The sequence below is a fragment of the Mesorhizobium sp. B2-4-17 genome (assembly GCF_006441275.1).
GTDB lineage: Bacteria > Pseudomonadota > Alphaproteobacteria > Rhizobiales > Rhizobiaceae > Mesorhizobium.
The window spans coordinates 57,672-112,218 of sequence record NZ_VFUX01000016.1; the positions used below are offsets into that span (position 1 = coordinate 57,672).

60 protein-coding genes, 1 pseudogene and 1 riboswitch (2 of these 62 only partly in view) are annotated in these 54,547 nt (G+C 63.2%); of the genes and pseudogenes, 43 read left to right on the forward strand and 18 right to left on the reverse strand.

Annotation, left to right across the window (positions count from 1 at the left end; genetic code table 11):
• The 4 genes from FJ548_RS14415 to FJ548_RS14430 form a co-directional block, all read left to right on the forward strand.
• Positions 1 to 78 carry the end of an amino acid ABC transporter permease gene (locus tag FJ548_RS14415; protein WP_140611349.1) on the forward strand. The gene continues 1,110 nt to the left of window position 1, outside the view, so the window shows 78 of its 1,188 coding nt (coding positions 1,111–1,188); its start codon lies off the left edge, out of view; it ends in the stop codon at positions 76 to 78.
• A gap of 4 nt (positions 79 to 82) precedes the next feature.
• Entirely contained in the window at positions 83 to 1,240 is a 1,158-nt protein-coding gene (locus FJ548_RS14420) for an amino acid ABC transporter permease (RefSeq protein ID WP_140611347.1), read from the forward strand.
• Positions 1,241 to 1,264: 24 nt separating this feature from the next.
• Positions 1,265 to 2,068 (forward strand): amino acid ABC transporter ATP-binding protein, encoded by an 804-nt coding sequence (locus tag FJ548_RS14425; RefSeq protein WP_140611345.1) that lies wholly within the window; start codon positions 1,265 to 1,267, stop codon positions 2,066 to 2,068.
• 115 nt (positions 2,069 to 2,183) lie between these two features.
• Positions 2,184 to 2,849, forward strand: coding sequence for a TIGR02117 family protein (locus FJ548_RS14430; RefSeq protein ID WP_140696207.1), 666 nt, complete (start codon positions 2,184 to 2,186; stop codon positions 2,847 to 2,849).
• Positions 2,850 to 2,866: 17 nt separating this feature from the next.
• Here FJ548_RS14430 and FJ548_RS14435 read toward each other — a convergent pair whose 3' ends face one another.
• The 4 genes from FJ548_RS14435 to FJ548_RS14450 all read right to left on the reverse strand — a co-directional run bounded on the left by FJ548_RS14435 (position 2,867) and on the right by FJ548_RS14450 (position 5,041).
• Positions 2,867 to 3,190 (reverse strand): BrnA antitoxin family protein, encoded by a 324-nt coding sequence (locus FJ548_RS14435; RefSeq protein ID WP_140611343.1) that lies wholly within the window; start codon positions 3,188 to 3,190, stop codon positions 2,867 to 2,869.
• Entirely contained in the window at positions 3,168 to 3,467 is a 300-nt protein-coding gene (locus FJ548_RS14440) for a BrnT family toxin (RefSeq protein WP_140611341.1), read from the reverse strand. The genes FJ548_RS14435 and FJ548_RS14440 overlap by 23 nt, the downstream gene beginning before the upstream one ends.
• 89 nt (positions 3,468 to 3,556) lie before the next feature.
• Positions 3,557 to 4,777 carry an FAD-dependent monooxygenase gene (locus FJ548_RS14445; protein ID WP_140611339.1) on the reverse strand — a complete coding sequence of 407 codons (1,221 nt, stop codon included), beginning with the start codon at positions 4,775 to 4,777 and terminating at the stop codon, positions 3,557 to 3,559.
• An 18-nt stretch (positions 4,778 to 4,795) separates the two neighbouring features.
• Positions 4,796 to 5,041 (reverse strand): zinc-finger domain-containing protein, encoded by a 246-nt coding sequence (locus FJ548_RS14450; RefSeq protein WP_140611337.1) that lies wholly within the window; start codon positions 5,039 to 5,041, stop codon positions 4,796 to 4,798.
• Between the two features lie 221 nt (positions 5,042 to 5,262).
• Between FJ548_RS14450 and FJ548_RS14455 the strand changes: the two genes are divergently transcribed.
• Positions 5,263 to 7,464 (forward strand): RNA degradosome polyphosphate kinase, encoded by a 2,202-nt coding sequence (locus FJ548_RS14455; protein WP_140611335.1) that lies wholly within the window; start codon positions 5,263 to 5,265, stop codon positions 7,462 to 7,464.
• Entirely contained in the window at positions 7,464 to 9,002 is a 1,539-nt protein-coding gene (ppx, locus tag FJ548_RS14460; protein WP_140611333.1) for an exopolyphosphatase, read from the forward strand. The genes FJ548_RS14455 and ppx overlap by 1 nt, the downstream gene beginning before the upstream one ends.
• Positions 9,003 to 9,009: 7 nt before the next feature.
• Here the strand turns inward: ppx and FJ548_RS14465 are convergent, their stop codons facing one another.
• From FJ548_RS14465 to fumC, 3 genes are all read right to left on the reverse strand, one after another.
• On the reverse strand, positions 9,010 to 9,414 hold the full coding sequence (locus FJ548_RS14465; protein WP_140611331.1) for a DoxX family protein: 405 nt from the start codon (positions 9,412 to 9,414) through the stop codon (positions 9,010 to 9,012).
• A gap of 164 nt (positions 9,415 to 9,578) precedes the next feature.
• Positions 9,579 to 10,001: a DoxX family protein gene (locus tag FJ548_RS14470; protein ID WP_140696205.1), complete on the reverse strand. Its 423-nt coding sequence runs from the start codon at positions 9,999 to 10,001 to the stop codon at positions 9,579 to 9,581.
• A 177-nt stretch (positions 10,002 to 10,178) separates the two neighbouring features.
• Positions 10,179 to 11,576: a class II fumarate hydratase gene (gene fumC, locus FJ548_RS14475; protein ID WP_140778193.1), complete on the reverse strand. Its 1,398-nt coding sequence runs from the start codon at positions 11,574 to 11,576 to the stop codon at positions 10,179 to 10,181.
• A gap of 296 nt (positions 11,577 to 11,872) precedes the next feature.
• On the opposite strand from fumC, the gene FJ548_RS14480 reads away from it, so the two are divergent.
• The 3 genes from FJ548_RS14480 to FJ548_RS30430 all read left to right on the forward strand — a co-directional run bounded on the left by FJ548_RS14480 (position 11,873) and on the right by FJ548_RS30430 (position 13,544).
• Positions 11,873 to 12,172 carry a hypothetical protein gene (locus FJ548_RS14480; protein WP_140696199.1) on the forward strand — a complete coding sequence of 100 codons (300 nt, stop codon included), beginning with the start codon at positions 11,873 to 11,875 and terminating at the stop codon, positions 12,170 to 12,172.
• 160 nt (positions 12,173 to 12,332) lie between these two features.
• Positions 12,333 to 12,845 carry a glycosyl transferase family 90 gene (locus tag FJ548_RS14485; protein WP_140696197.1) on the forward strand — a complete coding sequence of 171 codons (513 nt, stop codon included), beginning with the start codon at positions 12,333 to 12,335 and terminating at the stop codon, positions 12,843 to 12,845.
• Between the two features lie 450 nt (positions 12,846 to 13,295).
• Entirely contained in the window at positions 13,296 to 13,544 is a 249-nt protein-coding gene (locus FJ548_RS30430) for a sulfocyanin-like copper-binding protein (RefSeq protein WP_246673406.1), read from the forward strand.
• 72 nt (positions 13,545 to 13,616) lie between these two features.
• On the opposite strand, the gene FJ548_RS14495 is transcribed toward FJ548_RS30430, so the two are convergent.
• Positions 13,617 to 14,396 carry an NIPSNAP family protein gene (locus FJ548_RS14495; RefSeq protein WP_140778194.1) on the reverse strand — a complete coding sequence of 260 codons (780 nt, stop codon included), beginning with the start codon at positions 14,394 to 14,396 and terminating at the stop codon, positions 13,617 to 13,619.
• Between the two features lie 147 nt (positions 14,397 to 14,543).
• On the opposite strand from FJ548_RS14495, the gene FJ548_RS14500 reads away from it, so the two are divergent.
• Positions 14,544 to 15,173, forward strand: a complete 630-nt coding sequence (locus FJ548_RS14500) for a TetR/AcrR family transcriptional regulator (protein WP_181168795.1) — start codon at positions 14,544 to 14,546, stop codon at positions 15,171 to 15,173.
• 203 nt (positions 15,174 to 15,376) lie between these two features.
• Positions 15,377 to 16,504: a metallophosphoesterase gene (locus FJ548_RS14505; RefSeq protein WP_140696191.1), complete on the forward strand. Its 1,128-nt coding sequence runs from the start codon at positions 15,377 to 15,379 to the stop codon at positions 16,502 to 16,504.
• Positions 16,505 to 16,561: 57 nt separating this feature from the next.
• On the opposite strand, the gene FJ548_RS14510 is transcribed toward FJ548_RS14505, so the two are convergent.
• Complete coding sequence (locus FJ548_RS14510; RefSeq protein ID WP_181168797.1) at positions 16,562 to 16,750, reverse strand: CsbD family protein; 189 nt, start codon at positions 16,748 to 16,750, stop codon at positions 16,562 to 16,564.
• A gap of 189 nt (positions 16,751 to 16,939) precedes the next feature.
• On the opposite strand from FJ548_RS14510, the gene FJ548_RS14515 reads away from it, so the two are divergent.
• From FJ548_RS14515 to FJ548_RS14550, 9 genes and pseudogenes are all read left to right on the forward strand, one after another.
• The gene (locus FJ548_RS14515; RefSeq protein ID WP_140696185.1) at positions 16,940 to 17,593 is read left to right on the forward strand and encodes a glutathione S-transferase family protein; all 654 of its coding nucleotides are present in this window, start codon (positions 16,940 to 16,942) and stop codon (positions 17,591 to 17,593) included.
• A gap of 75 nt (positions 17,594 to 17,668) precedes the next feature.
• Positions 17,669 to 18,421, forward strand: a complete 753-nt coding sequence (locus tag FJ548_RS14520; RefSeq protein ID WP_140696182.1) for an SDR family NAD(P)-dependent oxidoreductase — start codon at positions 17,669 to 17,671, stop codon at positions 18,419 to 18,421.
• 69 nt (positions 18,422 to 18,490) lie between these two features.
• The gene (locus tag FJ548_RS14525) at positions 18,491 to 18,811 is read left to right on the forward strand and encodes a metalloregulator ArsR/SmtB family transcription factor (RefSeq protein ID WP_140696179.1); all 321 of its coding nucleotides are present in this window, start codon (positions 18,491 to 18,493) and stop codon (positions 18,809 to 18,811) included.
• Positions 18,811 to 19,196 (forward strand): annotated as a pseudogene (locus FJ548_RS30435) (SRPBCC domain-containing protein); the annotation flags it as partial. The gene FJ548_RS14525 and the pseudogene FJ548_RS30435, both read left to right, overlap by 1 nt.
• Positions 19,197 to 19,286: 90 nt before the next feature.
• Positions 19,287 to 19,574 carry a YciI family protein gene (locus FJ548_RS30440; protein ID WP_246678673.1) on the forward strand — a complete coding sequence of 96 codons (288 nt, stop codon included), beginning with the start codon at positions 19,287 to 19,289 and terminating at the stop codon, positions 19,572 to 19,574.
• 458 nt (positions 19,575 to 20,032) lie between these two features.
• A complete protein-coding gene (locus FJ548_RS14540; protein WP_140611313.1) occupies positions 20,033 to 20,437 on the forward strand; it encodes a hypothetical protein in 405 nt (134 codons plus the stop codon).
• Between the two features lies 1 nt (position 20,438).
• Positions 20,439 to 20,600, forward strand: coding sequence for a hypothetical protein (locus tag FJ548_RS29850; RefSeq protein WP_181165684.1), 162 nt, complete (start codon positions 20,439 to 20,441; stop codon positions 20,598 to 20,600).
• A gap of 34 nt (positions 20,601 to 20,634) precedes the next feature.
• Positions 20,635 to 20,961 carry a YkgJ family cysteine cluster protein gene (locus FJ548_RS14545; RefSeq protein ID WP_246678674.1) on the forward strand — a complete coding sequence of 109 codons (327 nt, stop codon included), beginning with the start codon at positions 20,635 to 20,637 and terminating at the stop codon, positions 20,959 to 20,961.
• Positions 20,962 to 21,031: 70 nt separating this feature from the next.
• Positions 21,032 to 21,643, forward strand: coding sequence for a LysE family translocator (locus tag FJ548_RS14550; protein ID WP_140778198.1), 612 nt, complete (start codon positions 21,032 to 21,034; stop codon positions 21,641 to 21,643).
• Between the two features lie 106 nt (positions 21,644 to 21,749).
• On the opposite strand, the gene FJ548_RS14555 is transcribed toward FJ548_RS14550, so the two are convergent.
• Positions 21,750 to 22,136: a nuclear transport factor 2 family protein gene (locus FJ548_RS14555; RefSeq protein WP_140778199.1), complete on the reverse strand. Its 387-nt coding sequence runs from the start codon at positions 22,134 to 22,136 to the stop codon at positions 21,750 to 21,752.
• A 217-nt stretch (positions 22,137 to 22,353) separates the two neighbouring features.
• On the opposite strand from FJ548_RS14555, the gene FJ548_RS14560 reads away from it, so the two are divergent.
• The gene (locus FJ548_RS14560) at positions 22,354 to 22,962 is read left to right on the forward strand and encodes a TetR/AcrR family transcriptional regulator (protein WP_140611306.1); all 609 of its coding nucleotides are present in this window, start codon (positions 22,354 to 22,356) and stop codon (positions 22,960 to 22,962) included.
• Positions 22,963 to 23,135: 173 nt separating this feature from the next.
• Here the strand turns inward: FJ548_RS14560 and groL are convergent, their stop codons facing one another.
• Both groL and groES read right to left on the reverse strand, forming a co-directional pair.
• Complete coding sequence (gene groL / locus FJ548_RS14565) at positions 23,136 to 24,788, reverse strand: chaperonin GroEL (protein WP_140611304.1); 1,653 nt, start codon at positions 24,786 to 24,788, stop codon at positions 23,136 to 23,138.
• A gap of 69 nt (positions 24,789 to 24,857) precedes the next feature.
• Positions 24,858 to 25,154 carry a co-chaperone GroES gene (groES, locus tag FJ548_RS14570; RefSeq protein ID WP_010915433.1) on the reverse strand — a complete coding sequence of 99 codons (297 nt, stop codon included), beginning with the start codon at positions 25,152 to 25,154 and terminating at the stop codon, positions 24,858 to 24,860.
• A gap of 485 nt (positions 25,155 to 25,639) precedes the next feature.
• On the opposite strand from groES, the gene FJ548_RS14580 reads away from it, so the two are divergent.
• From FJ548_RS14580 to FJ548_RS14620, 9 genes are all read left to right on the forward strand, one after another.
• Positions 25,640 to 25,819 (forward strand): hypothetical protein, encoded by a 180-nt coding sequence (locus FJ548_RS14580; RefSeq protein ID WP_246678671.1) that lies wholly within the window; start codon positions 25,640 to 25,642, stop codon positions 25,817 to 25,819.
• Between the two features lie 44 nt (positions 25,820 to 25,863).
• Positions 25,864 to 26,811 carry a helix-turn-helix domain-containing GNAT family N-acetyltransferase gene (locus tag FJ548_RS14585; protein WP_140611302.1) on the forward strand — a complete coding sequence of 316 codons (948 nt, stop codon included), beginning with the start codon at positions 25,864 to 25,866 and terminating at the stop codon, positions 26,809 to 26,811.
• A gap of 314 nt (positions 26,812 to 27,125) precedes the next feature.
• Positions 27,126 to 27,333: riboswitch (cobalamin riboswitch) on the forward strand.
• An 85-nt stretch (positions 27,334 to 27,418) separates the two neighbouring features.
• The gene (locus tag FJ548_RS14590; protein WP_210242671.1) at positions 27,419 to 27,823 is read left to right on the forward strand and encodes a DUF1636 family protein; all 405 of its coding nucleotides are present in this window, start codon (positions 27,419 to 27,421) and stop codon (positions 27,821 to 27,823) included.
• On the forward strand, positions 27,820 to 28,605 hold the full coding sequence (locus FJ548_RS14595) for an ABC transporter ATP-binding protein (protein WP_140778201.1): 786 nt from the start codon (positions 27,820 to 27,822) through the stop codon (positions 28,603 to 28,605). Before FJ548_RS14590 ends, FJ548_RS14595 begins: the two co-directional genes overlap by 4 nt.
• A gap of 47 nt (positions 28,606 to 28,652) precedes the next feature.
• On the forward strand, positions 28,653 to 29,600 hold the full coding sequence (locus tag FJ548_RS14600; RefSeq protein ID WP_140778202.1) for an ABC transporter substrate-binding protein: 948 nt from the start codon (positions 28,653 to 28,655) through the stop codon (positions 29,598 to 29,600).
• Entirely contained in the window at positions 29,600 to 30,649 is a 1,050-nt protein-coding gene (locus FJ548_RS14605) for an iron ABC transporter permease (RefSeq protein WP_181168796.1), read from the forward strand. Before FJ548_RS14600 ends, FJ548_RS14605 begins: the two co-directional genes overlap by 1 nt.
• Before the next feature lie 150 nt (positions 30,650 to 30,799).
• Entirely contained in the window at positions 30,800 to 31,279 is a 480-nt protein-coding gene (locus FJ548_RS14610) for a MarR family transcriptional regulator (RefSeq protein ID WP_140778203.1), read from the forward strand.
• On the forward strand, positions 31,276 to 32,451 hold the full coding sequence (locus FJ548_RS14615; RefSeq protein WP_140778204.1) for an HlyD family secretion protein: 1,176 nt from the start codon (positions 31,276 to 31,278) through the stop codon (positions 32,449 to 32,451). The genes FJ548_RS14610 and FJ548_RS14615 overlap by 4 nt, the downstream gene beginning before the upstream one ends.
• Before the next feature lie 306 nt (positions 32,452 to 32,757).
• On the forward strand, positions 32,758 to 34,290 hold the full coding sequence (locus FJ548_RS14620; protein WP_140611290.1) for a DHA2 family efflux MFS transporter permease subunit: 1,533 nt from the start codon (positions 32,758 to 32,760) through the stop codon (positions 34,288 to 34,290).
• Positions 34,291 to 34,549: 259 nt separating this feature from the next.
• Here the strand turns inward: FJ548_RS14620 and FJ548_RS14625 are convergent, their stop codons facing one another.
• Positions 34,550 to 35,062, reverse strand: coding sequence for a CAP domain-containing protein (locus tag FJ548_RS14625; RefSeq protein WP_140778205.1), 513 nt, complete (start codon positions 35,060 to 35,062; stop codon positions 34,550 to 34,552).
• Between the two features lie 191 nt (positions 35,063 to 35,253).
• Here FJ548_RS14625 and FJ548_RS14630 point away from each other — a divergent pair, with 191 nt between their 5' ends.
• Positions 35,254 to 36,078 (forward strand): DUF2189 domain-containing protein, encoded by an 825-nt coding sequence (locus FJ548_RS14630; protein ID WP_140696153.1) that lies wholly within the window; start codon positions 35,254 to 35,256, stop codon positions 36,076 to 36,078.
• 7 nt (positions 36,079 to 36,085) lie between these two features.
• On the opposite strand, the gene FJ548_RS14635 is transcribed toward FJ548_RS14630, so the two are convergent.
• Positions 36,086 to 36,718, reverse strand: coding sequence for a LysE family translocator (locus tag FJ548_RS14635; RefSeq protein ID WP_140696150.1), 633 nt, complete (start codon positions 36,716 to 36,718; stop codon positions 36,086 to 36,088).
• A gap of 418 nt (positions 36,719 to 37,136) precedes the next feature.
• On the opposite strand from FJ548_RS14635, the gene FJ548_RS14640 reads away from it, so the two are divergent.
• Together FJ548_RS14640 and FJ548_RS14645 are read left to right on the forward strand one after the other, a co-directional pair.
• Positions 37,137 to 37,997, forward strand: a complete 861-nt coding sequence (locus FJ548_RS14640) for a TIGR01459 family HAD-type hydrolase (protein WP_140696147.1) — start codon at positions 37,137 to 37,139, stop codon at positions 37,995 to 37,997.
• Positions 37,998 to 38,003: 6 nt separating this feature from the next.
• Entirely contained in the window at positions 38,004 to 38,984 is a 981-nt protein-coding gene (locus FJ548_RS14645; RefSeq protein ID WP_140696144.1) for a bifunctional riboflavin kinase/FAD synthetase, read from the forward strand.
• 90 nt (positions 38,985 to 39,074) lie between these two features.
• On the opposite strand, the gene FJ548_RS14650 is transcribed toward FJ548_RS14645, so the two are convergent.
• A complete protein-coding gene (locus FJ548_RS14650) occupies positions 39,075 to 39,629 on the reverse strand; it encodes an HdeD family acid-resistance protein (protein WP_140696141.1) in 555 nt (184 codons plus the stop codon).
• Positions 39,630 to 39,856: 227 nt separating this feature from the next.
• On the opposite strand from FJ548_RS14650, the gene FJ548_RS14655 reads away from it, so the two are divergent.
• The 3 genes from FJ548_RS14655 (at position 39,857) to FJ548_RS14665 (ending at position 44,827) form a co-directional block, all read left to right on the forward strand.
• Positions 39,857 to 40,627, forward strand: coding sequence for a MipA/OmpV family protein (locus FJ548_RS14655; protein ID WP_246678675.1), 771 nt, complete (start codon positions 39,857 to 39,859; stop codon positions 40,625 to 40,627).
• A gap of 283 nt (positions 40,628 to 40,910) precedes the next feature.
• Positions 40,911 to 43,901 (forward strand): isoleucine--tRNA ligase, encoded by a 2,991-nt coding sequence (ileS, locus tag FJ548_RS14660; protein WP_140778207.1) that lies wholly within the window; start codon positions 40,911 to 40,913, stop codon positions 43,899 to 43,901.
• A 245-nt stretch (positions 43,902 to 44,146) separates the two neighbouring features.
• On the forward strand, positions 44,147 to 44,827 hold the full coding sequence (locus tag FJ548_RS14665) for a hypothetical protein (protein WP_140611272.1): 681 nt from the start codon (positions 44,147 to 44,149) through the stop codon (positions 44,825 to 44,827).
• Between the two features lie 41 nt (positions 44,828 to 44,868).
• Here the strand turns inward: FJ548_RS14665 and FJ548_RS14670 are convergent, their stop codons facing one another.
• Positions 44,869 to 45,318 (reverse strand): nucleoside deaminase, encoded by a 450-nt coding sequence (locus FJ548_RS14670; RefSeq protein ID WP_140778208.1) that lies wholly within the window; start codon positions 45,316 to 45,318, stop codon positions 44,869 to 44,871.
• 180 nt (positions 45,319 to 45,498) lie between these two features.
• Between FJ548_RS14670 and FJ548_RS14675 the strand changes: the two genes are divergently transcribed.
• The 5 genes from FJ548_RS14675 to FJ548_RS14695 all read left to right on the forward strand — a co-directional run bounded on the left by FJ548_RS14675 (position 45,499) and on the right by FJ548_RS14695 (position 51,768).
• Positions 45,499 to 47,484 (forward strand): pseudouridine synthase, encoded by a 1,986-nt coding sequence (locus FJ548_RS14675; RefSeq protein ID WP_140696130.1) that lies wholly within the window; start codon positions 45,499 to 45,501, stop codon positions 47,482 to 47,484.
• Complete coding sequence (gene rsmD, locus FJ548_RS14680) at positions 47,481 to 48,035, forward strand: 16S rRNA (guanine(966)-N(2))-methyltransferase RsmD (RefSeq protein ID WP_140696127.1); 555 nt, start codon at positions 47,481 to 47,483, stop codon at positions 48,033 to 48,035. The genes FJ548_RS14675 and rsmD overlap by 4 nt, the downstream gene beginning before the upstream one ends.
• 120 nt (positions 48,036 to 48,155) lie before the next feature.
• Positions 48,156 to 49,544 (forward strand): pitrilysin family protein, encoded by a 1,389-nt coding sequence (locus FJ548_RS14685; RefSeq protein WP_140778209.1) that lies wholly within the window; start codon positions 48,156 to 48,158, stop codon positions 49,542 to 49,544.
• A 2-nt stretch (positions 49,545 to 49,546) separates the two neighbouring features.
• Entirely contained in the window at positions 49,547 to 50,908 is a 1,362-nt protein-coding gene (locus FJ548_RS14690) for a pitrilysin family protein (protein ID WP_140696121.1), read from the forward strand.
• On the forward strand, positions 50,905 to 51,768 hold the full coding sequence (locus tag FJ548_RS14695; protein WP_140611260.1) for a patatin-like phospholipase family protein: 864 nt from the start codon (positions 50,905 to 50,907) through the stop codon (positions 51,766 to 51,768). Before FJ548_RS14690 ends, FJ548_RS14695 begins: the two co-directional genes overlap by 4 nt.
• A gap of 243 nt (positions 51,769 to 52,011) precedes the next feature.
• Here the strand turns inward: FJ548_RS14695 and efp are convergent, their stop codons facing one another.
• The gene (gene efp / locus FJ548_RS14700) at positions 52,012 to 52,581 is read right to left on the reverse strand and encodes an elongation factor P (protein ID WP_140613495.1); all 570 of its coding nucleotides are present in this window, start codon (positions 52,579 to 52,581) and stop codon (positions 52,012 to 52,014) included.
• 123 nt (positions 52,582 to 52,704) lie between these two features.
• On the opposite strand from efp, the gene epmA reads away from it, so the two are divergent.
• Positions 52,705 to 53,751 (forward strand): EF-P lysine aminoacylase EpmA, encoded by a 1,047-nt coding sequence (epmA, locus tag FJ548_RS14705; protein WP_140778210.1) that lies wholly within the window; start codon positions 52,705 to 52,707, stop codon positions 53,749 to 53,751.
• Positions 53,752 to 53,782: 31 nt separating this feature from the next.
• Here epmA and FJ548_RS14710 read toward each other — a convergent pair whose 3' ends face one another.
• A complete protein-coding gene (locus FJ548_RS14710; protein WP_140613497.1) occupies positions 53,783 to 54,193 on the reverse strand; it encodes a VOC family protein in 411 nt (136 codons plus the stop codon).
• A 168-nt stretch (positions 54,194 to 54,361) separates the two neighbouring features.
• Between FJ548_RS14710 and FJ548_RS14715 the strand changes: the two genes are divergently transcribed.
• Positions 54,362 to 54,547, forward strand: partial view of a TldD/PmbA family protein gene (locus tag FJ548_RS14715; RefSeq protein ID WP_140778211.1) — the 5' end (the start) only. Its footprint extends 1,158 nt past the window's final position; 186 of the gene's 1,344 nt are visible here — the first part of the coding sequence; it begins with the start codon at positions 54,362 to 54,364; its stop codon lies off the right edge, out of view.

The window sequence follows — 54,547 nt, forward strand, 5'->3', positions numbered from 1 at the left end:
GCCTACCTCATACTCAGCCTTGTGACCTCGGCCGTCATGAACGTGGTCAACGCCAAGATGGCGCTGGTGGAAAGGTAGAGCCATGCAGGAACACGACATGTCCTGGGTGCGTGCCGAGATGGTGCTGGCGCAGCCTGCGCCAGCAAGCGTGCGCGGCCCAACGGCCTGGGTGCGCAAGAACCTGGTCGGTTCGGTCGGTGACACGATCCTGACCATCATAGGCATCGCGCTGGTCGTCATGATCCTGCCGCAGATCATCAACTGGGCGTTCATCAATGCCCAGTGGACAGGGCCGAATCGCACTGTCTGCGCCACCGTTGCGCAAGGCGGCATTCAGCCGGACGGCTGGAGCGGCGCGTGCTGGGCCTTCGTCAATGCCAAGTTCGGCCAGTTCATGTTCGGCACCTATCCGATCGAGGAGCGCTGGCGCCCGATTCTGGTCGCCATCCTGTTCGTGGCGCTGCTGGTGCCGATGCTGATCCCGCGCGTGCCGCGCAAGGGACTGAACGCGATCCTGCTCTTCCTGGTGTTGCCGATCGTTTCGTTCGTTCTGCTGATCGGCGGCATGTTCGGCCTGCCGCATGTCGAGACCTCGCGGTGGGGCGGCCTGCTGGTAACGCTCAGCCTGTCCTTCGTCGGCATTGCCGTGTCGCTACCGCTGGGCACTGTGCTGGCGCTCGGCCGGCGTTCGAAGATGCCGATCGTCAAGACGCTTTGTGTGGTCTTCATCGAGACGGTGCGCGGCATCCCGCTGATCACCGTTCTGTTCTTCGTCAGCGTCATGCTGCCGCTGTTCCTGCCGGCTGGGGTCACCTTCGACAAGTTTCTCAGGGCATTGATCGGCGTGTCGCTGTTTGCGGCGGCCTATATGGCCGAAGTCGTGCGCGGCGGCCTGCAGGCGATCCCGAAGGGCCAGTATGAAGGCGCCGATTCGCTTGGCCTCGGCTACTGGCAGAAGATGGGGCTGATCGTGCTGCCGCAGGCGCTGAAGCTGGTCATCCCCGGCATCGTCAACACCTTCATCGGCATGTTCAAGGACACCAGTCTGGTTCTCATCATCTCGATGTTCGACCTGCTCGGCGTCGTCAAACAGAATTTCTCGGACGCCAATTGGGCGACGCCACAGACCGCGAAATCCGGTCTGGTCTTCGCCGCCTTCGTGTTCTGGCTGTTCTGCTTCGGCATGTCGCGCTATTCGATGTACACCGAACGCCGACTCGACACCGGCTACAGACGCTAAACAAAAGAATAAGGGGATCCTGTCATGGCCACCGAAAACGCCGTCAGCGCGGAAGAGCTCAAGGTCAATGCCGCCAAGATGCACATCTCGACCACCGATGTCGCCATCGACATCATCGCCATGCACAAATGGTACGGCGAGTTTCATGTGCTGAAGGACATCAACCTCAAGGTTATGCGCGGCGAGCGCATCGTCATCTGCGGCCCGTCCGGCTCCGGCAAGTCGACGATGATCCGCTGCATCAACCGCCTGGAAGAGCACCAGAAGGGCAAGATCATCGTCGACGGCAAGGAACTGACCAATGATCTGAAGAAGATCGACGAAGTGCGCCGCGAGGTCGGCATGGTGTTCCAGCACTTCAATCTGTTCCCGCACCTGACCATCCTGGAGAACTGCACGTTGGCGCCGATTTGGGTGCGCAAGACGCCGAAGAAGCAGGCCGAGGAAATCGCCATGCATTTCCTCAAGCGCGTCAAGATTCCGGAGCAGGCCAACAAGTATCCGGGCCAGCTCTCCGGCGGCCAGCAGCAGCGCGTGGCGATCGCCCGTTCGCTGTGCATGAACCCGCGCATCATGCTGTTCGACGAGCCGACCTCGGCGCTCGACCCGGAAATGATCAAGGAAGTGCTGGAGACCATGGTCGGCCTTGCCGAGGAAGGCATGACCATGCTGTGCGTCACGCACGAAATGGGCTTTGCCCGCAAGGTCGCCAACCGGGTGATCTTCATGGATCAGGGCCAGATCGTCGAGCAGAACACACCGGCCGAATTCTTCGATCATCCGCGCCACGAGCGTACGAAACTGTTCCTGTCGCAGATCTTGCACTGAGCGCTCCGGCACCGGTTCAAAACAAGCCCGGCGGCACCACGGCCGGGCTTTTTGCATATGGCGATCGGCCATGGTCGCTGCCGTCGAGGAGAGGGAGCCCCCAAACCGGACACCGATGAAAAAGCCCCTGCGTTTCCTGGCCATGTTGGCAGCCATGTTCATGCTTGCCGCCGTCCTCGGCACGCTGGTGCCACGCCCGCTCTGGCCGGCGGCCGCCGCTGGCGAGAGCACGCGGCGCATATTGGTGCTGAAGAACCCGATCCACACCGACATCGCCATCCCGGTGGACGACGCGGTTCGCAGGCGTTTTCATTTCCTGACCGAGGCCGGCCTTCCGGCCGACGCACCCGAGGTGCGCTACATCATCTTCGGCTGGGGTGGTCGCGCCTTCTATCTTGAAACGCCAACATGGTCGCAACTAAAGGCGGTGCCAGTGGTCAAGGCGATGACGCTCGATGCCTCTGTGATGCATGTCGATGTCGCCGGCGCGATCGCCGAGCCGCATCCTGACGTCGCTGGCTTCGACATTGGCGAGGATCGGTTCGCGGCGTTGCTCGATTATATCGCGGCCAGCTTCCAGCAGGGGCAGAACGGCCCGGTCGTGATCGAGAATGCGGGCTACTCCAACTTCGACCGCTTCTACGAGGCGAATGGCCGTTTCAACGCGCTGATCGGCTGCAACACCTGGACGGCGGCGGCACTGCGCACGGCCGGGCTTCGCACTGGCTGGTGGAATCCGCTCCCGGCTTCGCTTGGGCTGTCGCTGCGGCTTTACAATTGAAATTTGGACAGCAGCGGTCAGCCCGTTTTGCGATCCTGCCTCATCATATAGTCGCGTAGTGCCTTGTTGATCGCGCTCTGATAGCCCCGACCATCGGGGGTGCGTCTCTTGAACCAGGCGACAAGGTCGGAATCGAGGCGAAGGGTCAGTTGCTGCTTTATAGGTCTGAAATGCGGATTTCGAGCAGCATTTTGCCAGAATTCTTCGGCCAATTCGGGAGTGTCGCTCGTATCGACGTCATCTTGCGAGCGCGCTTTCAACGCTGCGATTTCCGCCTTCTGTGCTTCTGTCAACGGAGAGGGATTTGTCGGGTCGAATTCAAATCGAACGATTTTGCGCATAATATCTTCTTTCTTTCGTCGTGGCTCTGCGCGCTGAAATGATCCGTATAACCTCGGTTCCATCTTCTTCTCGATCGGCATGGGCAATAAGCAATACGAGCGTGCCGTCAATCCTACCGATGGTCTGCCAACGGTATTCGCCGTTTTCGACTCTGTCCTGTACCGCCAGCGCGAAAGGGTCGGAGAAAACACGAACGGCAGTCTCGAAACTCACGCCATGCTTGCGCAGATTTGATGCTGCCTTTTCTGGATCCCATTCAAACCGCAATTCGTTCATGCGCAGTAACCACAAAAATGTAACTACAATTCACCATTGCGTCAAGACAGATGGGACTTCCTGGCGGGCTAACGCCTGATGATCCTCCGCTACCTCCATCCGTAGAGCCAGTCCAGATCCGCAACGAGCTTTTCCGGTGGCCGCTTCGCCAGAACCAGGTTGCGGGCGAATGCCACCGGACCCGAGGCATGCCAGGCGAGGCGGTTAAGCGCACCGCGCCGGATGACCTTGACGATGCGCGGCCGCCGGAGATTTTCCCAGATGGTGAGGCTCTGACGCAGATCGGCAGGGAAGTCAGCCACCAGGCTGGCAAGCGTTGCCGCGTCTTCGATGGCCATTGCCGCGCCTTGTGCAGCGAACGGGGTCATCGCATGTGCGGCGTCACCGATCAGAGCGATGCCGGCTGGCGTCGTCCAGGGCTGCTTCTGTTCGACTGTATGGAGCGGCCAAGTCAGCCAAGGGCCAGCCATTTCTACCAGCCTTGCAAGGCCCGCGGCCGTGCCGCGCATGGCGCCGGCGAGGATGCCGGGATCGGCATGCCCGGACCAGCCCTCGGCAATGCGCTCGCCTCTGGTGAAGGCGACAAGGTTGAAAGCGTCACCCTTGCTGACGGGGTAGGCGACCATGTGGAATCCCGGATGCAGGAAGGTCGTGACGCTGTCGGTAGCGCCGATCGCGGCAAATGCTTGTCCGGCGGCGCTGCCGGCAGCGACAGTGGTGCGCCAGGCCAGTTCGCCGGAAAAACGGCTTCTCGGCGATGCCGCTCCCCGGGCCCGATCGACAACCGCGCGCACCGACGACCATACGCCATCGGCCCCGACCAAAAGGAAGCCCTGTGACTGGACGGTCTTGCCGTCCTTCTCGACTGTGGCCGTCACACCATCGCCACCTGTGACAACATCGCTCAAGCGCGCGCCTGTGACGAGCGCAATATTCGGGTTTTCGGCGACGCGTTCGGTCAGTGCGCTCTGCAGATCGGCCCGGTGAGCGACGAGATAAGGCGCCCCCCAACGTTTTTCGGCGGCTTGCCCCAGCGGCACGCGCGCCAGTTCGCGCAACGTCGCGGCGTCCTTCAGCACCACTGCTTCCGGACGCACCGCTGCCGGCAGCAGCCGGTCGAGCACGCCGAGCTGGCGTAGGATATGTGTCGCGTTTGGAGAAAGCTGGATGCCGGCGCCCACCGCGTCCAGCCGCTCCGCCTGTTCGAACAGCTGTGCGGGGTAGCCGCGTTCGCCGAAAGCCAGGGCCGCGGTCAGCCCGGCGACGCCAGCTCCGGCGATCACGATCTGCCGGGGCTGTGCATCGGGCATGATTTCAGCCGCTGGAAATCAGGCGGCCCGGTCGATGTAGAGACAGCCGGCCGGCACCGTTTCCGTCGCCTTCAGCTTTGGCGAATAGCGGTAGAGCGTCGAGCAATAGGGGCAGACCTTCTCATTGTCGTCGCCCATATCGAGAAACACATGCGGGTGGTCGAAAGGCGGGTTGGCGCCCGTGCACATGAATTCCTTGACCCCGATGTCGATCGCCGGGTAGCCCGCATCGTTCTGGAAATGGGGAATGGAACCGCCTGCCATCGTCGTCTCCTGATCTCTTGCAATTGCATCTGGATCATAACCCGTCTCTTTGCAAGATCGATGAAATCAAACTGTTGCAAAAGCCTGTCAGAGGATAAGTTAAGCTCGGTCATGCCTGACCCCCGCAACCGGAATCGGTTACGGGAGGGTATGTGTCGATTCGTCGGACGACCCTCGCGGGCGCGGCGTTCGGACGACAGCGGCTGGGAAGAGCAGGAATCATGAACGAACTGAAGCCGGTGCAGAGCGAATTCATCAATGTCGAGGCGGCGAGCCCGCAGGGCGGCAATCCGGACCGTTTCGTCAATCGGGAGTTTTCCTGGCTGCAGTTCAATCGCCGCGTTCTCGAAGAATCGCTGAACGAGCACCACCCGCTCCTCGAACGCGTGCGCTTCCTGTCGATCTCGGCCGCCAACCTCGACGAGTTCTTCATGGTGCGCGTCGCCGGCCTCGCCGGTCAGGTCCGCGAGGGCATCGTGCTGAAGAGCCCTGACGGCCGCACGCCCGAACAGCAGCTCGAACAGCTGCTGCGCGAGGTCGAGCGGCTGCAGGAAGATCAGCAGAAGAGCCTTTCGGCGCTGACGATACTGCTCAACAAGGAAGGCATCGAGAGCATCACGCGAGATGCGCTGACCAAGGACGAGAAGGTCTGGCTGGAAGAACACTTCCAGGATCAGGTGTTTCCGGTGCTCACCCCGCTGTCGATCGACCCCGCGCATCCGTTTCCGTTCATTCCCAATCTCGGCTTCTCGATGGCGCTGCAGCTTCGCCATCGCAAGAACGGCGAGGAGATGAGTGCGCTGCTGCGCCTGCCGGTAGCGCTGAAGCGCTTCATCCGGCTGCCGGATCGCAAGAACCATGTCCGCTTCATCCCGCTGGAGGAAGCGGTGGGGCTTTATATCGGCAAGCTTTTCCCGGGCTATGAAGTCAAGGGCTCCGGCACATTCCGTATCATCCGCGACAGCGATATCGAGGTGGAGGAAGAATCGGAAGATCTCGTGCGCCTGTTCGAGACCGCGCTGAAGCGCCGCCGCCGTGGTTCGGTGATCCGCATCGAGTTCGACAAGCTGATGCCGCCCGAACTGCGCGATTTCGTCGCCGGCGAGCTCGGCGTCTCGTCGAGCCGTATCAGCGTGCTCACCGGTCCGCTGGCGCTCAGCCAGATCTCGGAAATCGTCTCCGTCCCCCGCGACGATTTGAAGTTCACGCCCTACAATCCGCGCTTCCCAGAGCGCATCCGCGAGCATGGCGGCGACTGTTTCGCCGCCATCCGCGAGAAGGACATCGTCGTCCACCACCCCTACGAATCCTTCGATGTGGTGGTGCAGTTTCTGCGCCAGGCGATGGCCGACCCCGAGGTGGTGGCGATCAAGCAGACGCTCTACCGCACCTCCAACGACAGCCCGATCGTGCGTGCGCTGGTCGACGCGGCCGAGGCCGGCAAATCGGTGACGGCGCTGGTCGAGCTCAAGGCCCGTTTCGACGAGGAAGCCAACATCCGCTGGGCCCGCGATCTCGAACGCGCCGGCGTGCAGGTTGTGTTCGGTTTCCTCGAACTCAAGACCCACGCCAAGATGTCCCTGGTGGTGCGGCGCGAGGACGGCAAGCTGCGCAACTACGTGCATCTCGGCACCGGCAACTACCACCCGGTCACAGCGCGCATCTACACCGACCTGTCCTTCTTCACCACCGATGCGACGATCGCGCGCGATGTCGCCCAGCTGTTCAACTTCATCACCGGCTATGCCGAGCCGACCGCCGAGATGCGTATCGCGATCTCGCCGTTCACGCTCAGAAATCGCATTCTCCAACACATATCGGACGAAGTCGCCCACGCGCTGGAGGGCAGGCCGGCGCGCATCTGGATGAAGATGAACTCGCTTGTCGACCCGATCATCATCGATGCGCTCTATGATGCCAGCCGTGCCGGGGTGGAAATCGACCTCGTGGTGCGCGGCATATGCTGCCTTAGGCCGCAGGTGCCGGGCCTGTCGGAGAACATAAGGGTCAAGTCGATCGTCGGCCGCTTCCTCGAACACAGCCGCATCTACTGCTTCGGCAATGGCCACGGCCTGCCGGCGGACGAGGCGATCGTCTACATCTCCTCCGCCGACCTCATGCCGCGCAATCTCGACCGCCGTGTCGAGACCATGGTGCCGATCACCAATCCAACTGTGCATGAACAGGTTCTGGGTCAGATCATGCTGGGCAACATCATGGACAATCAGCAAAGTTTCGACGTATTGGCTGATGGAACTTCCCGGCGTGTCGTGCTGGAGGAGGGCGAGGAACCGTTCAACGCGCAGGAATATTTCATGACCAATCCGAGCCTATCGGGACGGGGTGACGCGCTGAAGTCGCATGCGCCCCAGCGGATCGCTCAGTTCAAGCGCCGCAAGAAGAACGCCGCAGCGTCCAACTGATGTTGTCCATTTCCCAGGGCCGGCTGCAGGACCGCCGTCCGCTGTCCATCATCGACATCGGCTCGAACTCGATCCGTCTCGTCGTCTATGAGGGATTGGCGCGTTCGCCGACCATGCTGTTCAACGAAAAGATGCTGGCGGGTCTCGGCCGCGGCATCGTATCGACGGGAAAGCTCGACCCGGATGCGGTGACGCGCTCGATGGAGGAATTCCGCCGTTTTCGGGCGCTCTCCGATCAAGCCGGCGCCGAGCATATGTATGTGCTGGCGACCGCCGCCGCCCGCGAGGCGGTCAACGGCCCGGATTTCATCCATCGCGCCGAGGAAGTGCTGAAGACCGAGATCCGGGTGCTTTCCGGCCGCCAGGAAGCCTACTACTCGGCGCTCGGCGTTATCTCCGGCTTTCACCCCGCCAACGGTATCGCCGGCGATCTGGGCGGTGGCAGCCTGGAATTGATCGACATCAAGGGCGAGGCGATGGGCGAAGGCATAACGCTGCCGCTCGGCGGCCTGCGTCTGCAGGACATGGCGAAGAATTCGCTCGTTCAGGCGCAGAAAATCGCGCGCCAGGAACTGGCGCGGGCGAAACTACTCAAGGGCGGACAGGGCAGGGCCTTCTACGCAGTCGGCGGCACCTGGCGAAACCTCGCCCGCCTGCACATGGAGATGACCAACTACCCGCTCGGCGTCATGCATCACTACGAGATTTCGGCCGACGGTGCAGCCCAGAACTTCCTGAAGCAGGTGGCCAAGGGCGAGGTCGAGAAAGTCAAGGGCATCGAGGGCGTCTCCAAGAACCGCCGCTCGCTGCTGCCCTACGGTGCCGTCGTGCTGCAGGAGATCATGTCGGCGATGCAGCCGTCGAAGATCGTCGTCTCGGCGCAGGGCGTGCGCGAGGGCTTTCTCTATTCGCTGCTCGATGAGGAGGAGCAGAACGCCGATCCGCTCATCTCGGCCGCTGAGGAACTGGCTCTGCTGCGCTCGCGTTCGGTCCATCACGCGCATGACCTCGTCGAATGGACCGGCAAGGCCTTCAAGGCCTTCGGCATCGACGAAACGGAGGACGAGGCGCGCTATCGGCACGCCGCCTGCCTGCTTGCCGATATCGGCTGGCGTGCGCATCCCGAATATCGCGGCAGGCAGTCGCTGAACATCATCGCGCATGCTTCTTTCATCGGTGTCGACCATCCTGGCCGCGCCTATCTCGCGCTCGCCAGCGCCTATCGCCATGATGGCATTTTCAATGATGGCATCGCGCCAGAGATCAAGGCACTAGCGCCACCGCGCCTGTTGGAGCGCGCCCGCGTGCTGGCGGCGATGATGCGTGTCGTCTATCTGCTGACCGCCGCGATGCCTGGCATCATGCCGAGACTGGAATGGGAAAGCCGTGCCAATGGCACCCTGGCGCTGGTATTGCCGTCCTCGCTTGCCGATCTCTACGGCGAGCGGCCGGCCGGGCGCCTGGCGCAACTGGCCAAGATCACCAACCGCCGGCTGGTGCTGTCGGTCGAAGGCGGCCCGAGCATGACGGTGAAGTAGGCAGGCCTCAGACGGACCCGCGTCCGTCAGCCGACCATGCTCCCGCACCGGCCATGGCCAGCGCCAGGAAACCGCCCGCAATAGCAATGTCCTTCATCAGCATCTGCTGGTGCAGGAAGGCGAGCGTCGCATCGCCGGCGCCTTGGCCGTAATGGCCGATGAACCCGGCCGCGACGCAGAAGGCCGCCAGCAGCAGTGCCACGATACGGGTCTGGAACCCGATGAGGATCAGCAATCCGGCGATCAACTCGAACAGGCCCGTGCCCCAGGCGGCGAGCGTTGGCAGCGGCAGGCCGAGGCCGGCGAAATAATTGATTGTGCCGGCGATGCTGCTGAGTGCCTGGAAGCCGGACGGCACGAACAGCACGGCAAACAGCAGCCGCGAAACCAGGAGCAATGCATTGCGGTTCATGGCTACTCCCTTGCCGGCGCCCCGGTCAGGGCCACACCGGCTACCGTCCACCTTACGCCTGCGGGACTGCGGCCGAAACCACCGCGGCGCTTGTTTTGGACAACGAAAAAGCGGCGCGGAAAATTCCGCGCCGCCTGAATTCAGATCGTTGGGAGGATGGAATTTCAGCCGCGCTTGGCGTCGATCGAGTAGGCGCCGGCGCCCAGCGCCGCAAGCAGGATGAAGCCGCCGGTGAGGCCGAGATTCTTCTCCAGCATCAGCATCTGGATCTGGTCCGAGAAGTTGAGATGCGCGATGGCGGTGGCGGCGAGCGTGAAGATGGCGAGCACGATCGCCACAATGCGGGTCTGAAAGCCGACCAGAATGGCGAGGCCGCCGAAGAATTCCAGCAGGCCCGAACCGATCGCGGCGACCATCGGCAGCGGCAGGCCGATACCGCCGAACCATTGCGCGGTGGCGGAAATCGCGGTCAGCTTGGCGAAGCCCGAAAGGATGAACAGGATTGAGAGAAGGACGCGGCCTGCGAGGATCGCGCCCGAGGCGTTGGATGCGGTGCCGGTGCCGGCGACAGAAGTGTTGGTGGACATGGTGGCTCTCCGAATGGGTTGAATGCCAATCAAATAGACCATGCCAACTGTTCACCAAAGACGCCTGTGTGGCGACACATTGTTCACAGGTTGTACGTTCTCGTGGCCGGGCAAGGCGCGCAAAATTCGTGCCGGGCTGTGCGACGACGGGGTAAAATTCTCCCGCCGAAAAATACCTTATCCCGGATGCGTCATGTCCTCCGGTCGCACCAGCCGGTCATAATCGGCTTCGCTGACCAGGCCGGTGGCCAGCGCTTCCTCGCGCAGCGTGGTGCCGTTCTTGTGCGCGGTCTTGGCGATCTTTGCGGCGTTGTCGTAGCCGATGGTGGGCGCCAGCGCCGTCACCAGCATCAGCGAGCGGTCGAGCGCCGCCTTGATGTTGTCTTCCCGCGCCTCGATGCCGATCACGCAGTTGTCGGTGAAGGAAACCGAAGCGTCGGCGAGCAACTGCACCGACTGCAGGAAGTTGTAGGCCATCAGCGGGTTGTAGACATTGAGCTCGAAATGGCCCTGGCTGCCGGCGAAGGTCAGCGCTGCATTGTTGCCGAACACCTGCACGCAGACCTGCGTCATCGCCTCGCACTGCGTCGGATTGACCTTGCCCGGCATGATCGAGGAGCCGGGCTCGTTCTCCGGCAGCGACAGCTCGCCAAGGCCCGAGCGCGGGCCCGAACCGAGGAAGCGGATGTCGTTGGCGATCTTGAAGAGTGCTGCGGCAGTCGCATTGATGGCGCCGTGCGAGAACACCATGGAATCGTGGGCCGCCAGCGCCTCGAACTTGTTCGGCGCGGTGACGAAGGCGATGCCGGTGATGGCGGCGATCCGGTCCGCAACCCTTTCGGCGAAGCCGACCGGCGCGTTGAGGCCGGTGCCGACGGCGGTGCCGCCCTGCGCCAGTTCCTGCAGGCCGGGCAACGTCATCTCGATGCGCTTGATCGAGGAGGCGATTTGCGCCGCATAGCCGGAAAACTCCTGGCCGAGGGTGAGTGGGGTGGCATCCTGCGTGTGCGTGCGGCCGATCTTGATGATGTGATTGAAGTCTCGGCTCCTGGCGGCGAGCGCCTTGTGCAGGTGGTGCAACGCGGGAATCAGGTGATGCACGATCTGCTCGGCACAGGCAATGTGCATGGCCGTCGGATAGGTGTCGTTCGACGACTGGCTCATATTGACGTGATCGTTGGGATGCACCGGCTTCTTCGAGCCCATGACGCCGCCCAGCATTTCGATCGCCCGGTTGGAAATCACCTCATTGGCGTTCATGTTGGACTGCGTGCCTGAGCCGGTCTGCCAGACCACCAGCGGGAAATGGTCGTTGAGCTTGCCGTCGATGACCTCTTGCGCGGCCTCGACGATCACCTTGCCGATCGCGGGATCGAGCCGCTTCAGGTCCATGTTGGCTTCCGCCGCGGCCCGCTTGACGATGCCGAGCGCGCGCACGATCGAAGCCGGCTGCTTTTCCCAACCAATCTTGAAATTGCTTAGGGAACGCTGCGCCTGCGCACCCCAATAACGGTCGGCGGCGACTTCAATAGGCCCGAACGTATCGGTTTCGGTTCTGGTCTTTGACGTGCTCACAAGGTTTCTCCTTCTCGAAGTCGGCAACGGCGTATCGCGTTGCACAAATGGCTTCAAGCAGAGATTGTGTGCGGCGAGGATGCAAATCGGTTGAAGAAGGTGCTCCGGTAATACGCTTCGCAGGCAGCCGAACCGTGGTTAGGCGCTAGGCTATCCCACGGTATGAACTTCGCCGGTCGCTGGTCCCCTTGCATCCGCCTCGTCAACGGGTTAGCCGCCTTAACGAACGAGCCGTACACGGTCACGTCGGACCAAGCCTTCGGATCTAAATCGGTCGCTGCGAGAGCGTCTTCAAGATGGCACCACTCAAGACGGGACTGAATGCGCTTCCCATCGCTGTCGATGTCGCCGAGGTCGGCAGGCGTTTTCTGCCTGGGCTCAATCGCGGCGAGATCCACTGCCGTTTCGAGGGCGGCAAGCTCAGGGTGCGCTCCCGCGCCGCCTGGCTTAAGAGGCACGTGCAGGTCTTGACCCTCATTGCCGAGGCATTGGCATCCCTTGGCCTCCGCAGCCTGCCACCGTTCTATATGCTTCTCGGCGATACGCCGTCGCGCAGAAGGCATCGCTATTTCCGCACGCGTTTCGCCTTCTCCTAGGCTGATGGCTATGGCGAGGTGGCCGCGCCCGATTTCGTTTTCGATGGCTGGCCGGACGCGAAGTTCGACGACTATGACCGGAAGACGAGCGCGATGGCGGCTGCGTCGGAAGAGCCGCCGCGCGATGACAGGTTGTTCTGGGCTGGGCGCTGCATGAACGGTGCCCGCAAAAAGGATTGTCGAGATCGCGTCGGCCCGCCCGGACCTCATCGAGGCGTATGACACCGAGCAGAATTACGATGTCGCCATCAATCGGTATTCCACCAGCTTCAGGACGATGGAAGACCAGGTCGCCACCTACAGATACATGATCGACGTCGAAGGCGCCGGTTATAGCGGCCGCTTCAAAATGCTGCTCCACACCAAGCGGGTGGTGCTGTTGCAGGACAGGCCATGGCGAGAGTGGTTCTTCGACGATATCGAGCCGTTTCGCCACTATGTTCCGGTGGCGCGCGATCTGTCTGATCTGGCTGAGCGCATCGAATGGCTGCGCGCCAATCCGAAGTTGGAAGCCGAAATCGCCGCGGAAGCGCGGCATTTCGCGCAGACCCGCTTGACGCGCGCGGCAGCCGTGGCGGCCTGGGCGAAGCTCCTTCAGGATCACGCGGCGGCTGGCGGCAATCTGAAGTCCGGTCTTCAGCGGCGCAAGCGCACGACCGGCTGGCCTGACTGATGGCGCGGCGCAGGGCCGGCGAGTGGTGCCAAGCGCTTGGATCGGCGTGGTGATACCGCGCGATGTCGCTTGGCATTCCTATGCGAGGCAAGTCCAGCAGGCGGACAATAGGTTTGAGCCAGGTATGGGCGGATTGATCCAACGCAAGGACAAGGGCGTCTGGCGGCGCAACCTATGCACCACCGTTTGGGCCATTCATTGGTTCCAATAGGCCTGCAAACGGGCGATTGGCGGCCGGACCGCACCGGCCTGCGGGAAGGAGCGTCACCGTGAAGAGAGTGGTGAGAAATGCAGCGCTTTCGTTTGCCGTAGTGATTGTGACAGCCGGCGCCGCGCAGGCCGCCAGCGTTGTCCAGGTTCTGTTGTGGGACAGGTAGCGAATATGGCGATGCCTACAGATTTGGCCCATGGGCCGCCAAATCTCGACATGTCGAAGGCCACCATGGGTATTTGGGCCACACCGTCCATGAGATGATCGTGATGAATCCGGCTGATCCCGGCAAACCGTTGCCTTACCTCACCGCCGAGAACCGGGTCGATGAGGACAAGGCCGGTGACAAGGGAGAGGTTTCAGAACTCGATCCGGGTGCTTCGGGCGTTCTTACGGTGGACTTGAAGGCTGGCAGATACGTGCTCGTCTGCAATATCCCTGGTCACTTCGCAGCGGGGATGTGGACCGAGTTCATCGTCAAGCCGTAGCAGGCGAAATGTCGATGGCCAAACCAATTTGCCGTGGCCGACGGCTGTTCGCGATGGTCTGCTTGCCAAGGCTCACTTGCCAAGCAGCGATCTCGATGTCGGCGAGAGTCGCAAGATTTCCGTCGGCTTGGTCAAATCCGGCTCGGCCTTGCCGAGGAACGCTTCCCAGCCCGGTGAGGTCGCAAGCACGGTTTCGTGGCGAGCTTGCGCTTCCGCGGTTTCAAAACCCAAGATGCTGACAAACACGCTTTCGTTAGTCCTTACCGGAAGCCGCGGAAAGCTGTTCTCGGCATGTTCGGTAACAAAGGCTGCGAGCAAAGATGCTCCCGATGCTGTCAGTACCGGCGCCGCTTCGGCTTCGAAGCGGCCGATGAAACCGGCCTCGGCCCCCGGTCGCAAATGATGAATCCAGATGACAACAAGGCCGGCCAGGCGCTTGTTTCGGAGGGGTTTTTCGCCAAAGGACGAGCCGGCCCGCTCCGCGCCCGAAAGGTCAAGGCCGGCGCCCGCCCAAGCCGGCTTCAGTAGCAGCACATCGTCGGAATCGATCATTGTCGCATTGGCTGCATCACGGTGCGCCGCCCAGATCGGTCCGCCGTAGAACGCGGTCAGCGCATCCTTGCGTGCGTCCATGCTGTCGAAACCGCGCAGCCAGACGAACATGTCCGGCCGGTCCAGATCGCGGAATTGGCCGATGACAGTCATCCCGCTCGCCTCCTGGCTCTCGACGAACTGCCGGTCGAAAAGGGCAATCAGCGTTTCACGCTGCCCGGGCTTTAATGTGTATTGCCGCAACTCGACGACAGGCGAGGCGAGCGCCGTCTCCGGCGTGATGTTCAGAGGCAGGTTCATCGGGAAGCTCCTAAACAGATTGATCGTCCTGTTTATAAACAGACCGGTTGTCCTGTTTTGTCAACATGCTATTGTTGGCCAATGTCAGCAGAGACGACCAGTCGAACAGCACCCGGGCGCCGAAAACGCGTCAACGACCCCGAGGGCATGCGCAGGAAGGTGCTCGACGTGGCCGAGGAATCATTTCAGGCGCGCGGCTATCACGCTTCCAGCCTGGGCGACCTGATGACGGCGGCGGGTGTCAGCGGCGGCGCCCTGCATCATCATTTCCCGACCAAGAAGGCACTGGCGCTGGCGGTGATCGATGAGCGCGTCGCGGCGGCGGTCGAGAAGACCTGGATCGCGCCGATGCAGGCGGCGGCTTCGGCCCGCGATGGCGTGCGGGCTGTGTTCGAGACCGTGGCGGCGGAACTGGAGCGGCAGGGTTTCGTGCGCGGCTGTCCGCTCAACAATCTCGCGCATGAACTGTCGCTCGCCGATCCCGATTTCCGCGCGGCCTTTGCCGACATCTTTGCCGCGTGGCGTCAGGCGCTCGCCGACAAGATCAGGGCCGACCAGCAGGAGGGCAGGGAGCAAGGCACCGATCCCGCGCGTTTTGCGGCACTTGCCGTGGCCACCTATTCCGGCGCCATGTCGATGGCCAAGGCGACGCAGGACGCCGCCGTGCTGCGCGACTGTCTGACGGCCCTGGAATGGAGCGCCCAAACTGCATTATCCCAAGGCGAGTTGGGGGCAAGGCGGCGGCGTAGAGTGGTGCGGCGAAATGGCACCGTCTGAGGCGGTTGGATCACCACAGCATGGCGGCCTGCAGATCCGGCGAATAAAGCCCATGCCGACCGGACGCGCTTTTCATAGCATTCCCCGTTTCTTTCAAATAGAAACAAGTGCCGGTGGAAGGGGCAGATGTTCATCGCGATGTCGATGGCCAAGGCCGTGGTGAAACTGGACGGACAGACGCCGTTTGTGCTGAAATTCTGCCGATGATAAATCACCTGCGGCCAACATTGTTTTCACGACGCAGCTTTCTGGCGCAGGCCGCGGGTTTTGCCGTGGCGGTTTCACGTCCGGCATTCAGCCAGACCGGGCAGCGCATCCAGCCCATCGACGCCACGTTCCTGTTCATCGCCGATGTCCATGCCTGCCGCATGGCGAACGGCTTGAGCCCCAACTGCCTGCAGGAAGGCAAGACCGACGCCGCAATGCTGCGCAATGTCGCGGCACTGAACGCCATCGCCGACAAGGATTGGCCGGCCGAGATCAACGGTGTCGCCACCGGCTTGCGTTCGGCAGGCAACCGGATCGGCATGCCGATCGGCCTCGTCGTCGGCGGCGACATGACCGACGATGGCGGTGGCCAGATCACCCAGCCGAGCGAGGGCACGCAACTTCTCCAGTTCAGCCAGCGCTACCAGCAAGGCGTCGGCCCGGACCGCGTCCGCATGCCGGTCTATGTCGGGCTCGGCAACCATGATCTCGACCAGAACGGCCCGCCGAACCATGTCGATTGGTATCGGTGCGAAATGCGCGACTATGTCGAGGTCAACCACCGCGCCGGGGTGTTTTTCAAGCCGCCTGTCCCGGCCACGAGCTATGATGTCGAGACCGACTGCTATTCATGGTATTGGGGCGGTCTGCATCTCGTCCAGACGCATCGTTTCGCCGGCGATACCGGCCACGGTGCTGACAGCAGCCTGCCATGGCTCAAGCAGGATCTGGCGACCTACGCGGCCGATGGCCGCCCCGTCATCCTGTTCCAGCACAATGGCTGGGATACTTTTTCGACAGAGCGCTGGGATCCTGCCAAGCGGACCTACGACGATGAGGGCGCCGGTGCGCCGCACTGGTGGGGCGATGCCGACAGGCAGGCGCTGATAGCGATGCTGAAGGGGTACAATATCGTTGGAATCTTCCATGGCCACCAGCACGAAACGTCGCTGGTCTACCGCCGTGACGGGCTCGACCTGTTCAAGCCGAAGGCTGCCTTTATGGGCGGCTTCGCGCTGGCCAGGGTGACCAGCGACGGCATGGACCTGGTGTTGGGTGAGGCGCGCGATGATCATGGCGAGGTCGCCTTCACCAATGCTTTCAGCAAGGGTTGGAGCACATGAAAAACGCGGCTTTGGCAGCCGCCTTTCCTGATGGACAGAACCAGGTCTGGCTGGGGGTCAGAGGACCTTCCTAACCTTGTCCTTCAAGTCGCCATAGGTCTTCTGCACCTTGCCCGCGGCCTTGTCCGCCATGCCCTCGGCTTGGGTCCGCCTGTTGCCGGTCGCCTTGCCGGCAGCCTGTTTGACCGAGCCCTTGATCTGCTTGGACATGCCCGCGACCTGATCCTTGTTCACCATTTTCCGCATCTCCTGGAAGTGCGAATTCGGAGGAATTCGTCCGCGCGGAACAAACGGGCCAGTGTCTGTTAAGTTCCAAGCATTGTCCCGCAAGCAAATGAGTGCGAGCAGCCGCTTCCGGCGGCAAGGCTGACCGGCTAGGTTGCCGAGACGCACGCGCCAAAGGTTTCCTGGACGGTCGTGCGCATGGGGAGAGAAATGGCGAACTTCACGCTCTACATCGGCAACAAGTGCTTCTCCTCATGGTCGCTTCGGCCATGGCTAGCGATGAAGCATCTGGAGATCCCGTTCGAGGAAGGTTTTGTGCGGCTGCGCACGCCCGAAACTGCCGCCAACCTCGCCAAAGTGTCGCCGACCGGTCAGGTGCCGGTGCTGAATCACAAAGGCAGGGTCGTCTGGGAAACCCTTGCCATCCTTGAATATCTTGCCGACGTTTTTCCGGACAAGAACCTCTGGCCTGCCGATATTGGCGCTCGCGCTATGGCGCGCTCGGCGGCGACCGAGATGCATTCCGGTTTTCGCGAGGTCCGCTATGGCTGGCCGATGAATTTGCGGCGGCTGAAAGCGCACAAGCCGCTCGACGCCGAAGGCGAAACGCAGCGAGCGCGCATCGAGGCGCTATGGCGCGAGTGCCGCGAGAAATATGGCAAGGGTGGTCCCTTCCTGTTCGGCCAATTCACCGCGGCCGACGCCATGTACGCGCCCGTTGTCACACGCTTCGACACTTATGGCGGCATGCTGGCGCCTGACACCAGGGCCTATGTCGATGCCGTGCTCGCGACGCCGGCGATGCGGCAATGGTACGCGGAGGCGGCGAGGGAACCTTGGCCCGAGCCCGGGCCTGACGAATAGCGGGAAGCGGCCTTCCAGAAGGATCGGGCCAGCCTATCTAGGAGCGTTGGGCAGGGGCTTTTTGGAGATGTTGCAATGACCGTTTCTTCCATGCTCGCCGACAAGGTCGCTCTCGTCACCGGCGCCTCATCGGGTATTGGTGAGGCAACAGCCACGGCGCTGGCCGCCGCTGGGGCAAAGGTGGCGGTCGCCGCCCGCCGTGCCGATCGGCTCGAAGCGCTGGCCGCGCGCATCGAGAAGGCCGGCGGAGCGGCGTTGCGCATCGAGGCTGATGTCACCCGCAACGATGACATCACTGCTATGGTCGGAAAGGTGGTGGCCGAATGGGGCCGGCTCGATATCCTCGTCAACAATGCAGGGGTGATGCTGCTCTCGCCGGCCGCGGAGGCGACGCTCGAGGACTGGCGCCAGATGGTGGAACTCAACCTGCTGGCCCTGATGAGCGTGACCAAGGCAGCGCTCCCGCATCTCCGGGCTGCCAAAGGTCATATCGTCAATATCTCGTCGGTCGCCGGCCGCGTCGCCAATCCCGGCGCCAGCGGCTATGCGGCGACCAAATTCGGCGTCGTCGGTTTTTCGGAATCGTTGCGGCGTGAGGTCTACGCCGACAAGGTCCGCGTTACCGTCATCGAGCCCGGACTGGTGCGCACCGAACTCGGCGACCACATCACCAACGCCGCCTCGAAGGCGGGACTGGACCAGCGCCTCGCCACGATGGAGGCGCTGACCGCCGAGGATGTCGCCGCCGCCATCCTCTATGCGGTCACTCAACCGGCACGCGTCAACGTCAACGAGATCGTCATCAGGCCGACCGACCAGGAGCGCTGAGCAGTCTTTTGGAGCAAGGTTGACGGAAGTCTCCAATCGGCATAATACGTAACCAAATGGATACGCATTATGCCGCAGACTGATCCTGACCGTTCCGTCTTTCGCGCCATTGCCGACCCGACGCGCCGTGCCATTCTCGACCGGTTGCGGCATGGGTCGGCGCCGGTCAACGAACTCGCCTCGGCCTTTTCGCAGAGCCGGCCGGCGATTTCCAAGCATCTGAGGGTTCTGCGCGAGCTGCGCGTCGTCTCCGAGCAGAAGCACGGCCGCGAGCGGCTCTACCGGTTGGAACCGGCTGAACTGAAGGACGTGGCCGATTGGATCTTGCCCTATCGCGATTTCTGGCAGGCAAGCCTTGGCAATCTGAAGTCTTATCTGGAGAATGAATGATGGCCAGCCACGACGGACCTCGCGCCATCGCCGATGTGTCGGCGGGCACAATTCTCGCCACCGTGACGATAGCCGCGCCTCCCGAGCGGGTGTTTCACGCCCTGACGGCGGATGATCAGATTCCGCTCTGGTGGGGATCGGACGAGCTCTACCGGACAACGAGACATACGGCAGACGTGCGGTCGGGCGGCACGTGGCGATCGGAAGGCAAGGGCGCCGATGGCAGGGCGAATATCTCAAGGTCGAGCCGCCGCACCTTCTGGTCCTGACATGGAAGGCCCCGTGGGACGGCGACAACGTCACCACCGTGACCTACATGCTCGAAGCGATCGACACCGGAACGCGGCTGATTCTGCGTCATGAGGGGTTCGGCACTCGCGAGGGTGCTTGCCGCGATCACGGCCTCGGCTGGGAACGCGTGCTGGGTTGGCTGGCCGCCTTCCTCACGGATAGGGCCGGCGGCAAACCGCAGGGCGTGTTCCACTGCCGGCTGATCCCGCCACGGCCCGACTTTGCCTTCACCCTGACCGATGCGGAAAAGGCGCTGATGAAACAGCATTCGGATTATCTGCGCGGCAAGCTGGGCGAGGGCGGTGTCATCCTGTTCGGACCGGTCGCCGATCCTGTCGGCCCCTGGGGACTCGGCATCGTGCGCGCCGATGATGAGGCCGCCGTGCGGGAACTGACCGAGGCGGATCCGGCGGTTCGTTCTGGGTTGGGTTTTCGCTATGAAATCCTGCCGATGATGACCGCCGTGATGTAGGCCACGCGCGCCATACAAGAACGCCCCTCGTGCGTTTTATTGCGCGGGAGGCGTCCTTTTGCCGTCAACCTTCTTCGATTGCTCTCATGAATTGCTGACGGCACATCCAAAACGCCCGATCGGAACATCGGTTCCCTACGAACACAAGTTTTTCTTCACACGCGGCTGTGGCAAGTGGCCAGAGCGTTGCGGCGTAGCAGGGCGGGCATCATCTTTCCCGTGCAGGGCGATCGAATTCCAGGCGCTGGCCGTCAGGGTGTGCTATGCGTATTTGTGGGCAGCCATGGCGGCGAGGCAGCACCCGACAAATTTGAACCAGACGCCGTATTGCTTTGTACGCAGCCATGGCCGAAAGACCGGCCTCGCCATTTTCGGCGCTCCGGACAGGAGAAGATTTTGACCGCCACTTTGCACAAACCGCGCAAGCCAGCCTTGCCGAACCACACGGACGCACGCTGATGGCCACCAAACGCGTGCCGCCAACGCCGATCGCTGCCAATGCGACCATCGCCGATATGGTCGAAGGGCTGGACAAGCCGGTCGAATATGTCCGGCGTGTGCTGGAAAAGCTCGAGCGCTGCAAGCGGGCCCATGGCGATGCGCAGGTGCGGATTGGCGTGCGTGGCCGTGCCGAGTGCCCGAACTACCTGATCGAATATGTCCGCGAAGATCCCAAGACACGGCAGTTGGTCACCTATCAGGACGCCGCTTACAGCGGCAGCACGCATCGCGAACTTGGGCCGCATCACATCGAGGCAACGGCGATCTGGTCGCCGGAGGAAATGAACATCACGGCGGTTTCGGCGCTGATCGGCCGCTTGCGCAATCCGCGCGCGCCATCGCGCTCCGGCAACGAGGACTGACATGGCCATAAAATTCTCCGCCAAGGACCAGCCGGCAGCGTCGGCCGTTGCAAAGCCGGCGAAGCCGGCCGCGGCGCCGAAGGCCGCGCCCGTTGAGGCAGCGACCGACCTGTTCAAGTCACCGGTCGAGACGCCACCGCGCAAGGCGGGCAGGAAAAAATAACGCCTTGCCGCAGGACGCCGATCGCAGCCTTGTCGTGCTTGCGCCGCGCGGCCTTGCGGCGCCCGCCTTCGACTGCCAGAGCTGTGGCGCTTGCTGTTCCTACTCGGCCGAATGGCCGCGCTTTTCCACCGAGGATGACGCGCAGCTCGACCGTATCCCGGCAAAATATGTCGCGACCAACGAATCCGGCATGCGTTGCGAGGGCGTGCGCTGCTCGGCCCTGACCGGCGAGGTCGGCAAGGCGACGACGGCTTGCGGCATTTACGACGTCCGCCCGGATGTCTGTCGCGCCTGCATGCCCGGCGACGACGACTGCCTGATGGCGCGCCGGGCGCACGGATTGCCGACGACGTCGTCGTAGCCGTGGCGGCTTGTGCTGTTCCTCCTTGCTGGCTAGGCTGTATTGGGGCAGGGCTGCGGAGGGTCAAATCGTGAGCATCGAATTCCTGTTGACGTCGCTGATCGTCGTGGCTTCGCCCGGTACCGGTGTTCTCTACACGCTGAGCGCCGGGCTTTCGCGCGGCGCGCGGGCCTCGGTCATCGCCGCCTTTGGCTGCACGCTCGGCATCATCCCGCACATGGCCGCCGCCATCACCGGTCTGGCGGCGCTGCTGCACACCAGCGCGATCGCCTTCGAGACGCTGAAATATCTCGGCGTCGCCTATCTGCTCTACATGGCCTGGAACACGCTAAAGGAGAAGGGTGGCCTCAGCGTCGACGAGAATGTCGCGCCGCGTTCGACCGGCAAGGTGATTGCCACCGGCATCCTCGTCAACGTGCTCAACCCGAAACTGTCGATCTTCTTCTTTGCCTTCCTGCCGCAATTCGTCAGCACCACCGAGCCCAATGCGCTGTCGAAGATGCTGGAACTCAGTTTTGTCTTCATGCTTCTGACTTTCGTGGTTTTTGTCGGCTACGGCATCTTTGCCGCTTCGATCCGCAGCCATGTCGTCTCGCGACCGATGGTGCTGACCTGGATGCGTCGCACCTTCGCTGGCGCCTTTGTGATGCTCGGCGCCAAGCTGGCGCTGGCGGACCGCTAGCGCCATACGCGAAGCGGTTCAGCTTCACAGATCCGCTCCTGCACTGGCTCTTGCGCAACTCCGGACGGAAAACCGCCATGGGCTTTCCCGGGAATTGCGCGGGGCGCTATCCCTTCACGTAGCCCATCGCCTCGACGATCCGGCCGTTTGCCACACGCATCAGGTTGACGCCGCGCAGCGAGTTGCCGTCGGCCATCCAGTAGCGCCAGCGGATCGTCGCGCGGTCGCCGGCCACGAACGTCTCCTCGAGGTCGAAGCGTGTGCTGGGTCCGGTGGCGATCGCCGACCACAGCTCGACGCAGGCGGCCTTGCCGTCGCGGCGGGCGCCGTCCGGCGCCGGCGTGGTGTTCTCGATCACACAGCGTTCGTCGACCAGCTCGCTCAGCGCCGATGGGTCATGACGCTGGAAGACGTCGTTGAAGCGCCGCATGATTTCCGCCGTTGCATTGGAGCGCGAGGCAGCGGCAGTGTCGATGATGTTTTCAGTAGTCATTTGATCTGCTCCTTCCATTCAGTCGTTGGGGGCTGGGCGAGGTCAGCCCTGAGCGTGATGGCGGGGACGCCGGCCGAGCCGGTGCTCAGCAGGACGACGCCTGTAGCTTCATGTAAAGCCGTCTCCGGAATATGTAGACCGATCTACCTATTATGTAGACCGATTGTCATATTCGGGGCAAGGCCTATAATAATGCGCTCTCCTGACAGAGATTGACATGGCGACGGACACACGCACCCGGATGATCGAGGCGACGGCCCTGCTTTTGCGGCGGCGTGGCTATCACGGGACCTCGCTGAACGACATTTTGAGTGCCAGTGCCGCGCCGCGCGGCTCGCTCTACTTCCATTTCCCGGGCGGGAAGGATCAACTGGTCATCGAGGTGACGCGGGCCAGTGTGGCCGAGGTGACCGAGCGGCTGGGCGCGGCCTTGGCGGCGGAAAAAGATCCGGCGGTTGCCGTCCACCACATCTACCAGTCTGTGGCCCGCATGCTGGAGGAGAATGAGTTTTCGCTCGGCTGTCCGATCGCGCCGATCGTGCTCGACGCGCCCAACGACGTGCCGGACCTGGCGGAAATCTGCCGCTCCGCTTTCGAGCAGTGGATTGGGCTGCTGCGGGAGGCGTTCCTGCGGGCAGGGGTGGCCGAGCGCCGCGCGCAGGTGCTGGCGCTGCTGGTCGAGTCGTCGCTGGAAGGCCTGATGGTGATTGCCCGCGCCACTCGCGACCGCACGCCGGTCATTACGGTAGCCGATGAGGTGGCCGCGCTAATCGAGCAGGCGGTGCTTGCAGGTAAAGTCGCCCAACGCGCCGACGCTGCCGTGTGACGCTGCCTCTTCATTTGATCGGCTGCCGGCAACTGCTGGTTCCAAAGAAAAAGGGCGGCATCGCTGCCGCCCTTTGCAAAATAGCTGATTGGCTGGACTAGAAGTCCATGCCGCCACTCAAGCCCGCTTGCGGGCTTGAGCAAAGTGAGTTGATGGGCGTACTTATGGACTTCTTAGAAGTCCATGCCGCCCATGCCGCCCATGCCGCCGCCAGGCATGCCGCCCGGCATACCGCCAGCCGACTCCTTCTTCGGAGCCTCGGCGATCATGGCTTCGGTGGTGACCAGCAGGCCGGCGACCGAGGCCGCGTCCTGGAGGGCCGTGCGCACGACCTTGACCGGGTCGACGATACCCATGGCGATCATGTCGCCATACTCTCCGGTCTGGGCGTTGTAGCCGAAGGTCGCGCCCTTGTTCTCAAGGATCTTGCCGGCGACGATCGAGGCTTCCGCACCGGCGTTGGCCGCGATCTGGCGGGCCGGAGCCTGCAGCGCGCGACGCACGATGTTGATGCCGGCGGTCTGGTCGGAGTTGGCGCCGGTCGCCTTGATGTTGAGCGAGGCGCGCAGCAGCGCGACGCCGCCGCCGGGAACGATGCCTTCTTCGACGGCCGCGCGGGTCGCGTTGAGGGCATCATCGACGCGGTCCTTCTTTTCCTTGACTTCCACTTCGGTCGCACCGCCGACGCGGATCACCGCAACGCCGCCGGCGAGCTTGGCCAGGCGTTCCTGCAGCTTCTCCTTGTCGTAGTCCGAGGTGGTCTCCTCGATCTGCTGCTTGATCTGCGCGACGCGGCCCTGGATCTCCGGCTTCTTGCCGGCGCCGTCGACGATGGTGGTGTTCTCCTTGGAGATCGACACCTTCTTGGCGCGGCCGAGCATGTTGAGGCCGACATTCTCGAGCTTGATGCCGAGGTCTTCCGAGATGACCTGGCCACCGGTCAGGATGGCGATGTCTTCCAGCATGGCCTTGCGGCGGTCGCCGAAGCCCGGCGCCTTGACGGCGGCGATCTTCAGGCCGCCACGCAGCTTGTTGACGACCAGCGTGGCCAGAGCCTCGCCTTCGACGTCTTCCGAGATGATGAGCAGCGGCTTGGAGGTCTGCACGACAGCCTCGAGCACCGGCAGCATGGCCTGCAGGTTGGAGAGCTTCTTCTCATGCAGCAGGATGTAGGCGTCTTCCAGATCGGCGACCATCTTGTCGGCGTTGGTGACGAAGTAAGGCGAGAGATAGCCGCGGTCGAACTGCATGCCTTCGACGACTTCCAGTTCGGTATCGGCGGTCTTGGCTTCCTCGACCGTGATGACGCCCTCGTTGCCGACCTTCTGCATCGCTTCCGCGATCATCGAGCCGACCGAGGAGTCGCCATTGCCGGCGATGGTGCCGACCTGGGCAACCTCTTCCGAGGTCTTGATCTTCTTGGCGTTCTTGATCAGCGTGCCGACCACGTCGGCCACGGCGAGATCGATGCCGCGCTTCAGATCCATCGGGTTCATGCCGGCGGCAACCGCCTTGTGGCCTTCCTGGACGATCGACTGAGCCAGAACGGTCGCGGTCGTGGTGCCGTCGCCGGCGATGTCGTTGGTCTTCGAAGCAACTTCGCGGACCATCTGCGCGCCCATGTTCTCGAACTTGTCCTCAAGCTCGATTTCCTTGGCGACGGTGACGCCGTCCTTGGTGATGCGCGGGGCGCCGAACGACTTGTCGATGACGACGTTGCGGCCCTTGGGGCCAAGCGTGACCTTCACCGCGTCGGCGAGGATGTTGACACCGCGCAGCATGCGCTCGCGGGCGTCACGGGAGAATTTTACGTCTTTGGCAGCCATGTTTAACTCCTGGCAGGGGCTCGCAGCGAGCCCGAAGATTCAAGATTCAGTTGACGGAAAGGCCGATAATCAGCCGATGATACCCATGATGTCGGATTCCTTCATGATCAGAAGGTCTTCGCCATTGAGCTTGACTTCCGTGCCCGACCACTTGCCGAACAGGATGCGATCGCCAGCCTTGACGTCCAGCGGAACGAGCTTGCCGCTTTCGTCGCGGGCGCCGGAGCCGACGGCGATGATCTCGCCTTCCTGCGGCTTTTCCTTCGCCGTATCCGGGATGATGATCCCGCCGGCGGTCTTGGATTCGGATTCGACCCGGCGAACGACCACGCGGTCATGAAGCGGGCGGAACTTCGACTTTGCCATTTTTTCTTCCTCGATGAGAACGGTGAGAAACAGTTCCTCCATCCGGCGAAGCCGGACAACAACAAAGTCCGGCGGCGCCGGACCTGTAGTTAGCACTCACCAATGGCGAGTGCTAACGTGGCGATGAGATAGGCTGCTGGCCTGCCAGAGTCAAGGCGCGCCGAGTGCCTCTTTCCATCATGATGGTGAACTCACCGAAGCTTGGCCGAACCGAGGACCAGAAGCGGGCAACGTTCCGCCGCGGCGACGTGAACTCGGCTTTGACTACGGAAAATTCGATTTTGTTCTGCATGAGGGCAGGGCCATCCTCCTTGATGCCAACAAAACTCCCGGCCGTCCCTAGAACCTCGTTAAGATGTTCACGGCCGGCGCCTCCGATCTGGCCGACGGCTTTGAAGGCCTTATTCGTCGGGCGAGATAGACCAGCGACCGGCCAGGATCGCCCTCACGCCGCTCCCGCCTGTTGACATCGGTTGCAGCAATTCATGGGCTTGCCTGCCGATACGGCCATCAGGCCAGGCGATTGCGTGTTCCTGCGGCCGACGCAGAGCGCGGCCGTGCTGCAGCAGTTCGGGCCGATCGCGGTGCTATCCGGCGGCAGGATTTGCGGATCGTTGGCCGGTGTTGCCGATGATGTGAACACGTCGGATGCTCAAGATAGTTGACTCAGTCAAGTAAATGATTGATCCTGTAAAGACAGGAGATGTCCATGACGGTTCACCATCAGCCCGGCAATGATGCGCCCAATGAGCGGATCGATGTCGTGCGGGCATTCAACCGCTTCTACACCCGCCAGATCGGGCTGCTCGACGAAGGGCTGCTGAAAAGCGCCTTCTCCCTGACCGAGGCGCGTGTGCTCTACGAGTTGGCGCATCGCGATGGCCTGACCGCGACCGACCTTGGACGCGATCTCGGCCTCGATGCCGGCTATGTCAGCCGTTTGCTGAAAAAGTTCGAACGCCTTCACCTCATCTCCAGAGCGACGCTGGTTTCGGACGCGAGGCAATCGTCGATTGCGTTGACGCAGGCGGGCAGGAATGCCTTCGCACCGCTGAACAAGGAATCGCACGATCAGGTCCGGGCCCTGCTCGATCGGCTGCCGGCATCGGAACAAGACCGGCTGGTCAAATCCATGCAGACGGTGCAGCGTCTACTCGCCGAAAATGCCGAGCCAACGATCCCCTATCTGTTGAGGCCGCTGCAGATCGGCGACATCGGCTGGATCACCCACCGGCAAGGGCTGCTCTATGCCCAGGACTATGGCTGGGACGAAACCTATGAGGCGCTGGTCGCCGAAATCCTCGTGGCGTTCGTGAAATCCTACGATCCGAAATGGGAGCGCAGCTGGATCGCCGAGCGGGAAGGCGAGGTCGTCGGCTCGGTCTTCGTCGTACGCAAGTCGGATCAGGTGGCGAAGCTGCGTTTGCTCTATGTCGAGCCTTCGGCGCGTGGCCTCGGCATCGGCAAGCGACTGGTGGAGGAAGTCATCGGCTTTGCCCGCGCCAGGGGATACAAGACGCTGACCTTGTGGACAAACGACATTCTCGCCGCTGCCCGGCATATCTACCAGGCCGCCGGCTTCAAATTGATCGAGGAAGAACCTCACCATTCCTTCGGCAAGGATCTGGTTGGTCAGAACTGGAATCTTGATTTGTGATCTTCCGCCAGAGCATGATGCCGAAAAGTGTGAAGCGGTTTTCACACGACGTCATGCCCTATCTCTTTAATTAGAAGCGGATTCAGATTTCAGGTCGATTCGACCTGAAATCATCCGGCTTTCCGCGCTTGGCCAATTTGATCGAAATTGCGCACTCCGCGCAATTCGCTCGACAGATGGCTGACAGCCCCTCGCTTGACAGCGCCGCGCCTCATGCGTTATTGCGTTATGTTATTACATAAAGATGCGTCGCGCGCGGCTTCGGCTCCGATCGTGGCGACTGAGAAATCCGTTGCGATGCAATCCGGGGAAAACTAGGGTGGAATGGTGATGGTCCCCGAGTCGAAAGGCGAGGGGTGAAAAGGGAACACGGTGAGATCCGCCTGGGATCGAGGCCGTGGCTGCCCCCGCAACTGTAAGCGGTGAGCGAGATCCGAAATGCCACTGGCCGGCGAGGCTGGGAAGGCAGGATTGCGCCGAGACCCGCGAGCCAGGAGACCTGCCATCACGGAGTTGACCGGACGGGGTGTGCCGGGAGGAGACCTGGACGTCGGTCTGACGACCGACCGCCAACATCCTTCCGTCGCCAATCGAGAAAGACGGAAAGTTGGGCGCCGCCATAGATCGCATTCACCGTATCATCGTGTGCACGCTTTGCCGCGACATCCCGACAGGGACCAGGTCGGGCGAAGCTTTGTGCACCGATTTGCGCTCGCGGTTGTCGACCCACGCCGAACTCGCGGTGGCGCAGGGTTTCACGGTCGAGGGGGTGGCGTGCATGGCAGGCTGTGCGCGGCCGCTGGCGGTGGCGTTCCAGGCCCCGGGCAAGGCCGCCTATCTCTTCGGCTCCATCGATGCCGAGGCCGACGCCGGCGATCTCGTGCGGTTTGCCAGGCTCTACGCCTCGCTCCCCGACGGCTGGTGCAATGCCGGACAACGTCCGCCGCGACTGGCCGGCAAGACGCTGGCCCGCATCCCGGTAGCGGGCGAGCCAGCAGGAGACAGCCGATGACGGTGCCGCTTCTCGAGGCGCGCGATCTCGGCGCGGTGGCGAATGGGCGGAATCTGGTCCACGCGGTCAGCCTGTCCATGGCCATCGGCGATCGCCTCGCCATTATCGGCCCCAACGGCGCCGGCAAGACCACGTTGCTGCGCATGTTGTCCGGCATGCTCAAGCCAAGTTCCGGAGAGGTGAAACTCGGCGGGCGCCGCCTCGACAGGATTTCGCCGGCCGAGCGGGCCCTTCACATAGCCGTCGTCGGCCAGACCGACCAGCCGGATCCGCGGCTGGCGGTGATCGACTATGTCGAGCTTGGCCGCGTCCCGCATGCCGGCTTGAAACACAGGAGCGAGGAACGCGACATTGTCGTGGACGCGCTGCGCCGGACCGGTTTGCTGCCCCTGCTTGGCCGCACCATTGGCTCGCTGTCGGGCGGGGAACGCCAACGCGCCCAGCTTGCGCGCGCCATCGCCCAGGAACCTAAAGTATTGTTCCTCGACGAACCGACCAACCATCTCGACCCCCGCGCCCGCGCGGAACTGCTCGAACTCGTGGCTGGCTTCGGCATGACGGTGATCGCGGTGCTGCACGATCTGCCCCTGGTGGCGCCGTTCGCCACAAGGGTAGCGGTGATGAACGAAGCTCGGCTCCATGCGCTGGCGGCGCCGCGCGAAGCGCTGACGCAACAACTGATCCGCGAGATTTTCGGCGTCGACGTGTTTCGCCTGCGCCATCCCACCGAGGACCGCGAACTGACCGTGTTCGATGTTCCGAACCGTGCGGCGCCTTCCTGACCGAAACCGACTTTCATCCGACACAGTTCAACCAAGGAGCAAAAATCGTGAAACGCCTCGCCCTGTCGCTCGCCTTCTCGCTGCTGGCGTCGGCAGCCTTCGCCTTCCCGGTCACCGTCGACAGTTGCGGCAAGCCGCTGACCTTCGATGCGCCTCCCAAGCGCGCCGTCATCCACGATCTCAACATGGCAGAGATGGCCTTCGCGCTGAAGCTGCAGCCGTCGATCGTCGGCCTGACCGGCATCACCGGATGGTACAAGGTCGGGCCCGATTTCAAGGCCGAGCAGGGTTCGATCCCGGAACTGGCGCCGAAATACCCGACACTCGAAAACCTCGTCGCGGTCGAGCCTGATTTCTTCTTCGCCGGCTGGTACTATGGCATGAAGCCGGGCGGCGATGTGACGCCCGACACGCTCGCGCCGCACGGCATCAAGACGCTGGTGCTGACGGAAAGCTGCGTCCATCTCGACAAGAACCGGCCCGCCGCCTCGATGGACCTTCTCTACGGCGATGTCGAAAAACTGGGCAAGATCTTCGGCAAGGAGGCCGAGGCGGAGAAGCTCGTTGCCGGTTGGAAGGCGCAACTCGCTGACATCACCGCCAAGGTCGGCGATCGCAAGGGAACACGGGTGTTCCTCTACGATTCCGGCGAGGACAAGCCGTTCACCGCCGGAAAATTCGCCATCCCCAGCGCCATGATCACGGCAGCCGGCGGCGACAACATCATGGCCGACATGGAGACGAGCTGGGGCAACACCGACTGGGAAACAGTGGCGTCGCGCAATCCGCAATTCCTCATCCTTCTCGACTACCAGGATGGCGGCGGCTACAAGAAGCTCCTCGACTTCCTCAAGGCCCATCCGGCGATGAAAGAGACGGACGCGGTCAAGAACGAGCGTTTCGTGGCCCTGCGTTATGCCGAGCTGACGCCCGGACCGGCAAACATCGACGCGATCGGCAAGATCGCCAGGGCGATGCATCCGGAAGCGTTCTGATGCATCTCACCCTGAAGCACAAATCCGGCGCGCTCTCAGGGCACAAGGCATTCGCGCTGGCCATGGCGGCGGGCGCGGTGGCGACCGCCGCTCTCGTGCTGCTGTCGATCGCCTATGGTTCGACGCTGATACCGCTGAGCGACGTCGTTGCCGCACTTGGCCATGCCGTCGGGTTGAATGAACATCAGGTGTCTGGCCCGGTCGGCAAGATCGTCGTCGATCTGCGGCTGCCGCGCACGATCCTGGCGGTCTGTGTCGGCGCGGGCCTCGGCATGGTCGGCGCGTTGCTGCAGACGGTGACGCGTAACGATCTCGCCGATCCCTTCCTGTTCGGCCTGTCTTCGGGGGCCGCCGCGGGCGCGGTTTCCGTCATCACCGTCTTTGGTGACAGTTTCGGCATCTGGACCTTGCCGATCGCGGCTTTCACCGGCGGCATACTGGCAGCGGGCATCGTGCTGCTGCTGGTCGCGCGGGTAAGGGGGCAGGGCCCGGAACGCTTGATCCTTGCCGGGCTTGCCGTCTCCTTCATGTTCACTGCGTTGACCAACTACCTGGTCTTTGCCGGAGACCAGCGCGCGGCCCATTCGGTGCTGTTCTGGACGATGGGCGGGCTTGGGCTGGCGCGCTGGGACAATGTGTGGCTGGGCGCGTTGGGGGCCGGCACGATCGCTGCCTACGGGCTTTGGAACCATCGCAGGCTGGACGCCTTCCTGGCCGGCGAAAGTGCCGCCGAAAGCCTTGGCGTGCCCGTGGCAAGGATGCGCAGGGCGACATTCCTCGTCGCCGCCTTCTCGACGGCAATTCTGGTCTCGGTCGCCGGCGTCATCGGCTTTGTCGGATTGATGATCCCGCATCTGTCGCGGCCGCTGGCCGGCCCCTTGCATTTGCGTCTGATCGCAAGCTGCGCGCTGTTTGGGGCGGTGCTTTTGCTGGCAAGCGATCTTCTGGCCCGCACGCTTCTGCCGCCACAGGAATTGCCGATCGGCATTATCACCAGTTCGCTCGGCGCGTTCTTCGTCGTCACGATGGTCGTTCGAAATCGCCTGTGAACCGGGTGGTACTTGCCCTGTCCGGCCGCATTCCATGGCGTGCACCTTTCGCTAACCATCACCGCGTCCCACGGCCGCGATACACATTTGCCGGCTTCCGTCACGATTTGGCACCTTGAATAGTAAGCACGCTTATTATAAGTATCGCTCATGGTTTCTGATGGCATCGATAGATTGGGATTTTTAATCCACGACGTACAGCGTCTGCTGCGCAAGCGCTTCGAGATGCGCGCCAGCGGGCTTGGCCTGTCGTCGGCGCAGTGGCGCCTTATGGTGCGTGTCGCCAAGGAGGCGGGGGTCTCCCAGGCCCGGCTCGCGGAATTGCTCGAAATCGAGCCCATCAGCGTCTCGCGCCTTGTCGACCGGATGGAGGAGGGCGGGTGGATCGAACGCCGCGCCGACGCCGCCGACCGCCGGGTGCGGATGATTTTTCCGACCGCCAAGGCGAGCGCGGCCTATGCCGAGGTCAAGAGCCTCGCCGGCGAGGTCTATGAGGAATCGCTTGTCGGCGTTTCGCCGGAGGACCGTCGCATCCTGATCAGGTCGCTCGATGTGATGGCGCAAAATCTCGCGGATGGCGATTCATCGTCGGACGAAAAGGTCAAGAATACAGAAGGCGCAGCAGCATGAACGCGGTAGCCAAGATAGACGAGAGCGCCCCCAAGGTGGAGATGGAAGCACCGGCCCAGCCGGCTGCTGCTCCTGTTGCCGTCGCTCCTCCCGTGCAGCCAGTGCCAGCGCCGAAGAAGCGCCGCATGGGCCGTTTTTTTCTGATGTTCGCCTTGCCGGCGGCCCTGGTCATCGGCGGCGGCTATGTCTGGGTGACCGGCGGACGCTATCAGGAGACGGAGAACGCCAACCTGCAGCAGGCCAAGGTGTCGATCGCCTCGGACACTGCGGGACGCATCGTTCAGGTCGCCATATCGGACAATCAGATGGTTAAGCAGGGCGATCTCCTGTTCGCCATCGATCCCGAGCCTTACCGGATCGCGCTTGCCCAGGCCGACGCGGCTGTTGCTGCCGCGCGCCTCAATGTCGAGCAGCTGCGCGCCGCTTACAGCCAGGCAATGGCGCAGGAGAAGTCCGCCAGCAGCGAGGTCGACTACGCCCAGTCGCAGTACGGCCGTGCCGCCGATCTTGCCCAGAAAGGCATCAACGCCAAGTCTTCACTCGACCAGGCCAGGAACGATCTCGACAAGGCAAAGCAGCAGCTCGCCGTTGCCCAGCAGGGCATCATCAGCGCCAAGGCCGCCCTTGGTGGCAACCCCGACATCGAAACCGACAAGCATCCGACCGTGATGTCGGCGCTCGCCGCCCGTGACAAGGCCGCCTACGACCTGGCGCAGACCACGGTGAAGGCACCCGCCGATGGCGTCATCTCCCAAGCCTCATCCTTCAAGGTCGGCCAGTTTGTCGGCTCCGGCACGCCGCTGTTTTCGTTGGTCGAGACCGGCGACACCTGGATCGATGCTAATTTCAAGGAAACCCAGCTCACCAACATGAAGCCGGGGCAGAAGGCCGAGATCGTCGTCGACACCTATCCGGGCAGGACTTTCGAGGCGACCGTCAAGGCGATCGGTGCGGGAACCGGTGCGGAATTCTCGCTGCTGCCCGCGCAAAATGCCACCGGCAACTGGGTCAAGGTCACGCAGCGCATCCCGGTGCGGCTGGAACTGACCGATCCCGACGCCAAGATGGCTCTGCGTACCGGCATGAGCGTCTCCGTCACAGTCGATACCGGGATTGCCCGCGGTTTTCCGGCTATATTCGGTCACGCAACGGCTGGCGAGCACGCGCAGTAAGTCGGCGGAAGCCCGCGAGGACCAGGCGGGTGGAAGCGAATAGCAGGATTGGTCTGATGGGAGGAGCGGGAAGGACCAGTGCCTGGTTCGAGCCGCGTCGTGGTTTGGCCGACACCTGAAATCTTCGACACCGCCCCGTCGGTCCTCATGTTTCCGGGCGGCAGGCATCCGCTCACTCGAGACTTTCGGTCGATGTAACCCCCACATCGATAATCGCGTCCCACCGCGATGAAGGTCTCTCAGGGAAGGCCTTGCCGCCCGGAAACCCTGTGTACACGTTTTTGTTACCTGCTGGAAGTTGCGCGCATGAGCACGCCCGAACCCCTCAAAGAAGTGCCGCATCGCGGCCTGATCACGGTCGCGCTCATGCTGGCGACGATCATGCAGGCGCTCGACACGACCATCGCCAATGTCGCGCTGCCGACGATGACCGGCGATCTCGGCGCCTCCCCGGACAACATAAACTGGGTGCTGACCTCCTATATCGTGGCCGCCGCCATCATGACGCCGGTCACCGGCTGGCTTGCCGATCGCTTCGGCCGCAAGGAATTGTTCCTGACGGCGGTGGTCGGCTTCACCATCTTCTCCATGCTGTGCGGCCTGGCGTGGAGCCTGGAAACCATGGTGCTTTTCCGGCTGATGCAAGGGGTGTTCGGCGCCGCGATCGTGCCGCTGTCGCAGACCTTCCTGCTCGACATCAATCCCAAGGAACGTCACGGCCAGGCAATGGCCATCTGGGGCGCCGGCATCATGCTGGGGCCGATCCTTGGTCCGACGCTGGGCGGCTGGCTGACCGAGAACTTCAACTGGCGCTGGGTGTTCTTCATCAACCTGCCGGTCGGCATCGTCGCCTTCCTTGGCATGGCCGCCTATTTGCCGGTCGTTGCCCGGCGCGTGCGCAGCTTCGATTTCTTCGGCTTTGCCATGATATCGCTCGGCGTCGGCGCGCTGCAGCTGCTGCTCGACCGCGGTGGCGAGGTCGACTGGTTTTCCTCGGTCGAGATTTGGATCGAGCTGGGGCTTTCGATCACCGGCTTCTGGGTGTTCATCATTCACACGGTCACATCGGAACATCCCTTCATCGATCCGAAGATTTTCCTCGACCGCAATTTCGTGACCGGGCTGGCGTTCATCTTCGTCATGGGTGTGCTGATTTTAGCTTCCATGTCGCTGCTGCCGCCGATGCTGTCCACCATCTTCGGCTATCCGACCGTCACCATCGGCATCGTCATGGGACCACGCGGCGTCGGCACGATGATTTCGATGCTCGCCGTTGGACGGATCATGGGCAAGATCGACGCCAGAATTCTCGTCGTCATCGGTTTTCTCCTGACCGCCCAGTCGCTCTACACCATGGCCAGCTTCACGCCGCAGATGGACAACTGGCTGATCATCAGCTCCGGGGTGATCCAGGGCCTGGGCATGGGAATGGTATTCGTGCCGCTGTCGACGGTTGCCTTCGCCACGCTCGACGCACGCTACCGCACCGACGCAACCTCGTTGTTCAGCCTGGTGCGCAATCTTGGCTCGTCGATCGGCGTCTCGGTCGTGACCGTGCTGCTGGTGCGCAACACGCAGGTCAATCACGCCGAACTTTCCGCCTTCATCAGCCCGTTCAACCCCAATCTCTGGGCAGTCTCGCCGGCTGCGGCGGGTGGCGATCCAATGGCGCTGTCGGAGGTGGACCGCATGGTCAATCTCCAGGCCATGATGATCTCCTACGTCAACGACTTCAAAATATTGATGGTGATGACGCTGCTCGCCATCCCGTTTGTCTTCCTGCTGCGCAAGCCGACGGCCGGTCCGGCCGGCGGCGCGCCTGCAGCGCATATGGACTAGGCCCGGCGGCAGGCGGACCGACACTTTCCGGTATTCGATCCCGGGCGGTTCGAAACGCCAGCACTGACGAGAAGAAGGCGCTCGCCGTCGAAGTCGATCGCATCTGCCGCGACACTGGGTTCTGGCTGTAACCAACCACGGAATTCCACAGGCGGTGATCGACGCGGCGTGGTCAAAGGCACGAAGCGCCGAAATACGAGCCGGTGCGCTCCGGTCCCTACCTGATGGGGAAATTCAAGGCGACGACCAAAATAGGGGCCTACCTGCCGAGAACCAGCGCCCAATAGCGCAGATTAGGATCACGTCCGTCCCGGACATAGGCAAGCCCGAAGCGGCTGAAATCCGGGTCGAGCATGTTGCGCCGGTGGCCCTGCGAATGCATCCAAATGTCGAACAGTTTTTGCTGGTCGAAGCGGCCCTCGGCGATGTTCTCGGCCGCGGCACCTCGCACTCCGTTGTCCTTCATGCGCGAAGCGAAATCCTTGCCCCAACCTGTGGTATGGCTCATGCGCTCCCGTGACGCCATGTAGCCGGCCTGCTGGAGTGCTGCTTGTTCCAGCTGTGCATCGGGAACCAGTGGCCCCAGTCCCGCGGTCGCGCGCAAGCTCGCCAGCGTGCCGGTGGCGGAGGAGGAGACCCCCGCCCCTTGACCGGTCGGCACAGAAACGGTGCCGCAGGCGGCCAGCCCGGCCAAGGCCACGAGGCCGGCTGCGTTGAGCCACATGCGCCTGTTCAGGCCTGCTTGACGGATTTCGATTTTTTCAGCGGTCATGCTTGCCTGACATAGTCGCGATCATGGCTTTTACCGGGCTGGGCAATAAAAATCGCGTGAGGAGAGGCGAAATGCCGTCCATGCGGCGACAATCCCGGGAAGATCGGCTATGATGCCGGCGTTCTTGAAGTGGCAGCTACGGGCGGCCACCCTAGGCGGTGATCGCCCCCCGAGAAAAACGGAGGAAGGTTATGGCCGGCTTTCATGTCATGGCGGACGCGCGCGGAATGCATGTGCAGCCCACGGTGCGCCACATCACGACCTCCGACCTCTGGGACGCGCTGCGGCTCGGCGCAGAAGATTTCTGGGCAAAACCATCCCACTACGTGTTCCTGTGCCTGATTTACCCGATCGTCGGCCTGATCCTCACCCGGTGGTCGTCGGGCTCCAATGCCATCCAGCTCGTCTATCCCTTGATGTCGGGCTTTGCGCTGGTCGGCCCGTTCGCCGCCATCGGGCTCTACGAGATCAGCCGCCGCCGCGAGCTCGGCATGAACACCAGCTGGCGGCATGCCCTCGATGTCCGTCGCTCCCCGGCGCTGCCCTCGATCGCCGCCATCGGCATCATGCTGTTCGCCCTGTTCCTTTTGTGGCTGTTCACGGCACAGTCGATCTACACCAGCCAGTTTGGTGACCAGCCACCAGCTTCCGTCGGCGCCTTCCTGCGTGACGTTCTGACGACCAGCAAGGGCTGGACGTTGATCATCGCCGGCAATGCCGTGGGGTTTGTCTTCGCCGTGGTCGTGCTGGCCACCACCGTGATCGCCTTCCCACTGTTGCTCGACCGTGATGTCGGCGCCGTCTCGGCAATCGAGACATCGGCCCGCGCGGTGATGGCGAACCCGCTGCAGATGGCGCTGTGGGGCCTGACGGTCGCCGTGCTGCTGGTGATCGGTTCTATCCCGCTGTTTGCCGGGCTGGCCGTCGTCATGCCGATCCTGGGCCATGCTACCTGGCATCTGTACCGCAAGGTGGTCGAGCCGGCGCAGATCCGGCCGATCCGTCGGCCAATGTAGGACGCCTTCAGCGTTGCGCGTCGGTCGCCATCTTCAGCGCCAGCGCCGTCAGCACGGTTCCCATAATCCAGCGCTGAATCACCAGCCATAATGGCCGTCCAGCCAGGAAGGCGGCGATCGAGCCAGCGGTGACCGCAATGATGGCATTGACGCTGAGGCTGATCGATATCTGCGTCGCGCCGAGCACCAGAAGCTGCGACAGGACATGACCCTTGCCGGGGTTGATGAACTGCGGCAGCAGCGACAGGTAAAGGACGGCCACCTTGGGGTTGAGCAGATTGGTCATCAATCCCATGGCGAAGAGCTTGCGTGGCCTGTCCTTCGGCAGTTCGCGCACCTGGAATGGCGAGCGTCCGCCGGGCTTCACGGCCTGCCAGGCCAACCACAAGAGATAGAGCACGCCGGCAAAGCGCAGGGCGTCGTAGGCATAGGGCACGGCAAGCAGCAGCGCCGTGATGCCGAACGCGGCCGACAGCACATAGAACAGAAAGCCGACAGCGACCCCGCCAAGCGAGATCAGCCCTGCTTTTGGCCCTTGCGACAGCGAGCGCGAGATCAGGTAAATCATGTTCGGGCCTGGCGTCAGCACCATGCCGAGGCAGACCAGCGCGAAGGCGAGGTGATTGGCGGTTTCGGGCATTGTTCGTCCCCAGCGGGCCGCGCTGGATGCGCGATTTTTCCGAGCGATATGTGCCTGTCACGGCAGGCGCACGCAAGAGCTTGACGGCGACAGACGTTGTGCCAAAAAGGCCGTGTGGCTTAGAAGCGCGAATCCGACGAGCAGGACTTCAGCGCATCGATCGTCTCCTTGTCGGCCGCGTTCAACGTTGACCGGTCGAGTCCAGAATCAAGCCTCCCCTTCAAGGCTCGTTAACCAAACATCGCCCCGGTCGCGGATTTTGCCGTCAATCGAAGGCGCCGATCGGGCGGACAGGCGGCGGTTCGCGTCGATCTCCAGGCGAAAGCTGGTGACAGCATGGGCCGGTTCGGATAATTCGGACCGGCTGCGGCGAACCGTCGGCCTTGGCACTTGCAACAATTACATTGAAGGAAACGGCATGGCGGATTCGCCTGAGATCGTCGGCTCGCTCGAAGATGCGTCGAAAGCCTATTCGGCGATTCTCTGCGATGTCTGGGGCGTCGTTCACAACGGCGAATGGCATTTTCCGGCAGCCGCCGCCGCGTTGGCGAGGGCGAGGGCGGCCGGTATTCCGGTTGTCCTGATCACCAACTCGCCCCGCCGCAGCGCCGATGTCGTGGCTCAGATGAGCGTGATCGGCGTTCCCCCGTCGGCCTACGACCGTGTGGTGACGTCGGGCGACGTGACCCGCGACCTGATCGCGGAGGGCCCACGCAAAGTCTTCCACATCGGCGCTGACCGCGATTTGACCCTCTATGATGGCCTGGAGGTCGAGCTCGTCGAGGAATTCGAGGCCGCCGGCGTCGTGTGCACCGGGCTGTTCGACGACGAGGTCGAAAAGCCCGAGGACTATGCGGAACTGTTGCGGCGATTGCGCGCCAGGAACCTGCCGTTCATCTGCGCCAACCCCGATATCATGGTGGAGCGCGGCGAACGGATCATCTGGTGCGCCGGCGCCCTGGCACGCGACTATGCCCAACTCGGCGGTCGCACGTTGATCGCCGGGAAGCCCTACGCGCCGATCTATGAAGTCGCGATGAAGGAGGTGGCCGAGGTTCTCGGACGGCCAGTCGAGCGTTCGCAGGTGTTGGCCATCGGCGATGGCATCATGACCGACGTCAAGGGCGCGGCCGACAATGGCTTCGACGTTCTCTATGTCTCTGGCGGCATTCACGCCCGCGACTATGGCGACGCCTTGCGGCCGGATCCGGCAAAACTCGGGCTCTTCCTGGAACGGCACGGCTATCGTCCGGTGTCCGTCATAGCCAGACTGCAGTAGGTGACAATGGTGGCTTTCCAGCATCTTTCAGCAACCGCGCCGCTGCCCGCCGATCTGCGTGGTGGTGTCGTCGCGATCGGCAATTTCGACGGCGTCCACCGCGGCCATCAGGCGGTGCTCGAACGGGCGTTGGCCGAGGCCACGCGGCGTGGCGTGCCGGCCTTGGTGCTGACTTTCGAGCCGCATCCCCGAAAGGTTTTCAGGCCGGACATGCCGCTGTTCGTGCTGACGCCGCCGCCAATGAAAGCGCGCCTCCTGTCGTTGCTGGGCTTTGCCGCGCTCGTCGAGCAGCCCTTCACGCGGGATTTCGCTTCGCTGTCAGCGGAAGCTTTCATCACCGATGTCTTGGAGAGGACGCTCGGCATCACTCATGCCGTGACCGGCTTCGATTTCCATTTCGGCAAGGACCGGCAGGGCGGGCCGGCCTATCTCATGGCGGCCGGCGAGCGCCATGGTTTCGGCGTCACGCTTGTCGACGCCTTTCGAGACGAGGGTGCCGAGGTGGTTTCGTCAAGCCGAATCCGGGGCTTGCTGTGCGATGGCGAGATAGCCGAAGCCGCCAGTCTGCTCGGCTATCGCTTCACGGTGGAAAGCGAGATCGTGGGCGGCCAGCAGCTCGGGCGAACGCTAGGCTTTCCGACCGCGAATATGAGGCTTGCCGCGGAGGCCACTCTCAAGGAAGGAATCTATGCCGTCCGCTTTCGCCGCGCTGACGGCACGCTGCACGATGGTGTCGCGAGCTTCGGCCGGCGCCCGACCGTCGACGATAATGGCGCACCGCTTCTGGAAACCTTCGTCTTCGATTTTTCCGGCGATCTCTATGGCGAGACCTGCCAGGTGTCGTTCTTCGGCTTCCTGCGCAGCGAGATCAAGTTCGACGGGCTGGATGCACTGGTCGTACAGATGAGGCGGGACGAAGCCGAGGCTCGCGCGCTGCTTGCCGGCGTCAAGCCGCTGTCCAGTCTGGACGCGGCAGTGGCGTTTTAAGGCATGATCCCGAAACCCGGTGCCGGCTTTCGGCCGGGATCACCGTCTTTCGGCATCGGGCTTCGCTTGAAGGACTGCGCAGACGAGACCTTACTTTTTCAGCGCAAGGCCGACCGCGATGAAGGTCCAGCCCTGGAAGATCAGGTCGATCGCCAGGAACATGCCGAGCACCCACAGGCTGTTGACCGGCCAGCCCATGGCGATGATCAGGCCCGCAAGCACGCTGATGACACCGGCCGCGACGATCCAGCCCCAGCCGCTTTCCGGGCGGTGGCTGTAGCCGACCCAGGCGCGCAGCGCGCCGGAAGCGACAAGCGCAACGGCCAGCAGGAAGGTCAGCACCGCAGAGGCCAGCAACGGATTGTCGAAAGCGAAAAATCCGGCCACCGCATAAAGCAGTCCGCTGAGCAGCCAGTAGAAGAAGCGGCCCCAGGTCTTTACACCGAAGGCATGCATGATCTCGATGATGCCGGCCACCAGCATCAGCCATCCCACGACATAGACGGAAGCCACCGTGGCGATGAACAGATTGCCGAAGGCGATGCCGCCGAGGATCAGCAGCACCACGCCCAGACCGACAAACCATCCCCACTTGTCTCGCGTCTGGCCGATCGCGTTCTTCAGTGTATCGCCGTGCAAAGTCATGTCGCCACCTCCGTTGAGGTCTGCCAGTATGCGACGAAGTTAGCTTCGGTGCCAGTCCACCGCCAACCGGTGGCGCCGATGGTGCAGGGCAATGCGGGCCGGATGTCTCGCCCTTAAATCAAATTTTACCAAAGCCTCGTCAAAGCTGTCGCCGCAGGATAGTTGTATCGTGTAGTGGAGTGGTCATGAGTCCGGTCGGGAAGATTTCGGTAGCTTTGGCCACCATCATGCTGGCGACGTCAGGCGCGGCCGAGGCCGGCGACGGCGCTTTTGGCTGGCTGTCCGGCGACTGGTATCTCACGGTCGGCGCCACGGGCCTGGTCGCGCCGAATTTCGAGGGCGGCAAGAAATACATGCTCAGCGCCCAGCCCATCATCTCCTTGGGCAAGGCGGGTCCCGCGGTACGCTTCACGTCGCGTAACGACAACATTTCGCTGGCGCTTATCGATGATGGCGGCGTTCGCGCCGGCCTGACCGGCAAATTCCTGTTCTCACGCGATGACAGCGATGCCGACGAGCTCAAAGGCCTCGATCCGGTCCGCTGGGGCGGCGAAGTCGGCGGCTTCATCGAATTTTATCCGACGGACTGGATGCGCGCGCGCGCCGAACTGCGGCATGGCATCCGTGCTCACAACGGCTTTGTCGCCGATATCGCAGCCGACGCCTTCTACGATGTGACGCCAACGGTCAGGATTTCGGGCGGGCCGCGGGTGTCCTTTGCCTCGGCCAAATATTTCGACGCCTATTACGGCGTCGACGCGCAGGAAGCCGTGGCCTCGGGCCTGAGCCAATATAATCCTGGCGGCGGCCTTAAATCCGTCGGCCTCGGTGGCGCGGTGACCTGGAAGGTGACCGATCCGATGACGGCCAGCCTGTTCGGCGAATATTCGCGCTTGAAAGGTCCGGCGGCCGATTCCAGCCTGGTCAGGGAGCGCGGCGACCGCAACCAGTTCATGGTCGGCGTGTCGACGACCTATCGCTTCGACTTCAAGATGTAAGCGAATCGAACGAGACGCTTTATTCCTGCGCCTATCTCCGCTAAAAGCCGACCAATGACGAGCTTTTCGCGCCTTCACGCGCCGATGATACGAATTACCAGCCCGGTGTTCCTGGCGGCCTGAAGGCCGTCGGAGCCGCCGGGAATCTTGCGCGCGACCCGTCGCGCTTTTCCAGATCATCAAGGCATGTCGCCCAAAAGTGGCCCCGGTTTGGGAAAACGACAGGCGCGGAAGTAAAATCAACGCCGCAGGCCGCATGGCCCGGCACGCACATGGCAGACCAATGACCGACGAAACACTGGACACCCCGACGATCGACTATTCCAAAACGCTTTACCTGCCGCAGACGGATTTCCCGATGCGCGCCGGCTTACCCGAGAAGGAGCCGGTGCTGGTCAAGCGCTGGCAGGATATGGACCTCTACCGCAAGCTGCGCGACAGTTCTGCCGGCCGCGAGAAGTACGTGCTGCATGACGGCCCGCCCTACGCCAACGGCAACATCCATATCGGCCACGCGCTGAACAAGATCCTCAAGGACGTCGTCACCCGCTCGTTCCAGATGCGCGGCTACGACTCGAACTACGTGCCGGGCTGGGACTGCCACGGCCTGCCGATCGAATGGAAGATCGAGGAGCAGTATCGCGCCAAGGGCAAGAACAAGGACGAGGTGCCGATCAACGAGTTCCGCAAGGAATGCCGGGATTTCGCCGCGCACTGGATCAATGTTCAGGGTGCGGAATTCCAGCGGCTCGGCGTCGTCGGTGATTTCAAGAACCCCTATACGACCATGGCTTTCCACGCCGAGGCGCGCATCGCCGGCGAGCTGCTGAAATTCGCCATGTCGGGTCAGCTCTATCGCGGCTCCAAGCCGGTGATGTGGAGCGTTGTCGAGCGCACGGCACTTGCCGAGGCGGAGATCGAATACCAGGACTATGAGTCCGACACGATCTGGGTGAAATTTCCGGTGGCCAATCTTGTCGTCGCCAGCGTCGTCGACGGCCAGCCGGCCGAATTCGATCCCGACCTGAGCGGGCGGTCGCTGGACCTGCTGGATGCCCATGTCGTCATCTGGACGACGACACCATGGACCATCCCGGGCAATCGTGCCGTCAGCTATTCGCCGCGCGTCGCCTACGGCCTCTACGAAGTGACGGCCGCCGAAAACGCGTTTGGGCCGCAGCCGGGCGAGAAGCTGATCTTTGCCGATGCGCTGGCCGAGGAAAGCCAGGCCAAGGCCAAGATCACCCTGAATCGCCTTCACAGCGTTTCGGCCGAACAGCTTGGAAGTCTTGTGCTTTCGCATCCCTTCAAGGGTCTCGGCGGCGGCTACGAATTCCAGGTGCCGCTGGTTGCCGGCGACCATGTCACCGACGATGCCGGCACCGGCTTCGTGCACACGGCGCCCGGCCACGGACGTGAGGATTTTGACGCCTGGATGGATGCGGCGCCGGACCTTCGCCAGCGCGGTATCGACACAGTGATCCCCTTCACGGTAGACGATGCCGGCTTCTTCACCAAGGATGCGCCGGGCTTCGGCCCCGACCGCGAGGGCGGGCCCGCGCGCGTCATTGACGACAATGGCAAGAAGGGCAACGCTAACCAGGCGGTCATCGACGAGCTGATCAAGCGCAACGCGCTGTTTGCGCGCGGCCGCCTGAAGCACAGCTATCCGCATTCCTGGCGCTCGAAAAAGCCGGTGATCTTCCGCAACACGCCGCAATGGTTCGTCTACATGGACAAGGATCTCGGCGACGGCACGACGCTGCGCAGCCGCGCGCTGAAGGCCATCGACGACACCCGCTTCGTGCCGCCCGCCGGCCAGAACCGCATCCGCGCCATGGTCGAGGAACGCCCGGATTGGGTGCTCTCGCGCCAGCGTGCCTGGGGCGTTCCGATCGCCGTCTTCGCCGACGCGGACGGCAATGTGCTCAGGGATGACGCCGTCAACCAGCGCATCATGGACGCCTTCGAGAACGAGGGCGCCGACGCCTGGTTCGCCGCCGGCGCCAAGGAGCGTTTCCTCGGCAATCACGACGCCTCCAAATGGAAGCAGGTGATGGACATCCTCGACGTCTGGTTCGATTCGGGCTCGACGCATGTCTTCACGCTGGAGGACCGTCCTGATCTCAAATGGCCGGCCGACGTCTATCTCGAAGGCTCCGACCAGCATCGCGGCTGGTTCCACTCCTCGCTGCTCGAAAGCTGCGGCACAAGGGGCAGGGCGCCTTACGACACTGTCGTCACCCATGGCTTCACCATGGACGAGGACGGGCGCAAGATGTCGAAATCGCTCGGCAACACCGTCGTGCCGCAGGACGTCATCAAACAGTCCGGCGCCGACATCCTGCGGCTCTGGGTGGTGACTACGGATTATTGGGAAGACCAGCGGCTCGGCAAGAACGTGCTGCAGACCAACATCGACGCCTACCGCAAGCTGCGCAACACCATTCGCTGGATGCTGGGCACGCTCGCCCATGACGATGGCGAGACCGTGCCGCTGGAAGAGATGCCGGAGCTGGAACGGCTGATGCTGCATCGGCTGGCCGAGCTCGACGAGGTGGTGCGTCAGGGCTACGACGCCTTCGAGTTCAAGCGTATCACCCGCGCGCTGCTCGATTTCATGGTGGTCGAGCTGTCGGCCTTCTATTTCGACATCCGCAAGGACGCGCTCTACTGCGAGGCGCCGTCGAGCGTGAAGCGCCAGGCCTCGGTGCAGGTGGTGCGTCATCTCTTCGATTGCTTGGTGAAATGGTTGGCGCCGATGCTGCCCTTCACCATGGAAGAGGCCTGGCTCGACCGTCATCCCGATGCGGTGTCGGTGCATCTCGACCAGTTCCCGGAGGTTCCGGCGGATTGGAAGAATGAGGCGCTGGCGGAGAAATGGCGCAAGGTGCGGCAAGTGCGCCGCGTCGTCACCGGAGCGCTCGAGATCGCGCGTGCCCGGAAGGTGATCGGCTCCTCGCTTGAGGCCGTGCCTGTCGTGACGATCAATGACGCTGGGCTCGAGGCGGCGATATCGGACATCGATATGGCCGAGATGGCGATCACCAGTGATCTCGTGATTGCCCATGGCCAGGCGCCGGAAGGCGCTTTCACGCTCGACGACGTCAAGGGCGTCGCCGTGGTCGTCGAGAAGGCCGGGGACCGCGGCCTGGTCAAATGCGCGCGTTCCTGGCGCTACACGGCCGATGTCGGGCAGGATCCCGCCTTTCCTGGCGTCTCGGCGCGCGACGCCGCGGTGCTGCATGAGCTGAAAGAGCTCGGTAGGCTCTGATGCATGTCGCCCAAGAGTATGTAGCGGTTTGGGACAACGACACGCATGCAGTCAAAAAGGTGCACAAATGCCACGCCGGGCGATGCAAATCCGCCCGCGCGTTGCCCTTAACGAGTGGTTGAGGTAAACACGCGAAACTCCGGAAGACAAATTGTCGCCGGATTTCCGTCGCAAGTGCGTGGACGATGGGGACCGGACCCGGGCCGGTGACGATCGAGAGGCTGTCTAGAGTGGGACTTTTTGGCATGACCGTGAGATACAATGCGCGCCTCGCGCTGCTGGCGCCGCTTGTCGCATCGGGCTTTGCTCTGGCCGGCTGCGTCGGCTCCCCGACCTACGGCACCGACAAGACCGCCGGCGAACAATTGGCCGGCGATCTATCGAGCGCCTTTTCCATCGCGCCGAAGCACAAGGACCAGATCGATTATAAGCCGCGTCCCACATTGGTGAAGCCGGCGCCTGGCCAGAAGGGCGCGCTGCCGGCTCCGCAGGACAGCATCGAAACGGCAAGTGCTCAATGGCCCGAATCGCCCGAGCAGCGCCGTGCACGTCTGCGTGCCGACGCCACCGCTCATCAGGATGATCCATCTTACCAGTCGCAGATCGTTGACGACGTGCAGACGGATCCCGCATCTGTGAAAAAGGCGATGGAAGATTCTGGCTCGAGCCACCCGCCGCGCTGGACGCCCGCTGATTCCGACAAGGGCCGCGCTGCCGAAATCCAGCGCCGTCTTGCCGAAAGCAAGCAGGGCGACCCGAACACTCGCAAATATCTCAGCGAGCCGCCGGTCGCCTATCGCGTCGCCTCCGATACCGCGCCGCAAAACGAGCTTGGTGAAGACGAGTACAAGAAGGAACGCCGCCTAAGGAAAGAAGCCGAAGGCAAGAAGAGCGGTGGCTGGTTCGACTGGCTGCCGTCCCTGTAAGACTTGCAAGCTCTTTCAATGCTGAAGGGCGTTTGCGCCCCTCAATCGCGACGGTCCCGAAAAAAACCCTTCAGGAGCAAGGCTGCTTCCGTTTCACCCATACCGGGATAGACGTCCGGTATGTGGTGGCAGGTTTGCGAGGCGAAGAAGCGTACGCCATTGACCACGGCGCCGCCCTTCTCGTCGGGAGCGCCGAAGTAAAGACGGCGCAACCTGGCGAAGGAAATGGCGCCGGCGCACATGGCGCAGGGTTCCAGCGTCACATAGAGATCGTAGCCTGTGAGCCGCTCGCTGGAGAGTTTGCCACAGGCTTCGCGGATGACCAGCATCTCGGCGTGCGCCGTTGGATCGGCAAGCTCGCGGGTGCGGTTGCCGGCGCTGGCCACAATCGTACTGCCATTCGCAATGACGGCGCCGACCGGCACTTCGCCGCGCAGGGCTGCCGCTTTGGCCTCCTGCAACGCCACGGCCATGAAATCCGGCCGCTTCACGCGGTTTCCATTCCCATTATCTCCTCGCCTCCCGGCGGTGATCCTGTTATTGAGCGCATCAACCTGAAAATCGGACTCGATTTTCAGAAATGATCATGCGCCAAATCAAAGTGCTACAGCGTTCGTTGCGCGCCCGAAAGGATGCGCCACGCTGTAGCAGCGCAAACGGACAAAGGCCACATGGACGACAACGACAAGAAATCTCCGCGCCAAAAAGGCCCGGGCAAGAAACCCGCGGCTCCGCGCGGCGACAGGGGCGGCAAGCCATCGTTCGGTGCCAAGAAGCCCTATGCGCCGCGTGGCGATCGGCCGATGGCCGCTGAGGGCGAGCGCCCGAAGCGCGACTTCAAGGGCGGCGACAAGCCATTCAGCAAGGGGCCACGCCCCGCGGGCAAGCCTTATGAGAAGCGCGAAGGCCCGCGCAAGCCCTATGCGCCTCGCGGCGACCGTCCGATGGCGCCCGAAGGCGAGCGCAAGCCGTATGAGAAGCGCGAGGGGCCGCGTAAGCCCTACGCCCCACGTGGCAACCGCCCAATGGCGGCCGAAGGCGAGCGCAAGCCGTATGAGAAGCGCGAGGGGCCGCGTAAGCCCTACGCCCCACGTGGTGATCGTCCGGTTGCTGCTTCGCCGGAGGGCGGCGAAAAGCGCTTCGACCGTCCCAAGCGTGATTTCGCAGATCGTCCGAAGCGTGACTTCGCTGACCGTCCCAAGCGCGACTTCGGGAGCGACAGACCCAAGCATGATTTCAGTGACCGGTCCCAAGGTGCATCGGGCGGCGGTTTCAAGCCACGCCCGCGGCCGGCGGAAGCAACGGAAGAAGCCGGCGAGCGCATCGCCAAGCGGCTGGCGCGTGCCGGTCTCGCCTCGCGCCGCGATGCCGAGGACCTGATCGCTGCCGGCCGCGTCAAGGTCAATGGCCGGGTGCTGGCTTCGCCGGCTTTCAATGTCATGCCCGACGACATTATTCATCTCGACGGCATGGAAATTCCGCCGATCGAACGCACGCGTCTGTTCCTGTTTCACAAGCCGGCCGGCGTCGTCACCACCAACCGCGATCCCGAAGGCCGCAAGACAGTCTTCGACGTGCTGCCGGCCGAATTGCCACGGCTGATGACCATCGGCAGGCTCGACATCAACACGGAAGGCTTGCTGCTGCTTACCAACGATGGCGGTCTGTCGCGCGTGCTCGAACTGCCGGCCACCGGCTGGCTGCGCCGCTACCGCGTGCGCGTCCACGGCAAGGTCGAGGAAAGCGCGCTGGCCGGCCTGCGCGAAGGCATTGCCGTCGACGGTGTCTTCTATGGGGCCATCGAGGCCAGTCTCGACCGCGAGCAGGGCTCCAACGCCTGGCTGACGATCGGCTTGCGCGAGGGCAAGAACCGTGAGGTCAAGAACATTCTCGGTGCGCTCGGCCTCGACGTGACGCGGCTGATCCGCATTTCCTACGGACCCTTCCAGCTCGAGGATCTTCCGGAGGGCCATGTGCTGGAGATCAAGGGCCGGGTGCTGCGCGACCAGCTTGGCGAGCGGCTGGTGGAGGAATCCGGCGCGAACTTCGATGCCGAGATAACAAAGCCGTTTTCGAACAAGCCGGTGCGGCGCACCGAGGCCCGTGAAGCAGAGCCCGAGCGGCCGAAATTCACGCGTGACGGCGAGCGCCGGCCGATCGGCGAGGGCGGGTTGATCAAGAACCGCAAGCGCCGGGAAGGCAGCCGCGACGAGGCGCTCGGCAAATTGTCGACAAGTCCTGACAGAAGTTTATCGGAAAAGAGCCCTGGCGAACGCGGTCCGAGACCCGAACGCGGCGGCTTCGGCGATAAGCCGCGTGGCAGCTTTGGTGACAAGCCGCGCTTCGGTGACAAGCCTCGTGGCGGTGGTAAGAAACCCGAGCGCGAGCAGCGGCCGATTGAGCCGCCCGGCCAGCGCAAGGCCAATGTCTGGATGGCGCCGGGTGCCCGGCCGATCGGCAAGGGCAGGGCTGAGGCCGAAGCGGCCAAGGCCGCCGACGCCAAGGCGCGCAAGGCCTCGTTCAAGCCGGCCTATGGCAAGCCCGGCGGCAAACCGGTCGGTGCAAAGCCGTTCGGCAAGCCGCGTGGCGAGCGTCCGGGCGGCGCGGGTGGCGGTGAGCGTCCGCGCGGCGGTCCCAAGGGCCCCAGGACGAGATGAGGATCGTTGGCGGCGAGTTTCGCGGGCGTCCGCTGGCGACGCCCCGCAGCAGCGCCATCCGTCCGACGACCGACCGCGCCCGCGAGGCCGTCTTCAACGTGCTGGCGCATCGCTTTGCTGGTCAACTGGACGGAGTCCGCGTGCTCGATCTGTTTGCCGGGACCGGCGCCCTTGGTCTGGAGGCACTGTCACGCGGGGCATCCTATGGCGTCTTCATCGAGGAGTCGGCCGAAGGCCGTGGCCTGATCCGCGATAATGTCGAGGCCTTCGGCCTGACCGGCCGCACCAAGATCTTCCGCCGCGACGCAACCGCCCTCGGCGAGGCAGGCACGCTGGCGCCGTTCGGTCTCGTCTTCGCCGATCCGCCCTATGGCAAGGGTCTTGGCGAACGTGCCCTGCGGTCGGCCAGTGCCGGCGGCTGGCTGCGCCCCGGTGCACTGTGCGTGGTTGAGGAGACGTTGGCGGTTCCATTTGAACCCGGCCCCGGCTTTTCGGTGCTTGATGAGCGCAACTACGGCGAGACCGTCATCCGCTTCATCGAGGCTGCGTGACACGCCTGCGCCCGGCGGCGGCCTCTTTGCCGCCGCCTTTGCCGGCAACATAGCCAACAATTCACTTTGCTTGTCACAGACAGCTTGCCTATCGTCTTGCCGAGGAGACCGGAGCCATTGATGACACAAAGGGCCGAATGGCTGCGGATGGCACTGCTGACGACGTCGCTGGCCTTTACCATGACCGGCCCGGTGCTGGCCGACGGCCCGGTATTGCCCAATACGGTGCCGGCCGAGTTCAAGGTGACGGATTTCCTGCTCGACAACGGCATGGAAGTGGTCGTCATTCCCGACCACCGCGCGCCGATCGTCACCCATATGGTGTGGTACAAGATCGGCAGTGCCGACGAGCCGCCGGGCAAATCCGGCATCGCTCATTTCTTCGAGCATCTGATGTTCAAGGCGACGACCAATCACGCGGCCGGCGAGTTTGACCGCGCCGTCTCCGATATTGGCGGCTCCAACAACGCTTTCACCTCCTACGATTACACCGCTTTCCACGAGACGGTGGCGCCATCGGCGCTCGAGTTGATGATGAGCTTCGAAGCCGACCGCATGCGCAACCTCGTCCTGACCGATGACGTCATCAAGACCGAGCGCGATGTTATTCTCGAGGAGCGCCGCTCGCGCATCGACAACAATCCGCAGGCGGTGCTCGACGAGGAAGTCGATGCCACGCTGTGGCAGAATCAACGCTATCGCATTCCGGTCATCGGCTGGATGCAGGAGATGGAGCAGTTGAACCGCACCGACGCGGTGGCCTTCTACAACAAATACTACCGGCCCAACAACGCCGTGCTGATCGTGGCCGGTGATGTCGAACCCGACACCGTGAAGGCGCTCGCCGAGAAGACCTATGACAAGGTGGCCCGCGGGCCGGACCTGCCGCCGCGCGTACGCCCGGTAGAGCCGGAACAGAACACCAAGCGCACCGTCACACTCTCCGATGCCCGCGTCAGCGTGCCTAGTTTTTCGACGCAATGGGTGGTGCCGTCCTACCACACCGCCAAGCCGGGCGAAGGCGAAGCGCTCGACCTGCTGGCCGAGATCCTCGGCGGCGGCAACCGCAGCCGGCTCTACCAGGCGCTGGTGGTCCAGCAAGGCATCGCTTCCAGCGCTGGCGCCTATTTCCAGGGCACCATGCTCGACGACACCAATTTCACCGTCTACGGCGCGCCGCGCGGCGACGCCAAGCTGGCCGATGTCGAGGCCGCGGTCGATGCCGAGGTGGCGCGCATCGCGAGCGACGGCGTCACAGCGGATGAGCTCGAAAAGGCCAAGGACCGCTACGTCCGGTCGATGATCTTTGCCCGCGACAAGCAGGATTCCATGGCCAACATCTATGGCTCGACCCTGGCCACAGGCGGCAACGTGAAGGATGTCCAGCAATGGCCGGACCGCATCCGCAAGGTCACGGCGGACGAAGTCAAGGCCGTCGCCGCGCGCTATCTGGTGCTGGCTCGCTCGACGACCGGCTATCTCTTGCCGCAGCAACAGGCGGGGAATTGACGATGAGCCAGCACCACCATCCTACAAGCGGCGAAGGTAAGGCGCGTGCCGCACTGGCAACCCTCTTCCTCTCCATCTTCTTCCTGATCTTGCCGGCGCTTGCCGCCCGCGCCATGGAGATCGAGTCCGTCACTTCTCCGAAGGGTATCACTGCCTGGCTGGTGGAGGACTATTCCGTGCCGGTCGTCGCCATCCGCTTCGTCTTCGGCGGCGGTTCGACGCAGGATCCGCCAGGGAAGGAAGGCCTGGCCAACCTGATGACCGGCCTGTTCGACGAAGGCGCCGGCTCTCTCGACTCGGAAGCCTTCCAGATCAGGTTGGACGATGCCGGCGCCGAGATGAGCTTCGAAGAGACCCGCGACGGCGTCTATGGTTCGATGCGCATGCTGGCTGAACAGCGAGACGAGGCGTTCGACCTGTTGCGGCTGGCGGTCAACGAGCCGCGCTTCGATCAGGCACCGATCGACCGGATCCGCGCCCAAATCCTGTCCGGCATTATCGCCAACGAGAATGACCCCGACACGGTGGCGCAGAACCGCTGGACACGCGCCATCTATGGCGACCATCCCTATTCGCGCTCCGACCAGGGCACGAGGCAGAGCATCGCCGCCATCACGCAAGACGATCTCAAAGCCTTGCACAAGGCGGTGTTCGCGCGCGGCGGTCTGCATGTCGCCGTCGTCGGCGCCATCGATGCCGAAACGCTGAAGAAGAAGCTGGACATGGTGTTCGGCGACCTGCCGCAGAACCAGGCGCTCGCCCCTGTTGCGGATATCGAACCCAAGCTGGCGCAGCGTGTGGAGGTCAATTACGACCTGCCGCAGACCTCGCTCCAACTCGCCTGGCCCGGCGTGAAGCGCAAGGCGGCGGATTTCTTCCCCACCGTGCTGATGAACGAAATCCTCGGCGGCGGCACCTTCACCTCGCGCCTGTTCCAGGAAGTGCGTGAAAAGCGTGGGCTGGCCTACAGCGTCAATTCCTCTTTGGTCAATCAGGACCATGCCAATGCGCTGATCGTCAGCACCGGAACGCGCTCCGACCGTGCGGCCGAGACGCTCGGCATCGTGCGCGACGTCGTCAAGCGACTGGCGGAGGAGGGCCCGACAGAGGCCGAACTTGCGGCGACCAAGAAATATCTGATTGGCGCCTATGCCATCAACAATCTGGACTCCTCAAGCTCCATCGCCGCGACGCTGGTCGAGCTGCAGCTGGACGATCTCGGCATCGACTACATGCAGCGTCGCGCCGGCTACATCAATGCGGTGACGTTGGATCAGGTCAAGGCGGCGGCGCGGAAGCTGCTCTCGGCCGAGCCGACCATCATGGTGGTCGGGCCTCCGCTGGCCGGGGCCGGTAAGGGATGAGTCCGACTTTCGGGATAGCGTTCGGCGGCGGCGGGGCGCGCGGTCTGGCGCATATCCATGTCATCGAGGCGCTGGACGAGCTTGGCATCCGGCCCGTGGCGATCGCCGGCTCGTCGATCGGCGCCATCATGGGCGCCGGCATGGCATCGGGCATGACCGGCAAGGACATCCACGACTATGCCCGCTCGATCCTCGGCCGGCGCGCCGAAGTGGCAAGCCGCATGTGGCGCGCCCGGCCGGGCACGATCGCGGAAGCCATGCAAGGCGGCATCCGGGTCAGCCAGTTCAATGTCGAGCGCATCCTGAAGGCCTTCCTGCCCGAGGCCATTCCCGAAACCTTCGCCGAGCTGAAGATCCCGCTGAAGGTGACGGCGACGGACTATTTCGGCCACAAGCTCGCCGTGTTCGACGACGGTGACCTGCACTCCGCGCTTGCCGCCTCTGCCGCCATTCCCGCGGTCTTTCGGCCGGTGACCCGCGACGGCAGGCTGCTGATCGACGGCGGCATCTATAATCCCGTGCCGTTCGACCTGATCGAGGACGACGCCGACATCATCATTGGCGTCGACGTGGTCGGCGCGCCGGAAGAAGCCGACCGCAAACAGCCGACCTCCGTCGACCTGATGTTCGGCGCCACGCAGCTGATGATGCAGTCGATCATCGCCAACAAGCTGAAACAGTGCCGCCCCGATATATTGGTCCGCCCGGCAGTGTCAAAATACCGCGTGCTCGACTTCCTGAAGATCGATGCCCTGATGAACGAAACGGCCGAAATCAAGGATCGATTGAAGCGGGAGGTGGAGAGGGTTGTGGACGCGCGGGCTGGCAAGAGCGAGCGCGGGAATCGGGTGGCTGGGTAATAGTCAGGTTTTCAGGCCGATACTTACCGGGCGAAACAACGCTCGATGCGATCGACAATCGAGCGAATTGGGGCGGACGTGCGCCATGTCGTGCCGGTTATTCTTGCGGCGACCGCAAGGCGAACGTCAGTCGATCATGACCGTCCTCGGCCGCTTTATCGAAGTCCGCGATACCATCCGCCAGACTAGCAGCGAGGACCGCTTCGGGCCGGCGTCGAGTGCCGGCTAAATCGAACACCGGCCTCAGTCCTTCGCCCGCTCCACATACGAGCCGTCCGCCGTCATCACCACCACGCGGGTGCCGGGAGCGATGTGCGGCGGTACGGTGGTGCGCACGCCATTGGAGAGCAAGGCAGGCTTGTAGGAGGACGATGCCGTCTGGCCTTTGGTCGTCGGCTCGGTTTCCACGACTTCGAAGGTGGCGCGCTGCGGCAGCACCAGCGCGATCGCGATGCCGTTGAACTGAGAGACCTGCACCGGCATGCCTTCCTGCAGGTAGGGCGCCGCGTCGCCGACCACGGCTTCCGATACCGCCACCTGGTCGTAGGTTTCCGGGTTCATGAAGTGATAGCCTTCGCCGTCGGCGTAAAGGAAGGTGTGCTCGCGCTCCTCGACATAGGCGCGCTCCACCTGTTCGGTGGTGCGGTAGCGCTCGGAAACCTTCACCCCGTCGCCGATGCGGCGCATGTCGAGCTGCGTCACCGGGGTGCCCTTGCCTGGGTGGATGTTTTCGGCAAAGAGGATCACATAAAGCTTGCCGTCCTTGTCGACGACATTGCCTTTGCGGAGCGAACTGGCGATGACTTTCACCACGGTTTTAAATCCTGCGAGAGTTGACTGGCGTTTGCCGGCTTGTGCGGCGCTGGATGGGGCCCTAGCGCATCTTGGCGCGAACCGCCAGCCCCCCAGGCGAATCGGCATGCGTTCAATCCGCCCATGACCACCGCTTCGCCCTGGTGGACGCCGCATGTCCATGCCGACCGCCGCCCGCGCCTGATGCTGCGCAACGGCCTCACGGCCGCCCTGCGCGACTGGTTCACCCGGAATGATTTCGTCGAAGTGGAAACGGCGGCCATGCAGGTCTCGCCCGGCAACGAGACGCATCTGGCCGCTTTCGCCACGGAAGCGGTCGGGCCGGATGGCGCTCGCTCGCCGCTTTATCTCCATACCTCGCCGGAATTCGCTTGCAAGAAGCTGCTCGCCGCTGGTGAGCTCCGGATTTTCAGCCTGGGTCCGGTCTACCGCAACCGCGAGCACGGCCCATTGCACCATCCCGAATTCACTATGCTCGAATGGTACCGGGTGGGCGAGACCTATGAGAGCCTGATGCGTGACTGCGCTGATCTGCTGGCGCTGGCCGCGACAAGGGCAGGGACCAGGCGCTTTTCCTTCCGTGGCCGCGATTGCGATCCGTTTGCCGATCCGGAGCGCCTGACGGTGGTGGATGCCTTCATGCGCCATGCCGGCATCGATCTGCTGGCCACGGTCGCCGCCGATGGCGGCACCGACCGCGACGCGCTGTACACCGCCTTGACCAAGGCCGGCATGCGCACGGCGCCCGACGACAGCTGGGCCGACCTGTTCAGCCGCGTGATGGTGGAAAAAATCGAGCCCCATCTCGGCATCGGCCAGGCGACCATCCTGTGCGAATACCCTGTCGCCGAGGCGGCCCTTGCCCGGCCAAGCCCCAGGGATCCGCGCGTCGCCGAGCGCTTCGAGCTCTACTGCTGCGGCGTCGAGCTCGCCAACGGCTTTGGCGAGCTGACTGACGCGGCCGAGCAGCGACGTCGCTTCATCATCGAGATGGACGAGAAAGAGCGCATCTATGGCGAGCGCTATCCGCTGGACGAGGATTTTCTCGCCGCCCTTGCCATCATGCCGCAGGCCAGCGGCATCGCGCTCGGCTTCGACCGGCTGGCGATGCTGGCGACGGGCGCGCAAAAGATCGAGGATGTGATCTGGACGCCGGTCGCGGCGTCCTGAACGACAGCGCCCGCTGCGAGCCCTCTCGTCCTCAGTGCGCGAAAACCTGCTCCAGCGAGCGAAAGCCCTTGAATTCCAGGGCGTTGCCAGAAGGGTCGCGGATGAACAGCGTCGCCTGTTCGCCCGGCTCGCCCTTGAAGCGGACCATCGGCCGTTCCAGCCAGTCGATGTCGTCGCGCGCTTCCAGCCGGGTCGCCAGGCGCTGCCAGTCGTCCATCAACAGCACGGCGCCGAAATGCGGGATCGGCACGGTGATGCCGTCTACCTTGCCGTCGCTGGCGGCTTGCGCCGGCCGCAGATGCGCCGACATCTGGTGGCCGTAAAGGTCGAAATCGATCCAGGTCGCCGATGAACGGCCGATCGCGCAGCCCAGCACCTCGCTGTAGAAAGTGCGGGTTTCATCGAGATCGCGGACCGGAAAGGCGAGATGGAAAGGCGTCATCGAAGATGCTCCGTACAGGCTGGCGGACTGATTTTGCGTCACTGGGTTCGAGATGGGAACTGCGAACCCTGCATTTTGATTGAAGCCCATGCCATTGCACAAGCCGGACCGGAACAATAGATGGGTGGGCAGCGGCCAGGCTTTGGCCGCAACAGCAGGATCACAGTCATGGCCGACATATCAGACGCAGCAAAATTGGCCGACCGCGTCGCGGCCCTGGTCGAGGCCGCCAGGAAGGCCGGCGCCGATGCCGCCGACGCGGTGGCCGTGCGGGGCCGCTCCACCGGCGTGTCGGTTCGGCTCGGCAAGGTCGAGGCCACCGAATCATCGGAGGCCGAGGACGTCTCGCTGCGC

Coding starts and splice junctions, on each gene's coding strand:
- FJ548_RS14420 (WP_140611347.1), top strand. CDS start 83: ATGCAGGAACACGACATGTCCTGGGTGCGTGCCGAGATGGTGCTGGCG.
- FJ548_RS14425 (WP_140611345.1), top strand. CDS start 1,265: ATGGCCACCGAAAACGCCGTCAGCGCGGAAGAGCTCAAGGTCAATGCC.
- FJ548_RS14430 (WP_140696207.1), top strand. CDS start 2,184: ATGAAAAAGCCCCTGCGTTTCCTGGCCATGTTGGCAGCCATGTTCATG.
- FJ548_RS14435 (WP_140611343.1), bottom strand. CDS start 3,190: ATGCGCAAAATCGTTCGATTTGAATTCGACCCGACAAATCCCTCTCCG.
- FJ548_RS14440 (WP_140611341.1), bottom strand. CDS start 3,467: ATGAACGAATTGCGGTTTGAATGGGATCCAGAAAAGGCAGCATCAAAT.
- FJ548_RS14445 (WP_140611339.1), bottom strand. CDS start 4,777: ATGCCCGATGCACAGCCCCGGCAGATCGTGATCGCCGGAGCTGGCGTC.
- FJ548_RS14450 (WP_140611337.1), bottom strand. CDS start 5,041: ATGGCAGGCGGTTCCATTCCCCATTTCCAGAACGATGCGGGCTACCCG.
- FJ548_RS14455 (WP_140611335.1), top strand. CDS start 5,263: ATGAACGAACTGAAGCCGGTGCAGAGCGAATTCATCAATGTCGAGGCG.
- ppx (WP_140611333.1), top strand. CDS start 7,464: ATGTTGTCCATTTCCCAGGGCCGGCTGCAGGACCGCCGTCCGCTGTCC.
- FJ548_RS14465 (WP_140611331.1), bottom strand. CDS start 9,414: ATGAACCGCAATGCATTGCTCCTGGTTTCGCGGCTGCTGTTTGCCGTG.
- FJ548_RS14470 (WP_140696205.1), bottom strand. CDS start 10,001: ATGTCCACCAACACTTCTGTCGCCGGCACCGGCACCGCATCCAACGCC.
- FJ548_RS14480 (WP_140696199.1), top strand. CDS start 11,873: ATGGCACCACTCAAGACGGGACTGAATGCGCTTCCCATCGCTGTCGAT.
- FJ548_RS14495 (WP_140778194.1), bottom strand. CDS start 14,396: ATGAACCTGCCTCTGAACATCACGCCGGAGACGGCGCTCGCCTCGCCT.
- FJ548_RS14500 (WP_181168795.1), top strand. CDS start 14,544: ATGCGCAGGAAGGTGCTCGACGTGGCCGAGGAATCATTTCAGGCGCGC.
- FJ548_RS14505 (WP_140696191.1), top strand. CDS start 15,377: ATGATAAATCACCTGCGGCCAACATTGTTTTCACGACGCAGCTTTCTG.
- FJ548_RS14510 (WP_181168797.1), bottom strand. CDS start 16,750: ATGCGGAAAATGGTGAACAAGGATCAGGTCGCGGGCATGTCCAAGCAG.
- FJ548_RS14515 (WP_140696185.1), top strand. CDS start 16,940: ATGGCGAACTTCACGCTCTACATCGGCAACAAGTGCTTCTCCTCATGG.
- FJ548_RS14520 (WP_140696182.1), top strand. CDS start 17,669: ATGACCGTTTCTTCCATGCTCGCCGACAAGGTCGCTCTCGTCACCGGC.
- FJ548_RS14525 (WP_140696179.1), top strand. CDS start 18,491: ATGCCGCAGACTGATCCTGACCGTTCCGTCTTTCGCGCCATTGCCGAC.
- FJ548_RS14540 (WP_140611313.1), top strand. CDS start 20,033: ATGGCCACCAAACGCGTGCCGCCAACGCCGATCGCTGCCAATGCGACC.
- FJ548_RS29850 (WP_181165684.1), top strand. CDS start 20,439: ATGGCCATAAAATTCTCCGCCAAGGACCAGCCGGCAGCGTCGGCCGTT.
- FJ548_RS14555 (WP_140778199.1), bottom strand. CDS start 22,136: ATGACTACTGAAAACATCATCGACACTGCCGCTGCCTCGCGCTCCAAT.
- FJ548_RS14560 (WP_140611306.1), top strand. CDS start 22,354: ATGGCGACGGACACACGCACCCGGATGATCGAGGCGACGGCCCTGCTT.
- groL (WP_140611304.1), bottom strand. CDS start 24,788: ATGGCTGCCAAAGACGTAAAATTCTCCCGTGACGCCCGCGAGCGCATG.
- groES (WP_010915433.1), bottom strand. CDS start 25,154: ATGGCAAAGTCGAAGTTCCGCCCGCTTCATGACCGCGTGGTCGTTCGC.
- FJ548_RS14580 (WP_246678671.1), top strand. CDS start 25,640: ATGGGCTTGCCTGCCGATACGGCCATCAGGCCAGGCGATTGCGTGTTC.
- FJ548_RS14585 (WP_140611302.1), top strand. CDS start 25,864: ATGACGGTTCACCATCAGCCCGGCAATGATGCGCCCAATGAGCGGATC.
- FJ548_RS14595 (WP_140778201.1), top strand. CDS start 27,820: ATGACGGTGCCGCTTCTCGAGGCGCGCGATCTCGGCGCGGTGGCGAAT.
- FJ548_RS14605 (WP_181168796.1), top strand. CDS start 29,600: ATGCATCTCACCCTGAAGCACAAATCCGGCGCGCTCTCAGGGCACAAG.
- FJ548_RS14610 (WP_140778203.1), top strand. CDS start 30,800: ATGGTTTCTGATGGCATCGATAGATTGGGATTTTTAATCCACGACGTA.
- FJ548_RS14615 (WP_140778204.1), top strand. CDS start 31,276: ATGAACGCGGTAGCCAAGATAGACGAGAGCGCCCCCAAGGTGGAGATG.
- FJ548_RS14620 (WP_140611290.1), top strand. CDS start 32,758: ATGAGCACGCCCGAACCCCTCAAAGAAGTGCCGCATCGCGGCCTGATC.
- FJ548_RS14625 (WP_140778205.1), bottom strand. CDS start 35,062: ATGACCGCTGAAAAAATCGAAATCCGTCAAGCAGGCCTGAACAGGCGC.
- FJ548_RS14630 (WP_140696153.1), top strand. CDS start 35,254: ATGGCCGGCTTTCATGTCATGGCGGACGCGCGCGGAATGCATGTGCAG.
- FJ548_RS14635 (WP_140696150.1), bottom strand. CDS start 36,718: ATGCCCGAAACCGCCAATCACCTCGCCTTCGCGCTGGTCTGCCTCGGC.
- FJ548_RS14640 (WP_140696147.1), top strand. CDS start 37,137: ATGGCGGATTCGCCTGAGATCGTCGGCTCGCTCGAAGATGCGTCGAAA.
- FJ548_RS14645 (WP_140696144.1), top strand. CDS start 38,004: ATGGTGGCTTTCCAGCATCTTTCAGCAACCGCGCCGCTGCCCGCCGAT.
- FJ548_RS14650 (WP_140696141.1), bottom strand. CDS start 39,629: ATGACTTTGCACGGCGATACACTGAAGAACGCGATCGGCCAGACGCGA.
- FJ548_RS14655 (WP_246678675.1), top strand. CDS start 39,857: ATGCTGGCGACGTCAGGCGCGGCCGAGGCCGGCGACGGCGCTTTTGGC.
- ileS (WP_140778207.1), top strand. CDS start 40,911: ATGACCGACGAAACACTGGACACCCCGACGATCGACTATTCCAAAACG.
- FJ548_RS14665 (WP_140611272.1), top strand. CDS start 44,147: ATGACCGTGAGATACAATGCGCGCCTCGCGCTGCTGGCGCCGCTTGTC.
- FJ548_RS14675 (WP_140696130.1), top strand. CDS start 45,499: ATGGACGACAACGACAAGAAATCTCCGCGCCAAAAAGGCCCGGGCAAG.
- rsmD (WP_140696127.1), top strand. CDS start 47,481: ATGAGGATCGTTGGCGGCGAGTTTCGCGGGCGTCCGCTGGCGACGCCC.
- FJ548_RS14685 (WP_140778209.1), top strand. CDS start 48,156: ATGACACAAAGGGCCGAATGGCTGCGGATGGCACTGCTGACGACGTCG.
- FJ548_RS14690 (WP_140696121.1), top strand. CDS start 49,547: ATGAGCCAGCACCACCATCCTACAAGCGGCGAAGGTAAGGCGCGTGCC.
- FJ548_RS14695 (WP_140611260.1), top strand. CDS start 50,905: ATGAGTCCGACTTTCGGGATAGCGTTCGGCGGCGGCGGGGCGCGCGGT.
- epmA (WP_140778210.1), top strand. CDS start 52,705: ATGACCACCGCTTCGCCCTGGTGGACGCCGCATGTCCATGCCGACCGC.
- FJ548_RS14710 (WP_140613497.1), bottom strand. CDS start 54,193: ATGACGCCTTTCCATCTCGCCTTTCCGGTCCGCGATCTCGATGAAACC.